Below are 57,671 nucleotides of genomic sequence, written 5' to 3' on the forward strand. Positions count from 1 at the left end.
CCGGCCGAGGCGGTCGCGACGAAGGTGTTGATCATGGCGAGGCCGGCCGAGCCATTGGCTTCCAGCGCCGAGCCGGCGTTGAAGCCGAACCAGCCCACCCACAGCAGGCCGGTGCCGACCATCGTGAGCGTCAGCGAGTGCGGCGCCATCAGTTCGTTCGGATAGCCGATGCGCTTGCCCAGGATGATGCAGGCCACCAGCGCCGAGACGCCGGCGTTGATGTGCACCACGGTGCCGCCCGCGAAATCCAGCGCGCCCATTTCGAAGAAGAGGCCGCCGGCCGCCCACACCATGTGCGCGACGGGGAAATAGACGATCGTGAGCCAGATCAGCGCGAAGACCATCACCGCCGAGAATTTGATGCGCTCGACGACCGAACCCAGCACCAGCGCCACGGTGATCGCGGCGAAGGTCATCTGGAAGCAGACGAACACATATTCGGGGATGACGACGCCATCGGTGAAGGTGGCGGCGGTGGAATCGGCGGTGATGCCGGCGAGGAACGCCTTGCCGAAGCTCGAGATGTATGGCTTCAGGCCATCGGACGCATCCGGGCCGAACGCCATCGTATAGCCGTAGATCACCCAGATCAGCATGGCGAAGGCGGCGGCGGCGCCGATCTGCGTCATCACCGACAGCATGTTCTTGGTGCGGACGAGGCCGCCGTAGAACAGGGCCAGGCCCGGCAGGATCATCGCCAGGACCAGCACGGTCGAGACCATCATCCAGGCGGTATCGCCCTTGTTCGGAACGGGCGCGGCCGCGGCGGCGGCAGCCGCCCAGGCCGGCGAGGCGACGAGGGCGGAGGCGCCGAACGCCCCGATCCCTGTCGCGATCTTGGTAGAAAGCTTCATGGTTCCCCCTTCGCTCAGAGAGCCGTTTCGTCGGTTTCGCCGGTGCGGATGCGGACCACCTGGCCCAGATCCACGACGAAGATCTTGCCGTCGCCGATCGCGCCGGTGTTCGCCGACTGCTGGATCGCCTCGACGACGCGCGGTGCGAGTTCGGCGGACGTCGCCACCTCCACCTTGATCTTCGGCACCATGTTCGTGCTGTATTCCGCACCGCGATAGATTTCGGTCTGCCCCTTCTGGCGGCCGAACCCCTTCACCTCGGTAACGGTCATGCCCTGAACCCCCAGAGCGGAGAGGGCTTCACGCACCTCGTCCAGCTTGAAGGGCTTGATGATGGCAATGACGAGTTTCATTTCGCCTCCCTGCTCTTATGCGCCCGATGTTGCATCGCAAAATGCGTGCCATTCGGATAAGTCGCTGGGAAGGATCAGGAATGTGATTCCGGAGGCGGAATCGTTTCGCTCAGTGATTAAGCAATGATGACGGATTGCCGCTTTTTTGGGCAGTGATAGCTGCACGGATCATGGGCAGTGCCGCCTGGGCGGCAACGCGGCCGGCCTCGATCAGTTCCTCGGCCGAGAGGAAGGCGCCGGTCGAGATATGGCCGATCGCGGGCGTGATCAGCGCGTCCGGCGGATTTAACCGCACCGTGAGCATTCCCTGCGCGCGCATCAGCATGAGGAAGCCGGCGCGCCCGGTCTTGAGCGCGTTGCGGGGCCGGCCATCGGGCATGGCGGCGGCGGCATGGCCGGCATAATCGGCGAACAGATCGACCGCCACGAGCGTCGCCGCCCCGCCGATCGCGCGCGCGGCGGCGACGGGCACGTTGGCGACCATGCCGCCGTCGATCAGCCAGCGCCCGTCCACCTTCACCGGCGTGAAGAGCGAGGGCACCGCGATCGAGGCGCGCACGGCGGGGATCAGCGGGCCATGGGTCAGCCGCACCTCTTCCCCGGTCATCAGATCGGCGGCGACCATCGCGGCGGGGATCGAGAGGTTCTCCAGCAGGGTCTCCGGCCCGATATGGTCGATCATCTCGCGCACCACCCGCCGCCCGCCGATCAGCCCATGGCGGTTGAGCGCGGGATCGAGGAAGCCGAGCACGGTGCGGCGGTTGGCGGTGCGGGCGATTTCCTCGAGATGATCGAGCCGTTCGGCGGCGAGGCAGGCGCCGACGATCGCGCCCATCGACGTACCGGCCACCGCGCCGATCGGGATATACGCGTCCTGAAGGGTGCGGATGACCCCGATATGCGCCCAGCCGAGCGCCGCGCCGCCGCCGAGGGCGAGGGTGATTGGGGTCATCGCGCCCGTTGCCCCGAAAAGGCGCCGTGCTCCGGCGCAGGCCGGAGCCCAGGGTTATTCGAGCGCAGCGCTTGGGGCTCTGGGCTCCGGCCTGCGCCGGAGCACCGGGTGTTTCGGGGCGGCGTCAGCACTTACGCCGCCGCCGTGCCACCCACCGTCAGGCCGTCGATCATCAGGGTCGGCTGGCCGACGCCCGCCGGCACCGATTGCCCGCCCTTGCCGCAGATGCCGACGCCCTCGTCGAGCGCAAGATCGTTGCCGATCGCGGTCACCTTGGTCAGCACGGTCGGGCCGTCACCGATCAGGGTGGCGCCCTTGATCGGGGCGCCGAGCTTGCCGTTCTCGATCCGGTACGCCTCGGTGCAGGAGAAGACGAACTTGCCGCTGGTGATGTCCACCTGGCCGCCGCCGAAGCTCTTGGCGTAGATGCCCTTCTTCACGCGACTAAGAATTTCGGCCGGATCGTCCTTGCCGCCATGCATGAAGGTGTTGGTCATGCGCGGCATGGGGGCGTGGGCGAAGCTCTCGCGGCGGCCGTTGCCGGTGGGGGCGACGCCCATCAGGCGCGCGTTGAGGCGATCCTGGATATAGCCCTTGAGGATGCCGTCCTCGATCAGCGTGGTGGACTGGGTCGGCGTGCCCTCGTCGTCGATCGTCAGCGATCCGCGCCGGTCGGCGATGGAGCCGTCGTCCACCACGGTCACGCCGGGCGCGGCAACCCGCTCGCCGATGCGGCCGGAGAAGGCCGAGGAGCCCTTGCGGTTGAAATCGCCCTCCAGCCCGTGGCCGACCGCCTCGTGCAGCAGCACGCCGGGCCAGCCGGGGCCGCAGACGACGGTGAATTCACCGGCGGGCGCGGCGACCGCCTCGAGGTTGACGAGACCCTGCGCCAGCGCCTCGTCGATCGCGCGATTCCACGTCGCGGGATCGAACAGGCGATCGTAGAGGTAGCGGCCGCCCAATCCGAAGAAACCGGTCTCGCGCCGCCCGTTCTGCTCGACGACGAGGCTGACGTTGAGGCGGACGAGCGGGCGCACGTCGAAGGCGGTGAAGCCGTCGGGCCGGACGATCTCGATCACGCTCCACGATCCGGACAGGCCGACGGTCGCCTGCACGACGCGGGGATCGCGCGCGCGGGCGGCGGCGTCGATCTCCTGGCAGAGCGCCACCTTGCGGGCGAAGGGGATGGCCGAGAGGGGATCGTCGCCGGTGTAGAGCGCGGCATTGGTGCGGCGCGGCGGCGGGGCCTTGGCGCCCTTCGCCGGATCGAGCAGGGTCATCGTCTCGGCGGCGCGGCGGATGGCCGCTTCGGAGAGTTCGTTGGCATGGGCGAAACCGGTCGTCTCGCCCGAAACGCCGCGCAGGCCGAAGCCCGCCTGCGTATTGAAATCGGCGGTTTTCAGCCGCCCGTCATCGAACCCGAAGCTCTCCGACGCCATATATTGGAGGTAGAGTTCCCCGTCGTCGCAGCCCTTCAGCGCATCGGCGGTGAGGCGCAGCGCGGCATCGGGATCGAGGCTGTCGCGGTAGAGGAAGCGGCGGGGATCGGTGAAGCTCATAAGGGAGATGTAGGGTGCGCGGCGGGCGGTGTCATCCCGCTATGCCCATCCTCTCAACATCCGTTCGTCCCGAGCGTAGTCGAGGGACGTGCGACTGGGCGCACCGTTTGAGGCACGTCCCTCGACTACGCTCGGGACGAACGGTGGTTTTAGTGGCCGCCGTCTGCCGGGCCGCCTTCCAGCACGAAGCGGCGGTCGCAATAGCCGCAGTCGACATAGCCCTTCTCGTCGATCTCGAGGAAGACGCGGGGGTGGCCTAGGGCGGCGCCGCCGGGAATGTCGCTGGCCCCGTCGCACGCGACGCGGGCCTTGGGGGTGCGGATCGTCTCGGGGGCGGTGCTGCTCATGGCGGCATCCGTTAGCAAGCCGGCATTTCGCGCGCAATCGCGTGCTTGCGTAGGCGTGACCGGGGCGCCTATGCGACGGCACCATGACACAGGCGGCCATTTCCATCCGATCGCTGTCCAAGACCTACGCCGGGGGCAAGCGCGCGCTCGACGATGTGAGCTTCGATGTGCCGCGTGGGCAGATCTTCGGGCTGCTCGGGCCGAACGGCGCGGGCAAGTCGACGCTCATCAACATCCTGGCGGGCATGGTCACCAAGACGGCGGGGTCGGTCGACATCTGGGGCTTCGACATCGATGCCGACCGGCGCAACGCCAAGGCGTCGATCGGGATCGTGCCGCAGGAAATCCTGTTCGACCCCTTCTTCACGCCGAAGGAGACGCTCGACATCTATTACGGCCTCTATGGCGTGCCCAAGGCGAAATGGCGGTCGATGGACCTGCTGCGCGCGGTGCATCTGGAGGACAAGGCCGACGCCTATAGCCGCACGCTTTCCGGCGGCATGAAGCGGCGGCTGATGGTGGCCAAGGCGATGGTCCATTCGCCCCCCGTGCTGGTGCTGGACGAGCCGACCGCCGGCGTGGACGTGCAATTGCGCCAGCAGCTGTGGGAATATGTCCGCGAACTGAACGACGCGGGCACGACGGTGGTGCTGACGACCCATTATCTGGAGGAAGCCGAGGAGCTGTGCGATCGCATCGCGATCATCAACCACGGCAAGCTCATCACCAACCAGCCGACCCGCAGCCTGATCGCGATGGCGCAGGAAAAGGCGGTGGAAGTGACCGTGGATCGCGATCTGGAGACGGCGCCCGACGCGCCCTGCTTCGAAAAGATCGAGCTGAAGGGGCCGCGCACCCTCGTCATCACTTACTCCAAGGACAAGGTGAACGCGGGCGAGGTGCTGGCGGCGTTGCAGGGCGCGGGGCTGGGGCTGGTGGACGTCTCGACCCGCGAGGCCGATCTGGAGGATGTGTTCCTGAACCTCACGCGGGGGCCGCTCGCGGGCTGATCCCGGCGGGCAGGAGAGACCAGAGCCGCCATGGCCGACCATCGCTACGACATCGTCATCATCGGATCGGGCGCGGCAGGGCTGACGGCGGCGCTCAACCTGGCCGATCGATTCCGCGTGGTGGTGCTGGCCAAGGGGGGGCTTTCCGAGGGATCGACCGCCTGGGCGCAGGGGGGGATCGCCGCCGTGCTGGAGCCGGGCGACACGTTCGACAGCCATATCGAGGATACGATCGTCGCCGGCGCGGGGCTGAACGACCGGCGCACGGTGGAATTCGTCGTCGAAAATGCCCCCAAGGCGATCGAGCGGCTGGCCGAGCTGGGCGTGCCCTTCAACCCCGGTGAGGATGCGGCCGAACGCTGGCACCTGACGCGCGAGGGCGGCCACAGCCATCGCCGCATCGTCCATGTCGACGACGCGACCGGCTGGGCGGTGCAGCAGGCGCTGGAGCGGGCGGCGGCCGCGCACCCCAACATCACCCTCGTCACCGATATGGCGGCGATCGATCTGGTCACCAGCCGGCATGGCGTGCGCTATTCGGGCGATGGCCATGTGTGGGGCGTCTATGCGCTGCACCGGCCGAGTGGGAAGGTCGCTTTGTTCACCGCGCGGGCGACGATCCTCGCGACAGGCGGCGCGGGCCGGGTCTATCAATTCTCGACCGCGCCGCGTGGGGCATCGGGCGACGGCATCGCGATGGCGTGGCGGGCGGGCTGCCGCATTTCCAACATGGAATTCAACCAGTTCCACCCGACCTGCCTCTACAATCTGGAGGTGAAGAACTTCCTGATCACCGAGGCGATGCGCGGCGAGGGCGGGCATCTGAAGCTGCCGACGAATGGCCACCGCTTCATGCCCGATTTCGACTCGCGCGCCGAACTGGCCCCGCGCGACATCGTGGCGCGGGCGATCGATCATGAGATCAAGCGGTTGGGCCTGGATTACGTCCATCTCGATATCAGCCACCAGCCGGCCGATTTCGTGATCCACCATTTCCCCACGATCCACGCCAAGCTGCTGACGCTCGGCATCGACATCACGAAGGAGCCGATCCCGGTGGTGCCGGCGATGCACTATACCTGCGGCGGGGTGATGATCGATCTGGACGGACGCACCGACCTGCCCGGCCTCTATGCGGCGGGCGAGGTGACGCAATCGGGCCTGCACGGCGCCAACCGCCTCGCCTCCAACTCGCTGCTCGAATGTTTCGTGTTCGGCGAGGCGGCGGCCAGGCATATCGCGGCGAATTGGGAGAGCCTGCCCGAGCCGCCCGCGATCCGCGAGTGGGACGAGAGCCGCGTCACCGATTCGGACGAGGATATCGTCGTCCAGCACAATTGGCGCGAGATCCGCCGTTTCATGTGGGATTATGTCGGCATCGTCCGCACCACCAAGCGGCTGGAGCGCGCGCTCCACCGGGTCGATCTGCTGCGGAAGGAAGTGGCGGATTATTACGGCAATTACCGCGTCACGAGCGATCTGATCGAGCTGCGGAACCTGATCGAGGTTGCCGGGCTGATCGTGAAATCGGCGCTGCACCGGCAGGAGAGCCGGGGGCTGCACTATACGCTCGATTTCCCCGAGACGCTGCCCGAGGCGGTGGACACGGTGCTGGTGCCTTAAGCGCCGCGAAGGGGCTTCAGGAAGGATTTGTTCACGCGGAGACGCGGAGAAGAAAGAGGAGCGCTTTCTCTTCTTCTCTCTCTCTGCGTCTCCGCGTCTCCGCGTGACTCAAAATTGCGCTGCGCGCGGCATATTCAATCCGCGAAGGTCAGTTTCACCCGCGTGTCGTTATCCAGCGTCTTGTTCGCCAGCGGCATCTCGTAGGCGCGGCGCTTGGGGGAGATGGCGAGCGGCAGGCGGCGCGGGCCGGACAGCGCGAACGCCTCGCCGATCGGGTGGCTGGCCGGGTGGAACATCTGAAATCGGCTGCTCGCGCAGCCGCCGGCCGCGTTGAACATCCCGCGCAGCAGGAAATTGATATCCACCACCGCCACGATCACGCGACATTCGAGGCGCAGGTCGCCCAGCCGGCGATCGGCCTCGGCGGTGCCCGGCGAGAGGATGTCGGCGCCGAGCCGTACCCCGCCGCTGCTGCCCACCAAGGTCCAGCGGCCGGCGGGGATGGCGGGCAGCTCGAAGCGATGATCGGCGTCGAGCGGGACGGGGATGGTGGCCCCGCGCGGCCCCATCAGGGTCAGGCGGAAGGTGGACATGTCCTTGGCGCCGATCGGGCGCAGCCGCCACAACAGCCGCGCTTGCGGGGCGAAGCCGGGGCGGTTCTCGGCGAAGGCGGCCTGCGCCGCGCGCAGCTTGCCGTCGGCGACGCGGAAGGGCTTGCCCGGCGCGGTGACGACGATGTCGTCGCTGCTGAAACCGGGATCGGACGCGGCGGCGGGCGGTGTGGCGGCGGCGAGGAGCAGCGGGAGCAGAGCGATCAGGGTCGATCTCCGATGGGTGTGGCGATCGCAATCATGCGCCGAAAAGCGGCGGGGATAAGGCGGGCGGAGACCGGACAGCAACGCATCGATGCGACCTTGCCCCCTGCCGTGCCGCCGCCCGATGCCTAGATTGTCGCCATGACCCAGAAACCTCTTCGCCAGCCGAGCCTGTTCATCCCCCATGGGGGCGGCCCCTGCTTCTTCATGCCCGATCCCGCCGGTCTGTGGCGGGGTCTCGAAACCTATCTCGCCGGCATCGCCGCCAGCCTGCCCGAGCGGCCGCGCGCGATCCTCGTCGTCACCGGCCATTGGGAGACGCGCGGCTTCGCCTTCACCGGGGCCGAGCGGCCGGCGCTGATCTACGATTATTACGGCTTCCCCCAGCACACCTATGAACTGCGCTACGACGCGCCGGGCGATCCGGCGCTGGCGGCGCGCGCGGCGGGGCTGCTCACGGCGGCCGGGCTGCCCGGCGCGGTCGATCCCGCGCATGGCTGGGATCATGGCGTGTTCGTGCCGATGAAGGTGGCCTTCCCCGATGCCGACATTCCCGTCGTCGCCATGTCGGTCGACAAGAGCCTCGATCCGGCGCTGCACATCGCCGCCGGCCGCGCGCTGGCGCCGCTGCGCGACGAGGGCGTGCTGATCGTGGGATCGGGCATGAGCTTCCACAATATGCGCGGCTATCGCGATCCGCGCTTCACCGAACCCTCGCGCGCCTTCGATGCCTGGCTGACGGCGGCGGCGGAGGCGGCGCCGGAGGAGCGCGCGGCGCTGTTCGCGGGCTGGGCCGATGCCCCCGCCGGGCGCCTGTCGCACCCGCGCGAGGAGCATCTGATCCCGCTGATGGTGGCGGCCGGCGCGTCCGATGCGCCGGGCCGTCACGATTATGGCGAGCTGCTGCTGGAAACGGCGGTGTCGGGCTATCGCTTCGCCTGAAGCGTATCCCGCACCCGCCACAGGATCGCCGCCCCCGCGCGTCCGGCGACGATCAGCGCGACCAGCGACGCCTCCGGCCCGAAGCCGCCGCCCGAGAGCAGATCGGACGCGCCGGGGGTGAGCGCCATCGTGCCGATCCCGCCGATCGGCTCCCCGCCCGAAACCGGCGCGCCGAAGATCCACCCTTGGGTGAAGTTCCACGCGGCATGGAAGCCGATCGCCGCCCACAGCCGCCCGGTCAGCGCATAGACCGCGCCGAGCAGCACCCCGGCCTCGACCGCGATGGCGAGGCCGGCGAACAGCGTCGCGTGCGGATTGCCGAGGTGGAGCGCGCCGAACAGCAAGGCCGACAGGCCGATCGCCCACCAGCCGCCGAACGCGCGCCACAGCAGCCGCAGCACCACCGCGCGCAGCAGGATTTCCTCCATGACGCCGGCGCGGACGGACACGTCGAACGCGGCGGGCGAGCCGGTCGGCGCGTGGAAGACGAGGCTGTACTGGCCGAGGGCGACGAGGATCGCGGCGGTGATCGAGAACAGCAGCAGCCCGCCGGTCAGCCCCGCCGCCAGCTCCAGCCCGCCGCCCGGCCGCCACGCCAGTTCGTCCACCGGCCGCCCCTCGCCGAAATGGACGAGCGCCCAATAGGCCAGCAGCGAGGCGGCGGCAACGAGCGCGGAGATGAGGATCCGCGCATTACCCTTGGGCACCAGCGGCTTGAGCAGGGTGGGCAGGGTGGCGGCGAGGATCACCGCGAAGAACAGCAGCAGCATCCAGGCAAGCGCGATCGCCCAATCGAACCGGCGCGGTTTGAGGACGCGGCTGTGGCCGAGCGTGGGTGGCCGCAGGACGAGCTTGAGCATTCGGATAGTCCCCCCAGAACGTCATCCCGGCCTCGTGCCGGGATCCACCGATCCACGAACGCTGCGGCGATGGCTAGCGTATCGATTGCGTCACGGTGGGCCCCGGAACAAGTCCGGGGTGACGAATATGGGATTTCGCGAAGGAGGCTCACCGCAAAGCGCCCGCTCGCGTCGGCCCGCCGGCCCTGCTACAGCGCGGCGGATGGCCGCCAACCACCTCTATCTCGTCGATGGCTCGGGCTATATCTTCCGCGCCTATCATCGCCTCCCCCCGCTCACCAATCGCCACGGCGTGCCGGCGGGCGCGGTCTATGGCTTCACCACGATGATGTGGAAGCTGGTCGACGAACTGCATCGCGCCGAGGGGCCAACGCATATGGCGGTGATCTTCGATGCCTCGTCGAAGACGTTCCGCAACGATATGTACGATCAGTATAAGGCGCACCGCCCGCCGCCGCCGGAGGATCTGGTCCCGCAATTCCCGCTGATCCGCGACGCGACGCGCGCTTTCTCGATCCCCTGCATCGAGGAGGTCGGGCTGGAGGCCGACGATATCATCGCCTGCTATGCCAAGGCGGCGCTGGCGGCGGGGTGGAAGGTCACGATCGTCTCGTCCGACAAGGATCTGATGCAGCTCATCGAACCGGGCCTCGACATGCTCGATACGATGAACAACCGCCGCCTCGGCCCCGAGCATGTGATCGAGAAGTTCGGCGTGCCACCCGAGCAATTGGGCGACGTGCTGGCGCTGATGGGCGACAGTGTCGACAACGTCCCCGGCGTGCCCGGCATCGGCCCCAAGACGGCGAGCGAGCTGGTCCGCACCTATGGCGATGTCGAGGCGGTGCTGGCGGCGGCCGAGCAGATCAAGAAGCCCAAGCTGCGCCAGTCGCTGATCGACCATGCCGACAATGCCCGCCTCAGCCGTGAGCTGGTGCGGCTGGTGTGCGACCGGCCCCTGCCCGAGCCGCTCGACGATCTGGCGCTGAAGGGCCTGCCGCCCGAGCCGCTGCGCGCCTTCCTGGAGGACATGGGCTTCCGCTCGCTGCTGGCGAAGCTGGGCGGGCCGCAGCCGGCCGCCGCGCCCGCCGCCAGCATCGACGAGGAGGTCGATCCGCCCTTCGTCCACAAGGATTACGAGACGGTGGTCGACGAGGCGGCGCTCGATCGCTGGATCGCGGCGGCCTATGCGGCCACGCAGATCGCGGTGGATACCGAGACCGACGGGATCGATTGCGTGCGGGCGAAGCTGGTCGGCATCAGCCTGGCGACCGCGCCGGGCAAGGCCTGCTACATCCCGCTCGGCCACGGGCTGGCGGGCGACGACCTGCTCGCCGAGCCGCCGACGCAGCTGCCCGCCGAGCTGGTGCTGGCGAAACTGAAGCCGCTGCTGGAGGATCCGTCGATCCTCAAGATCGGCCAGAATCTGAAATACGACCTCATCATGTTCCGCCGCCACGGCGTCGACGTGACGCCCTATGACGATACGATGCTGCTGTCCTACGATCTGGACGCGGGGCTTGGCGGGCATGGCATGGACGATCTGGCCAAGCGCCACCTCGATCATGCCTGCATCGAATTCAAGACGGTGTGCGGCACCGGCAAGACGCAGATCAGCTTCGACAAGGTCGCGCTGCCACAAGCCACCGAATATGCCGCCGAGGATGCCGACGTCACCTTGCGGTTGTGGCGCCGGCTGAAGCCGCGTCTGGCGCGCGAGAAGGCGACGCGGGTCTATGAGCTGGTCGATCGGCCGCTGGTGCCGGTGATCGCCGAGATGGAGCGCGCCGGCATCCTCGTCGATCGCGCCGAGCTGGCGCGGCTGTCGGCCGAATTCGGTGGCGAGATCCAGCGGCTCGAAGGCGTGATCCACGAGGCGGCGGGCGGCCCGTTCACGATCGGCAGCCCCAAGCAATTGGGCGAGGTGCTGTTCGAGCGGCTGGGCCTGAAGGGCGGGCGCAAGGGCAAGAGCGGCGTCTATTCGACCGACGTGAACGAGATGGAGCGGCTGGCGGGCGAGGGCGTGGCCGTCGCGCGGCTGGTGCTGGAATGGCGCCAGCTCTCCAAGCTGAAGGCGACCTATACCGACGCGCTTCAGGCGCAGATCAACCCGGAGACGGGCCGGGTGCACACCAGCTTCGGGCTGGCGACGGCGCAGACCGGGCGGCTTTCCTCGACCGACCCGAACCTCCAGAACATCCCGATCCGCACCGAGACCGGCCGCCGCATCCGTGATGCCTTCGTAGCCGCGCCCGGCAACGTGCTGCTCTCGGCCGATTATTCTCAGATCGAATTGCGGCTGGCGGCGCACATGGCGGACGTTCCCGCGCTCCAGCAGGCGTTCGCGCGCGGCGACGACATCCATAATCTGACCGCGCAGGAATTGTTCGGCGAGGTCAATCGCGACACGCGCGGGCGCGCCAAGACGATCAACTTCGCCATCCTCTACGGCATCTCCTCCTGGGGTCTGGCGGGGCGGCTGGGGGTCGATCGCGGCGAGGCGCAGGCGATGATCGACCGCTATTTCGAGCGGTTCCCCGGCATCAACCGCTATATCGCCGACACGCTCGCCGAGCTGCGCGAGCATGGCTATGTGACCACGCTGTTTGGCCGCAAGACGCATCTTCCCGGTATCAAGGCCAAGACGGTGGGTGAGCGGCAGGCGGCTGAGCGGCAGGCGATCAACGCGCCGATCCAGGGCACCAGCGCGGATATCATCAAGCGGGCGATGGTGCGGATGGGGCCGGCGCTGGCGGCGGCGGGCCTCGGCCATGTCCGCATGCTGCTTCAGGTGCATGACGAACTGGTGTTCGAGGCGCCCGAGGCCGATGCGCCCGCGGCCGCCGAGGTGATCCGCGAGACGATGGCGCGCGCCGCCGAGCCGGCGGTCACGCTCAGCGTGCCGCTGGGCGTCGAAGTCGGCATCGGCAAGAGCTGGGGCGCCGCGCATTGACCGTGGCCCCCGCCGAGCCGCTCAAGGGCCCGGGTGACATCGAGACGCTCGCGCAGGGCGGGCGGACGAATTTCTTCGGCTTCCTGCTGCGGCTGGCGGCGCGCCTTCCGTTCCTCTTCATCGCCGGGCGCTGGTATGGCGCGGAGGCGCTGGGGCGCTTCGCCTACGCCACGATCATTGTCGAGTTCGCGGCGCAGATCGCCACCGTCGGCCTGAAGCGCGGCCTCGCCCAGCAACTCTCCACCACCAGCCGGCCGCACCCCCATGTCGTGTGGGATGGTCTGCTGGTGGGTTTCCTCACCTCGATCCTCGTCGCCGGGTTGCTGATCGCGGTGCCGGAGTTGATGTTCCCCAATTCGATCATCAACGGTTACGATCGGCTGCTGCCGCTCACCATCTTCGGCTGGGTGGCGTCGGACATCGCGCTGGCGGCGCTGGCCTATCGTGGCGACATCGGCGCGATGGTGCGCGCGCGATCGCTGGTCGAGCCGTGGACGATCAGCATCGCCGCCTTCGTGCTGGCCTGGTATTCCACCCGCGACGGCCTGATTCTGGCTTATGTGCTGTCGACCATCGCGGCCTTCGTGGCGTCGCTGTGGCCGCTGTTCCGCTCCTACGGCTGGCCGCGCGGCTGGCGGCCGGCGCCGGTGCGCCTCTATCGCATCGCCACGCGCAACCTGCCGCTGGCGGGCGCCGACGCGATCGAATGGGGCTCGCGCCGGCTGGATATCGCCATGCTCGGCCTGTTCTTCTCCGCGCCGATCGTGGGCATCTATTATGTCGCGCAGCAGGTCGCGTCGCTGCCGCAGAAATTGAAGACCAGCTTCGATCCGATCCTGGGGCCGGTCATCACCCAGAATCTGGCCGCCGGGGACAAGACGGCGGTGGCGCGGCAGGTGCGGCAGGTGGGCTTCTGGATCATCGCCGCGCAGCTCGGCATCGCGCTGGCGCTGGCCATCCCCGGCAAGGCGGTGATGGGTCTCGTCGGGCCGGGCTTCGTCGGCGGCACCGGCGCGCTCGCGATCCTGCTCGCCGCCGAGGCGATCGCCGCGACCGCCGTGGTGAGCGAGGCGGCGCTGATCTATGTCGCGCCCAAGCGCAATCTGGCGATCTCGGTGGCGATGATCGCGCTTCAGGCGGGTCTGTCGGTGGTGCTGGTCGAGCTGGCGCGGCGCGCGCTGCCGGCGATCGAGCGCGCCGGCTGGGTCGGCGAGCGCATGGCCTTCCGCGACGATCCGGTGGCGGCAGCCGGCCCGGCGATCGCGCTGATGGCGGCGCTGGGGCTGGCATCGGTCGCCAAGGCGCTGCTGTTGAAGAAGTTGCTCGGCGGGCGGATTTCGGGCTGGCGCTGGTCCTTGGTATGGGCGGCGCTGGTGGCGTCGGCGGTCGGCTGGGCGGTGACCCGCCTGCCGCACAGCCTCGAATGGGTCGAGCTGGCGTTCGGCGTGCCGCTGATCCTCGGCGTCTATGGCGCGGTCGTCTGGTTCCGGGGCTTCACCACCGATGATCGCGCCCTCTTCCGCAGCAAGAGCGTGGCGGCGTAAGGTGGTGCGTGACGTATATGTTCCGTTCGCCCTGAGCGTCGTCGAAGGGCGTGCGGCCGGACGCAGCGCTTGGCGCACGTCCTTCGACGACGCTCAGGACGAACGGTCAGGGTCTAGGAAGTCATGATGGACCGCAGCGATATCCTCATCCTCGGTGGCGGGCTGGTCGGGCTGACGCTCGCCATCGCGCTCGACCGGCACGGCATCAGCACGATCGTGGTCGATCCGGCCGATCCGGCGACGGTGCTGGGCCAGGGCTTCGACGGGCGTGCCTCGGCGATTTCCAGCGCCTCCTACCGGATGTTCGAGGCGATCGGGGTGGCCGATCGACTGACTGGGCATGGCTGCCCGATCGGCGCGATCCGCGTGACCGACGGGCTCCAGCCCAAGGGCCTGATGTTCGAGCCCGACGCCGACGACGGAGCGCTGGGCATCATGTTCGAGAATCGCCGCCTGCGCACGGTGCTGCACGAATTGAGCGCCGAGGCGCCCAATATCACCATCCGCCGCACCACCGCGAAGCATGTGGTGCGCGACGAGGCCGGGGTCCGCGTCACGCTCGCCGATGGCGGCGAGGTCGGCGCGGCGCTGCTGGTGGGGGCCGAAGGGCGCCGCTCGCCGACGCGCGACGCGGCCGGCATCCGCACGGCGGCGTGGAAATACGACCATGTCGCGATCATCACCTCGCTCGGCCACGAGAAACCGCACGGCGGGATCGCGCACGAAATCTTCTACCCCGCAGGCCCCTTCGCGATCCTGCCGCTGATCGACGATGCCGAGGGGCATCGCTCGGCGCTGGTGTGGACGGTGAAGGCCGCCGACGCGCCCGCCATCCTCGGCCTGCCCGATCGCGCCTTTCTGGCCGAGGCGGAGGCGCGGATGGGCGGGCTGCTGGGGGCCTTGCGGATGGCCTCGGGCCGGTCGAGCTATCCGCTCGGTTTTCACCATGCCGCGCGGATCACCGATCGACGGCTGGCGCTGGTGGGGGACGCGGCGCACGGCATCCATCCGATCGCGGGGCAGGGCCTCAACCTCGGCCTGCGCGATGCCGCCGCGCTCACCGAAGTGCTGGCCGATGGCGCGCGGCTGGGGCTCGACCTCGGCGACGCGCAGTTGCTGGCGCGCTACGATCGCTGGCGCGCGGTGGACAGCTTCCTGGTCGCGGCGGTGACGGACAGTCTGACGCATCTGTTCGGGATGCCGGGGCGCTTGCCGGCGGCGGTGCGGCGCTTCGGGCTGGGCGTGGTGCGCCGCGCGCCGCCGTTGAAGGCGGCGTTCATGGCCGAGGCGCGGGGCGAGAGCGGGGCGATGCCCAGGCTGCTGCGGGGTGAATTGGTTTAACCACCCCCATCGTTCGTCCCGAGCGAAGTCGAGGGACGTGCCCCGAGCGATGCGTCCGGTCGCCCGTACCTCGACTACGCTCGGCACGAACGGGACCGGGTGTTACGGCCCCTGACGGCGCTATTGCAGCGTCGGGTCTTCCGCGTCGGGCGCCATGAAGCTCAGCAATTGCAGCAGCAGGTCGGCGCGGGCCGGCAGGCCCTCGGCTTCCAGCAGCGCCTGCTTGGCGGCGATGTCGAACGGGGCGACCTGGGCGATGCCGTTGACGAGGCCCTCGTCGTCGAGCCGCGCCACCTGATCCCAGTCGATCTCGTAGCCACGCGCGGCGGCCATGCGGCGGGCGTCGCGCTCGATCGCGGCGCGGATCACGGCGGCGAGCGGATCGGGCTCGTCTCCATCCTCCTCGAAGCCATCGGTGGAGGCCTCGATCTGGAGGAAGGCGGTCGGGCGATCGAGCAATTGCACCAGCCGGAAGCGGCTGACCCCCTCCAGCACCAGATTGTAGCGGCCGTCTTCCAGCGCCTGCACGTCGATGATCTTGCCGATGCAGCCGATATCGTAGAGCCGATCGGGGTCGGCGGGGTCGCGTGGCTGGATCATGCCGATGCGCCGCTCGCGCACCAGCGAATCCTCGACCATGGCGCGATAGCGCGGCTCGAAGATGTGGAGCGGCAGATAGGCGCGCGGCAGCAGCAGCGCGCCGCCGAGCGGGAACAGCGAGAGCCGGCGGATATCGGCCATCAGCCGAACAGGATCGCCGACAGGCGGCGGCGGGTGCCGGCGACCCACGGATCCTCCAGCCCGATCGCCTCGAACAGCTTCAGAAGACGCTGGCGCGCGGCGCCCTCGTTCCACGCCCGGTCGCGCTGAATGCTGGCGAGCAGCACGTCGGCCGCCGCGTCGCGATCGCCGGCGGCGACATAGCCGCCCGCCAGTTCGTAGGCCGCCTCATGATCGTCGGGGTCGGCCGCGACCTTCGCGGCCAGCGGGGCGAGATCGTCGACCGGCGCCGCCTCGGCGGCGATGGCGACGGCGGCGCGCGCCTGGGCGATGGCCGCATCCTTGGCGGCCTCGGGCGGCAGCGAATCCAGCAGCGCGGCGGCTTCCTCGGTCGCGCCCAGCATCACCAGCGCGCGCGCCTGCCCGGCGGCGACATGCAGGTCGTCCGGCGCCATCTCGGCGATCTGGGTGAAGATGGAGAGCGCGCGCTCGGCATCGCCCGAGGCCAGCACCTCCTCGCCCATGGCGATCAGCGGGGCGATCTCCTGCTCCTGCCGGGTGGCGTCGCTCTCGATCGGCAGCTGCTTCAGCAGCTGGTCGAGTGTCTGGCTCAGCTGGCGCTCGGTGCGGGCCGACGTCAGGTCCGCGACGAGCTGGCCCTGAAACACGGCATAGACGGTGGGGATCGATTGCACGCGGAATTGCGCGGCGATCATCTTGTTCGCCTCGACGTCCACCTTGACCAGCTTCACGCCCTTCGAAGCATAATCGGCGGCGACCTTTTCGAGCACGGGGCCGAGCTGCTTGCAGGGGCCGCACCATTCCGCCCAGAAATCGAGGATGACGAGGCTCGTCATCGACGGCTCCATCACGTCGCGGCGGAATGCCTCGATCGCCTCGCGCTCGGCCGCACTCATTCCCAGCGTCGCCACGTCATTCTCCCTCATTGCGGTCGTTGCGCATATGGCCCTGCCCCTCGGATCGCCAAGTCAAAATCGGGGCTTGCGGAGCAGGAAACGCCCCGCTAATAGCGCCGCTCCCAAGCGGAGGGCAGGGCCTTTCGCTTCATGGCGCCAGAGCGGGCGTAGCTCAGGGGTAGAGCACAACCTTGCCAAGGTTGGGGTCGAGGGTTCGAATCCCTTCGCCCGCTCCAGTCGGCCGGACGGCCGGTGCAGACTATCGGACATCCTTGGAAAATCCGCAGCCGATGTCGTGCGTGCCCCGCATGTGGGCATTGACATTGGCGCACGGGCGTGAAGCCATACTTTGGCGTCGGCGGATGTGGCCCATGGCTCTGCCGCCACGCCTGGCGCGGAATCCGCTCGATCAGTCAGATCGATTTTCCTGACGACTCGGCGGACAAATCGGCGATTTGTCGCCTATCCCTTTGTTTTTACGACTCTTTAGAGGGCTTGGTGGTCCGATGCCATGTTGCGCCGCAACATGGCCCGTTAAAATCCTGTTGACCGCGACTCGAAAAGGGAGTCTGCATCGAATGTGTGGCAAAAGAGCCGAAATTTCGTCTCGATTGCTGCATTGCCACCAGAATGGATGTAAACGTCCGCCACGGTGACAGGGCATAAGCGCTTAGGGGGACAGGCGTTGAGGAACGACTCCCGGAATCTGCTCGCGAAGCTGGACCGGAGCGACTTTCAGTACCGGAGCTTCTGGGACGAGCGGCAGGCGCGTGACGAGGGCCATTATGGTTGGCCCTTGCTCGATATCGTCTATCAGGCCGCCGTCGGAGAACGCCGGGCTCAGGCTGCCGCGCAGGAAGCGGCGGCCCGGCAGGCGGCTGCGGCCGCTGCTGCCGCCGCCGCGCGTCCACCGATCGCGCCCTTCGCCTCGGCCCACGGCTACGCCTCGCCGCCCGCCCATCCGCATGCCGCGTCCCCCGCGCCTGTCGAGGCGCAGGGCGATGCCGGCCTGTTCGGCCGCTATGCCCCGCCCCGCCCGGTTCCGCCGATGACGCCGCCCCCGGCGCCCGCGCCGGCCCCCGCGGCATCCCCCGCCGCGACGCAGGATCTGTCGTCGCTGCTCCAGAGCTATTCGGGCAAGCGCTGAAATGCCGCTTCTGATCCTTCATTCTCCCAAGGGCGGCGTCGGCACGACGACGCTGGCGGCCAATCTCGCGGCGTGGATCGCGCGGAGCGGCCGGCAGGTGCTCGCGGTGGATTTCTCGCCGTTCGACAATCTCGCGCTGCATCTGCGCCGCGAGGCGCCGACCGCGCCGCCGGCCGAGCATCGCGCCTGGTCCGGTGAAGAGGGTGTCGACGCGCCCGCCGCGCCGCGCCGCGCCGAAGTGGCGCTCGCCCAGCGTGCCGAGGGCTATGGCACCGAACAGCTCATCCAGGAGATCGAGCGCGCGCTGGCGGGCGATCCCGCCAAGCAGCCGCTGGTTATCGCGGACATTCCTTCGGGCGATCAGGCGGTGGTCGATCGCCTCGCCGGGCGCGCCTTCATCCATCTGTGCGTGCTGGCGGCGGACGCCGGTTCGGCCGCGCTGCTGCCGATGCTGATGAACGAGCCGCCGGTCTCGGCGACCGCGCCGCGCCTGCATTATGTGCTCAACCGGATGGACGACCGCCGCGCCGTCGCCGCCCAGTTCGAGCGGCTGCTGCGCTCGGCGGCGGGCGACGATCTGGTCGCGGTGATCCGCGCCGACGAGGCGGTCAACGAGGCGCTCGCCGCGCTGACGCCGGTGTTCGATTACGCCCCGGCCTCGGTCGCGGCGGCGGATATCGCGGCGCTGGCCGATCGGGTCGCCGCCTCGCTCGAGACGCGCGAACCCGCCCCGGCGCCCGCCCCGCAACAACCGCAGGAAGTGACGGCCTGAGATGACCGGAGCAGCCGTCAACGGGAAGATGCAGCGCGGACTCTATCTGCTGGCGGTGATCGTCGTCGGCCTGATCGTGGCCGGCGCGGCCGTGTTCGTGGTGGCGGTGCCGCTCGACCTGTGGGAGCAATGGGCCTTCGGTCTGGTGGTGATCCTGGCCTCGCTGGTCGTGGGGCGGTGGAAATCGCGCCAGGCGACGGTGATGATCTTCGCCCTCTCCTTCCTGGCCTCGACGCGCTATCTCTACTGGCGCACGACGCAGACGCTGGAATTCGACAGCCTGTTCGGCATGCTGCTCGGCATCGGGCTCTATCTCGCCGAATTCTACGCCTACGTCATCCTGCTGCTGGGCTTCCTCCAGACCGGCTGGCCGCTCAAGCGCACCGTGGTGGAGCTGGAGGGCGCGGACGAGGATCTGCCGATCGTCGACGTGTTCATCCCGACCTACAACGAGAGCCTCGCGATCGTGCGCGAGACGGTGTTCGCGGCGATGGCGATGGATTATCCGGCCGATCGCTTCGCGGTCTATATCCTCGATGACGGGCGGCGTGAGGAATTCCGCGATTTCGCTACCGCCGTCGGCTGCGGCTATATCACCCGTGACAACAACCTGCACGCCAAGGCCGGCAACCTCAACGAGGCGATGAAGAAGACGAGCGGCGAACTGCTCTGCATCTTCGACGCGGACCATATCCCGACGCGCGCCTTCCTCCAGCTCACCGTCGGCTGGTTCCAGCGCGACAACAAACTGGGCCTGCTCCAGACGCCGCACCATTTCTACTCGCCCGAGCCCGCCCAGCGGAATCTGGTGATGGTCGAGGATCTGCCGAGCGAGGGCGACCTGTTCTACGGATCGGTCCAGTCGGGCAACGACCTGTGGAACGCGACCTTCTTCTGCGGATCGTGCGCCATCCTGAAGCGTGACGCGCTGATGGAAGTGGGCGGCTTCGCGGGCGAGACCGTGACCGAGGACGCGCACACCGCGCTCAAGATCCAGCGCAAGGGCTGGTCGTCGGGCTATATCAACGTCCGCCTCGCCGCCGGCCTCGCCACCGAACGGCTGGCGCTGCACATCGGCCAGCGCGCGCGCTGGGCGCGCGGCATGACGCAGATCCTGCGGATCGACAATCCGATGCTGGGGCGCGGCCTGCATTTCGGCCAGCGGCTTTGCTACCTCAACGCGATGCTGCACTTCCAGTATCCGCTGCCGCGCATCGTGTTCCTCACGTCGCCGCTCTGCTACCTGCTGTTCGGCTACAACGTGATCCACGCGCCCGCGTCGCTGATCTTCGCCTACGCCGTGCCGCACCTCATCAATTCGTCGCGCGCCTCGACCCGCGTGCAGGCCGGCGAACGCCGCCTGTTCTGGTCGGAAATCTACGAGACGATCCTCTGCTTCCATCTGGTCAAGCCCACGGTGCTGACCCTGTTCAACCCGCGCAAGGGCAAGTTCAACGTGACGGACAAGGGCGGCCTGCTCGACAAGGGCTATTTCGACTTCACCAGCGTGAAGCCGCACGTTTTCACCGCCTGCCTGCTCGCGCTCGGCCTGTTCATCGGCGTGGTGAAGCTGCTGATGCCGGCTACCTACGGCAACCAGTTCGGCACGCTCCTGCTCAACACCGCCTGGACCCTGTTCAGCCTGATGATCCTGACGGCCGCGATCGCGGTGGCGCGGGAATCGCGGCAGGTACGCCAGTCGGTGCGGATCGATACCGTACTGCCGGTGACGGTCTATTTCGCCGACGGCCATGTCGTCGACGCGCACACCACCAACGCCTCGCTCGGCGGCCTCGCGATCGATTTCGATCCGGGCATCCCGCTCGAGGGGCGCGAGATCACCGATGTGGTGATGGAGACGACGACCGGCCGCGCTGCCCTACCCGTGGAGATGATCGCAATGCAGGCCCACAGCGCGCGGGTGAGCTTCAACGATCTCAATCCCGCGCAGGCGCGCGCGCTCAACAATGTCGTGATGGGCCGCGCGGATGCGTGGCAGCCCGACAGGGACGAGGTCGTCAATCGCCCGCGCGGCGGCCTGACGCCGGCGCTGGACGTGTTCCGCGCCGCCGGCTCGGCCATCTTCCAGTCGCGCGGCCCGCGCCGCCGCCGGATGCGCCTGCGCGACAGCGTCGCCGCGCTGCTGATGCTGTTCATGGGGCTGGCGGCGCTGCTGCCGACCGACGCGGCGCGGGCGCAAAGCTCGTCGCAGAACCTCCAGGGCGCCGCCCCCGGCGCGGGCGAAGGCGCGCGCGGTGTCACGACCGATTACAGCAAGGTCGCCGTCGGCATGACGCGCGACATCCGCGCCTCGTTCAAGGATTTCGGCATCGAGGGCCCGGTGCGCCTCGCCACGGTGCGCGGCGAAGTCGGCATCCCCTTCGGCATGCGCCGCGACGAGGTCGCGGTGAAGGCGCAGCTGACGATCAATTTCGCTTACTCGCCGGTGCTGATCGAACAGCTCAGCCGCATGGTGATCCTCATCAATGGCGAGGTCGTCCAGTCGATCCCGCTGCTGCACGCCACCGCCAACAATCTGACGGTGACGATGCCGGTCGATCCGGCGCTGATCGTGCCGGGTGACAATCGCCTCAACCTGCGCTTCCTGGCCCATTACAAGTGGGATTGCGAAGACCCGCTGCACAGCTCGCTGTGGGCCAATGTATCGAACACGCGCTCCTTCCTGGACGTGACGATGCAGCGCCTGCCGACAAGGCCGGACCTCGGCCAGCTGCCGCTGCCCTTCTTCGATCGCCTGTCGGCCGCGCGCCTCGTCCTGCCGTTCGTGTTCGCCGGCAACCCGGACGAGGGCACGCTGGAGGCCGCCGGCTCGGTCGCCTCCTATTTCGGCATGCTCGCCAGCTATCGCGGCGCGACCTTCACCCCGGTCATCGGCGAAATCCCGATGGGCAATGCGGTGGTGTTCATGGCGCCGGGGCAGCAGCTGCCGGGCATGCCGCCGATCCGCGCTTCGGGCTCGGGCCTCGCGTTGATCCCCAACCCGCGCGATCCGCTGTCGATGCTGCTGGTCGTGATCGGCAACAATGCCGCGCAGCTGAAGGCCGCCGCCGCCGCGCTGTCGGTCGGCTCGAAGGCCTTCGGCGGGCAGGCCGTTTCGGTCTCCAACACGCAAATTCCGACGCGCGAAGCCTATGACGCGCCCCGCTGGCTTAACACAAAACGCGTGGTTCGCCTCGGCGAGTTCACCGATCCGCAAGTGTTGCAGGGTTCTGGCCTGCCGCCGGGCGCGCTCTCCTCCACCTTCCGCGTCGCCCCCGACCTGTTCTTCTGGCCGCGCGGTGGCGCCAAGCTGACGACGCGCTACCGCTATCCGACGGCGGCGTGGCTCGATCGCGGCATCTCGCGGCTCGATCTGTCGCTCAACGGCCAATATCTCCAGACCTTCCCGCTGGAGGGGACGACCTGGGTCGATCGCATGACGGGCAAGACCGAGCAGGTCTCGTCGCGCCTGTCCGAACGCTCGGCCGAACTGCCGACCTACGCCTTGTTTGGCCAGAACCGGCTGACCTTCTTCTACGATCTCCAGCTGGCCGACAAACGGCAGTGCCAGGGCACGATCCCGACCGACGTGCGCGTCTCGGTCGACCCGGACAGCACGATCGACGCGACGGGTGCCTGGCATTATGCCCGCCTGCCCAACCTCGCTTACTTCGCCAGCGCCGGCTTCCCCTTCACTCGGAAGGCCGATCTGACCGATACGGTGGTCGTCCTTTCGCCGCAGGCGGGCCTGCCGGGGATCGAGGCCTATCTGGCGCTGATGGGCCGCTTCGGCGATTCCACCGGCGCGCCGGTCACGGGGGTCAGCGTCGTCCGCGCGGCCGACGAGGAGCGGCTGCGCGACAAGGATATCCTGCTGATCGGCACGGTCGGCGATATCGCCACCGCGCCGCTGTTCGAGAAGAGCCAGCTGATGGTGCAGGAGGGGAACATCCGCGTCCGCTCCGCCTCGATGATCGACCGGCTGTTCGGCTTCCTGTCCTCGACCCCGCATGACGAGGTGCAGACGGTCAACCAGTTCCTCGTCACCGGCCAGTCGGTGACGGGCTATGTCAGCTTCCGCTCGCCTTTCACCAGCAGCCGCACCGTGGTGGCGGTGGTGGGCCAGACGGCGGCCGATCTGCCGCCGCTGGTCTATTCGCTGAAAGACCCCAAGGTTAACGCGCAGGTGCAGGGCGACTTCTCGGTCCGCTCGCCGGACGGCATGACCAGCTTCAACGTGACGCCGGGTTACTGGGTCGGCAATCTGCCCGTGCTGGTCCAGACTGGATTCTGGTTCAGCCGCCATCCGTTCCTGCTGGGCGTGCTGGCGGTCATCATCGCGCTGCTGATCTCGGTGCCGGTCTACTTCTACCTGAAGTCGGTCGAGCGGAAGCGCCTGTCGCGGAACGAGGAGGGTTGATGGCACCGCGCGTCCTGACCCTCCGTTCCGCTCTGTTCCTGTCGACGGCCGCCCTTGTTGGCGGCGTCGGTGCGAATCCGGGCCTCGCGCAGCGCGCCGGCGCCGCTTCCGAAGCGGCGGCGGCCGATGCCGCGGCGGCCAGTTCGGCGGCGCGCGCCTCGGCGGTGGCTGCCAAGGGCGGGGCCGCCGGCACCGCCGCGCTGCTGAAGCAGGCGCAATATTGGAAGGGCAAGAACCGGCCCGATCTGGCGATCGCGGCGCTGCGCCGCGCGCTGGCGGTCGATCCGAACAACGCGCAGGCCAAGGCGCTGCTCGTCGAATATTCCAAGCCGCCCGCGCTGCCATCCAATTCGGGGGTGCAGATCAGCGAGGGGCCGAAGACCAGCGGCAACGCCAGCACTCGCCTCGGCGATCGCGCCGCCGCGCAGGTGGCCGGCACGCCGCAGATCGGCGACGACAGCACGCCGGTGCCCGCCGATGTCGCCGGCGGCCGCCGCGCCTCGCCCGCCACGACGGGCGGCAACACCGGTCCGCGCACCGTCCGCCCCACGCCGCCCAAGCCTTATGTCCGCAGCGCGGCCGATCAGGCGGGCGAATATCGCATCGCCGGCTTCAAGGCGATCGAGGAGGGCAAGCTGGCCTATGCCGAGGATCGCTTCCGCGCCGCGCTGAAGATCAACGGCAATGATTATGACGCGCTGGGCGGCATGGGCATCGTCCGGCTGCGCGGCGGTCGCTTCGACGAAGCGCGCCAATTGCTCGATCGCGCCAGCAAGGGGCCGGGCGGGTCGAAGTGGAACGCCGCGCGCCAGTCGGCAGTGTTCTACGGCCAGCTCCGCGTCGCCCAGGCGGCCAGCGCGGGCAACCGTCTCGCGCAGGCCGAGGCGGCGACCAAGGCGCTCAACCCCAGCGACGCGCGGCAGGACGCGCTCGCCCGCTCGCTGCTCGGCGACATCTATGCCCGCCAGGGTCGCTATGCCGAGGCGATGCAGATGTATGCCTCCATCCCCAACGGGGGTGGGGCCGCCGGTCGCCAGTCGGTGATGGACATCCAGACCCGCCAGACGCGCCTCGCGGCGATGCAGGCGGCCTCGCGCGGCGATTATGCGGGCGCCGAGCGGATCTTCCAGCAGGCGATGGTGGCGGGCTCGACCGATCCGTGGCTGCGCTACGAATATGCCCGGCTGCTCGTCGCGCAGAATCGGGTGCAGCAGGCGGACGGGGTGATCGGCCCGCTGACGCAGTCGAACCAGTCCGAGGCGCTCTACGCCGCCGCGCTCTATTCGTCGCAGGTCAACCGCCCGCAGGCGGCGGAGCAATTGATGAGCCGCGTGCCGGCCGCCAGCCGCACGCCGCAGATGAACGCCTTCGTGCTGGAACAGCGCGCCAATTCGGCCGTCGCGCAGGCCAAGGCGCTCGCCGCCGCCGGCCGCACGCCCGAGGCTCTGGGCCTGCTCCGCCAGCTCGCCTCGCAGCCGCTGTCGATCGCGGGCGCGGGCGCGGTGTGCGATGCGCTCTACACGCTGGGTGATACGCGCACCGCCGTCGCGCTGGCGCAGTCCGCCGCCGCGCAGCCGGTGATCCCGGAACCCGACAGCTATCAGGGCATCGTCGTCACGCTCGCCAAGGCGGGGCTGGATCAGGTGGCGGTGCCGCTCGTCTCGCGCATCTCGGCGCAATCGGGGCAGAATCCGTACAACAGCCGCTCGATGGCGCGCCTCAACGCGCTGCTCGCCGCCAGCCAGGCCGATCGGATGCGCTTGCAGGGCCAGTACGCCCCCGCGTTCGAGCTGCTCCAGAACGCCTATCAGACCTCGCCGGGCGACGTGGACATCCTGGCCGCGCTGGCGCGTCTGTATCAGGCGGGCCGCCTCTATCCGCAGGCGGAGACGGTCTATGGCCTCGTCCGCCAGCAGCGGCCGAACGACGTGGGCAACCTCATCGGCTTTACCGACGCGGCGCTGGGCGCGGGCCATATCGAGGCGGCGCGCGAAAGCGCCGATCTCGCGCTGCGCCTCGCCCCCGGCGAGCCCGACATCTTCCTGCTGATGGCGCGGATCGAAACGGCGCGCGGCAAGCAGAACAATGCGCTGCGCTGGTTGCAGCAGGCACGCGACATCAAGGGCCGCCAGACGATGGTCTATGGCGCGCAACTCTCGCCGACCAACCCGTTCGTCGGCGCGCCGATGCAGAGCGCGCCGCAGCCGATCAATCCCTTCGCGCTGACCCCGCGCGCGGCCACGCCCGGCCTGCCCGGCGGCTATGCGCCGGGAGGTTATCAACAGCCGCGTTCACCTTTTTCCTTCGCCCCGATTCACACACCCGCGCCCCTGAATTACGGTGCGGCAACGCAAGTGCTGGAAGGCTAAGACATGCCCGTCGACTATCAGCCGCCGATGGACGTCCAGACCGCACCGCCGGGCTATTACCAGCCCGCGCCGGCGCTGCCCTACGCGGGCAACGCCGATGCCCAGCGCTATATGGCGGATCAGGGCGCTCAGGCCGGCGCCGGCTATGGCATGGTGCCGCCGGTCACGCCGCAGCCGATCAGCCAGGCCACCTATCAGGATAGCGGCAGCAACCCCTTCGCGGCGGCCCAGCCCGCCGTGGCGCAGGGCCTGCCGGGGGCGACCTACCAGCCCGCGCAATATGCGCCGCAGCAGAGCTACCAGCCGGCCTACCAGCCCGCGCAATATGCGCCGCAGCAGAGCTACCAGCCGGCCTACCAGCCCGCGCCGGTCTACCAGCAGGCGCCCCAGTATCAGCCGCAATATCAGGCGCCCGTCTATCAGCAGGCCCCGGCCTATCAGCCGGCGCCTAGCTACGCGCAGCCGCAGCAGCAGGCCTACCCCACCTATCGCGCGCCCAGCGAGCCGGCGCTGACCTACCCGACCGAGGCGTACAGCCGCCAGGGCTTCGGCACGCAGACCTATGGCAATGCCGATTATGCGATCGCGCCGAGCCAGGGCTATGCCGCCGCGCCACGCCCGACCTATCAGCCGGCGCCGGTCTATTCGCTGCCCGCCTACACGCAGAGCTATGCCGCGCCGAGCTATGCGGTGCCGGTCTACAGCCAGCCCGCGCCCCAGCCGGTGTATAGCGCCCCCGCTCGCACCGTGGCGAAGGCCGCGCCGCGCCGGACGTGGAAGAAGACCGCCAAGGTCGCCAAGGCCAAGCCGCGCACCAATTGGGCGGCGCGCACCCAGCAGCCGGTGACGCAGACCTACACGGCGACCGCGCCGGTCCAGCAATATGTGCAGCAGCCTTATGCCGCGCCGGCGCAGGCCTATCAGCCGGTCAGCCCGCAGCTGAACTACGGCACGCCGAACTACGCCCCCGCGCCGACCTACGCGCCGGCCCCCAGCTACGCGCCGAGCGCGCCGCTCTCCTACGCCGAGCCGACCGTCGGCTATGGCGGCGATCCCGAAATGGACCGCATCAACGCCGAGATCGCCTCGCTCTCGGTGGATAACGGGCCGCGCGTCGAAGGCGGCATGGGCGTGCGCTACCGCGATGGCGACGTCGGTCTCGGCCGGCTGACCGAAGCCTCGGGCCGCATCGCCGCCTCCACCGGCCTCGGGCCGGGCCGGGTCGAGCTGAGCGCCTCGCCGGTCTATGTCGATGCCGGTCGCCCGACGGGCACGGCGCTCGCCCGCTTCGGCACCAACCCGCTGCCCGCCGCCGAAGCGGTGGCCGGCAATTTCACGCCGGTCTACCCGGGCGCGCCGAGCCAGCACGACAGCGGCGTGGCCGTGCGCCTCGCCTATGACACCGGCAGCCTCCAGCTCGATGGCGGCACCACCCCAATCGGCTTCGGCAAGACCGAGATCCAGGGCGGCGCCCGCTTCGCCCCGCGCCTCGGCCGCGACATGACCGCGCGCATCTTCGCCGAGCGCCGCCCCGTCACCGACAGCGTCACCTCCTATGCCGGTTCGGTCGATCCGGCGACGGGCGCGCGTTGGGGCGAGGTGATGAAGAACGGTGGCGGCGTCGGCATCTCCTACGACAAGGGTGCCGGCGGCGGCTTCTATGCCGATGTGAACTATTACTATTATGATGGTCGAAACGTTCGGGAAAATTACTCGGTCGAGGGCAATGTCGGCGGTTACCTGACCGCGTGGCGCCGCGACACGACGAGCATCACGATCGGTGCGAACGTCAATTACCAGACCTATGATAACAATCAGAACTTCTTCTCCTACGGCCATGGCGGCTACTTCAGCCCGCAGCAGTATCTCGCGGTGTCCTTCCCGCTGCGCTACCGCACGATCTCCGGGCCGCTCAGCCTCGACGCGACCCTGACGCCGGGCTTCCAGACCTATCGCCAGGATGGCGAGAACGTCTTCCCGACGTCCGATCCGCTCCAGGCGCAGCTGCTGCGCTTCCGCCAGGGCAACAATGCGGTGCTGGCGCGCTACGACGGGACGAGCAAGAGCGGCTTCGGCGTCGCCTTCCAGGGCGTGGGCTGGTATCGCGTCTCGCCGCAGACGGCGGTGGGCGGCGAACTGCGGCTCAACACCTTCGGCGGCTATAACGAGGCGCAGGCCATGCTCCGGCTCCGCCAGTCGCTGGGAGCGACGCGATGATCTTCGCCTCGCGGGACGACAAGCCGACCAAGAAGAGCGAGGGCGCACCCGAGCCGGAACTGCCGCCCGACGTGGCGCCGCACACCGAACTCGGCGCCCCGCCGCTGACGACCGCCATCCCCGAGCCGCATGTCGAGGCGATGACGCCCGAACTGCCGCCGGCCTCGTCCTACGCGCCGCTCGATCCGCCGCCGGCCGAGCCGCCCGCGATGGCGCTGCACGAACATGCCGCGACCCTGCCGCCGCCCAACGCGCCCTTCGCGGTGACGACGGCGCTGGTGGTGGCGCTGCTCGACGAACTGGCCGAGGTCGCCGCCGGATCGCAGGGGCGCAATTTCCTCACCGCGCTGGGCCGCCGCATCGCGCTGCGCCACCCGCTCGCCATGCCGACCAACCTCGTCGAGATGGAAGCGCAGTTGAACGGCGTGTGGCACCTGCTGGGCTGGGGCAAGACCCGGCTGCTGGCGGGGCAGGGCGGCATCCGCATCGTCCACCACGATTGGCCGGCGGCGCTCGCGGGCGACGACACCAGCCACTGGCCGGATGCCTTCCCGATCCTGCTGTCGGGTGCCTATCACGCCTGGTTCCAGGCGCTCGGCGCGCCCGACGATCTCGTCACCGAGGTGACGGCGCTGAACCGCATGGCCATCGAACTGCACCACGGCCCGCGCGAGCATTGATCCCGGCGTGCCGTCGCGGCACGATGGCGGGATGATTTCGACCGATAATATCCTCCCCGATACGGGGAGGTGGCAGCCCGCAGGGCTGACGGAGGGGGCTGACCCCATAGCGCGGCGCTTGTGGCGAGCCCCCTCCACCACCGGCTCTGCCGGCGGTCCAGTTTCGGGTCGATCATGCCCCCGGCATGATCTTGAACTGCCGGGGGCAATCCAACCCGAAACTCCCCGTGCCGGGGAGGAATTTGATGCCTGATCGCCCTTCGATCGGCATCATCCTCCACGATTTCTCTCTCGGCGGGACGGAGCGGATCGCGACGCGGCTCGCGCAGCGCTGGGCCGATCTGGGGTGCCGGGTGGTGATCTTCTGTGGCTCGCGATCGGGCGGCATGTCCTCGCTGCTGCACGAGGGGGTCGAGGTGGTCGAGGCGCGGCCGGCGATCCGCCGGGCGAAACGATCGCGCGTGGCGCTGGCGCGGGCGGCGGCGCGCTATTTCGGGCGCTATCCGGTCGATATCTGCTTCGTGCCGGGCAATTTCCACTGGCCGGTAGTCGGCCCGGTGGCCCGGCTGCGCGGACGGCGGCGGCCGAAGGTGGTGGTGCAGGTCAGCGCCGCGCTGCGCAAGCCGCAACGCAACAAGATCAAGCAGATCGCCTTCGATCTTCGCATGCGATGGTTGCTGCGCGGTGCCGATGCGATCGTCACGTTGGCGGTGGTGGCCGAGCGCCAAGCGGGCAAGCTGCTCCGCCGCTCGCTGATCCGCACCATCTCGCTCCCCGCGATCGACGATGACGCCCCCGGCCCGCTGCCGGTGCCCGATGGTCCGCCGATCATCCTCGGCGTCGGCCGGCTCGTGCCCGAAAAGGGTTTCGCCACGCTGATCGCCGCCTTCGCCCGCACCGCCGATCCGGCCGCGCGTCTGGTGATCGTCGGCGCCGGGCCGGACGAGGATCGACTGCGCGGGATCGCCGAGGCCGAGGGGGTGGCCGATCGGGTCGAACTGCCCGGCTTCGCCGCCGATCCCCGGCCGTGGTTCGATCGGGCGCGGCTGTTCGTCCTGTCGTCGCACTACGAGGGCTATGCCGCCGTGCTGGTCGAGGCGCTGGCGGCGGGGCGGATGGTGGTGGCGACCGATTGCACGCCCGCCGCCGCCGAACTGGTCGATGACCCGGCGGTGGGCCAGGTCGTGCCGATCGACGATCCCCAGGCGATGGCGCACGCGATCGACGCTCTGCTCGCCACGCCGCCGACCGATCCGGCGACCTTGGCGGCCAAGGTCGAGCGGTTCCGCATGGGGCCGGTGGCCGAGGCGTATCTCGGGCTGTTCGCGGGGCTGCGCGGGCGGCGCTGATGCGGATCGCCTATGTCATCAATTCGGTCGAGGGCGGGGGCGCGGCGCTGCCCGTGCCCTCGCTCACGCGCGTGCTGCGCGATGCAGGGGCGGAGGTGGTGGTTCTGGCGCTCACGCGCCGCGATGGCCGCGCGCTGCCGGCGATGGACGCGAGCGGGCTGGAGGTGCGGGTGCGGCCCGGTGGCGAGCGCGACCATCGCGCGGCGCTCCGCTGGCTCGACGCGCAGGTCCGCGAATGGCGGCCGACGCATATCTGGACCTCGCTGACCCGCGCGACCCTGCTGGGGCAAATCGTCGGCCTCAGGCGGCGCATCCCCGTCGTGAGCTGGCAACACGCCGCCTTCCTCAAGCCCGCCAACCTCTTCCTGCTGCGGCGGATGCAGCGCCTGTCGCGGCTGTGGATCGGCGATTCGGAGGCGATCACCCGGCTGACGGCGGAGCGGCTGCGCGTGCCGCCCGATCGGCTGATGCAATGGTCGATCTTCCGCGCCGACCCGGATGCGCCTCAAGCGGCGGCGTGGCGGGCGGGCGAGCCGGTGCGGATCGGCTCGCTCGGCCGGCTGCATCCGGTGAAGGGCTATGGCTGGCTCGCAGAGGCGCTGGCCCGCCTATCAGGCACGACGCCCTATCGGGCGATCATCGGGGGGGACGGCGCGGAGCGCGAGGCGCTGGCGGCGACGGGGCGGCTGGATCTGGCGGGCTATGTCACCGATCCCCCCGCCTTCCTCGCCGGGCTGCACCTCTACGTCCAGCCGTCGCGCTCGGAGGGGTTCTGCGTGGGCGCGCACGAGGCGATGGCGGCGGGGCTGCCGGTGATCGGATCGGCCACCGGCGAGATGCGCCATTCGATCGTGCCGGGCGAAACGGGCTGGCTGGTGCCGCCGGGCGATGTCGGCGCGCTGGCCGAGGCTCTGGCGGCGGCTCTGGCGGATCCGGTGCGGTTGCGGGCCATGGGCCAGGCGGCGCGGGCGCGGGTGCTGGCGCGCTATGGCCCGGCGGAGTTCGAGGCGGCCGGGCTGGCGATCGTCACGCGATTGCGGGAGATGCTCTAGAAACTTGCGCTCGCGCCCAGCCGCATGTTGCGCGGCCGCTGCGGCGTATATTGGTCGCGCGCCGCCACGCCGAACGGGTTGCCGATCGCGAAGCGGTTCGAGCGTTCGTTGAGCAGGTTGCTCAGTTCGGCGAAGAAGCCGATTCCGCCGGCCGTGTAGCGCGCCGCCACCCGCGTTTCGAGATAATCGCCCTGCGGGATCGCCAGCACCGTCCCCAGCCCCAGCGACGAATGGCCGACATAGCGCCCGCCGGCATCGAGGCTGAGCGTGCGGCCCTTCGCATAGTCATGCTTCCACCCGCCCGACAGCGTGACGGTGACGCGCGGCGTATCGGACAGCGACTGGTTGGTCGCGGCGACGAATTCGGGCTCCGGCCGGGTCAGCTTGCTGCGGGTGAGGACGAGCCCGGCATTGGCGTTCCAGCCGCCGCGCCCCAGCCAATTGCCGAGCAATTCCAGCGTCGCCAGCCGCCCGTTGCCGAGATTGCCGGTGTAGGGAAAGCCGAAGCGATCGACCAGATCGGCCTGGATATCCAGCCAGCGCGCATAGGAAATGCCAGCCGAGCCCGACAGGCCATATTGGCCGCCACGCGCCAGCCGTACCCCCGCCTCGCCGACATGGATCGAATCCGATCGGTAGTTGGCGACCCGGCCGACGCCGCGCGCCACCGCCAGCCCGGCGGTGCGGAAGCCCTGGCTGTAGCGCGCATAGCCGCTGATGCGCGGGCTGAGCTGGATCGCGGCACCCAGGCTGGGGTCGGCGCGCTTGCTGGTCTGGCCCCGGATGATCGCGCTGGTGACGCGCGTATCGGGCTCGCCATCCATCCGCGCCGTCGTATAGCGTAGCCCGCCGGTGACGCTGAGCGGCCCGAATAGCGGCACCGTCGCCTCGCCGAACAGGGCGCGCTCGCGCGTGCGGTTGGTGACGCCGACGATGTCGCGCGGGGTGGCGAGGAAGCCGATGCGGCGTGCCTTCGCCGTCGTGTCGCGCACCCGCGAGGCGCCGATCACCCAGCTCAGCCCGCCCGCGCTGGTGCGCGACAGCCGCGCCTCTTGGCTGGTCATGCGGATGCGGCCATCCTCGTCATAGGCGACGGGCGCCGTCGATGTCGCGCGGGTCGCCTCGTAGCGCTGATTGGTATCGTGCCACACCCGGCCCATCGACACGACCAGATTGAGCCCGCCCGACCAGCGCTTGGCCAGCGTGCCGCGCGCCAGGACGTAATCGTCCTCGAACGGCTGGGCGATCGCCGATCGGCGGGTGAGGCCCGTGAGGCCGAGCTGGCCATATTGCAGATCGGGCGCGGTGATCGTCTGGCCGATGACGCCGATATCGAGCCGCCAGCCATCCAGCGGCTCGATCCTGAGCGCGGCGCGGCCGCCGGTGGTGCGCGTCTTGTTGACGTTGCGCTCGCGCTGGCCCACGTCGTCGATATAGCCGCCCTCGATCTGGCGGTAGCCGAGCAGGCGGATGGCGGTGGACGGGCCGAAGGAGAGGTTGCCGACGCCGGCGACCTCCTTGCCGAGCGCGCCGCCTTGCGTGGCGGTCACCCCGCCCTCGATCATGCCCGAGGCCTCGCCCAGCACCGGCTGGCGCGGCATCAGCCGGATCACCCCGCCGAGCGAGCCCGCGCCGTAAAGCGTGCCCTGCGGCCCCTCGAGAATCTCGGCGCGGCGCATGTCGAGCAGGGCGAGGTTGGGATCGGGGCCGTTATAGCCCATTCGCACCTCGGCGAAATAGGTGCTGGCGGTCGACTGGGTGGGGCCGGTGAAGCTCGAATCGGCGATGCCGCGAATGAAGAGCTTGTTGCGGCCCGATCCCAGCTCGGTCTGTTGCAGGATCGGGCTCTGGCGGACGAGCCACGAGGTGGCATCCGCCCCGAACGGCGCCGAGGCATCGCTGCCGTCGAGATCGACCACCACCGCGCTGCCGGCGAGCTGCGACAGCGCCATCTCGCGCTTGCCGGCGGTGACGACGATTTCGGAGGAGGGCGCGGGCGAAGCCCGGGGCGCGGCGCGGGCGACGACGGCAGGCTGCGGGCGGGGCTTCGCGCGCTCCAGCCGCCATGCCCCCGGCCCCACCGCGACCGCCGCGAGGCCACTGCCCGCCAGCAACCGATCGAGCGCGCGGGCGACGGGCATTCGCCCTTTCAGCGCGCGCACCGCCGTGCCCGGCACCACCAGATCGACCCCGCCGATATCGATATTGGCCTGCCGCGCCAGCCGTTGCAGCGCCACCTCGAGTCGTCCGCCCGGCACGTCGAAAGCCGATACGCCCTGCGCCGCGACCGGCTGGCCGGCGGCGAGGACGATCAGGGACGCAACAATGCGGAGATCAGCTCTGCGGTACACCCGCGCTACGTGGCGCAATCGTCCAGCCGCGTCCACTGCGTGTCGCACGCGCGCCCGCCAGCGCCGTCAGCGTGGCGACCACCTCGTCGTCGGGGCGATCGGTGCGCAGCGATCCGGTGAAGGCGGTATCGGCCAGCTTCGGCGCGACGGCGAGGTCGATGCCGGCGGTGCGGCGCAGATCCTCGGCCACGCGGCGCAGCGGCACGGCATGGAATTCCAGGCGATTGTCCCGCCAGCCGCCGATGCCCTCGGCATCGATCTTGTCGAGCATGATGCTGTCGTCGTCGTCGCGCATCGACAGGGTCGCGCCGCGCTTCAGCAGCACCGCCTCATGATCGGGCTGGAACATCACCGCGCCTTCGGCGACGGCCACGTCGAGCGCCGGGCCGGCACGGCGGACGTTGAACACGGTGCCGATGTCGCGCAGCCGCACCCCGCCAGAGACCACCTCGAACGGATGCTCGGCGTCATGATGCACGTCGAACACCGCCTCGCCCGATTCGAGCGTCGCGATGCGCGGATCGGCATGATCCAGCACCACGCGGGTGGCGCCGTTCAGCATCACCTTCGTGCCGTCGGCCAGGGTCACGGTGCGCTGCACGCCGGGCGCCGTCTCGACGACATAGGGCCGCGCGGTCTGCGCGGTGGGCAGCACGGCCATGCCGATCGCGGCGGCGGCCGCCATGCCGGTGGCCCAGCCCGACATCTTCCACGCCTTGCCGCGCCACACCGGTCTCACCACCGGCGGGGCCACGGGCAGCTCGATCATCGGCGAGGCGAGCGCCTCCTCCTCGATCGTCAGGCGGTCATAGGCGTCGGCGTGCGCCGGATCGGCCTCGAGCCACAGCGCGAACGAACGCCAGACATCGGCCCCGCCATCCGCGAGACGCAGATGCCAGTCCACCGCCTGTTCCATCGCCAAAGTGCCGGTCGAGTCCACGTTTCTATTCCCCTGTCACCTTTCAGACGTCACGCCCGCGCCGCATCCACACCTTCCCCGTCACGAATTATGTGAATCGCCCGATAGGCCCGCTGCAAATGCTTCTCGACCGGGCTCACGCTGATCTCCAGATCGGCGGCGATCCCTTTGCGCGAGGCCCCCTCGAAGCGATAGGCGCGGAAGATCGCCGATGTCCGCTCGGGCAGCGCGGCGATGGCGCGCTCCATCTCGGCCAGCCGCTCGCGCGAGATCAATGTATCCTCGGCGGTGGCATATTCGGCATGGCTGGGCTGCACCTCGCTCCAGCCCTGTTCGCGCTGGATGCGGCGCGCGGTCGAGCGGCGATGATCGAGCGCGAGGTTGCTGGCCATGCGGAACAGATAGGCGGCCGGATCGGCCAGCGGCCCGGTGGCGGTCGCCTCCAGCTTGAGCCACAATTCCTGCAACAGATCCTGCGCCAGATCGGGATCGCCCAGACGCGACGAGAGCAGCCGGAGCAGCATGGGCCGCTCCGCCAGAAACACCGCCTTGAGCCCGCCCGCACTCATTGCCGGAATCCCGAAACGCGACTGGACCGGGCGAACATCGCCGCCAGCAGCAGCGCCGACACTGCCCCCTGCAATGCCGCATGCCACCCGGCCCCGGTCGAGGGCAGCCACCATAGCAAAGGCGGCAGGGCTGGATAGAGGGCGATATTGACCACCAGCGCCACGACGACCGACTTTTCGGCCAGACCCATGGCGGTGAGCGCCGAGGCGATCGGCGTGGTCGCCAGATTGGCCGCGCGGCCCGCCGCCACCAGCACCAGCAGCAGCCCGCCGCCGGCGAAGCTCGGCCCGCCGATCAGCATCAGCAGGTGCCCGCCCGCCGCCGCCAGCACGAGCAGGATCACCGATCCCGCCAGCGCCATCAGCCCGGCGCCGCGCCAGACGGTGAGGCGCAGCCGCGCCATCTCGCCGCGCGCCGCCAGCTCGGCCAGCACCGCATAGCTCGCCTGCCCCAGCAGCACCGCCGGCTGCTGCAACACCGCCGAGGCGCGCTGGGCGAGCGCGAACAGCCCCGCCGCCGCCGGCCCCAGCACCCAGCCGATCGTCACCGGCGTCAGGTTCGGCGCCAGTTCGCGCAGGGTGATGTCGAAATTGGTGAGCAGGATGAAGCGGCCGAAGCCCTGGTTGCCGGCCCCCACCCCGCGCCAGCGGCCGCGCGGCGTGGCGTTGTCGGTCAACCGCCCCCAGCTCCGCCACGCCAGCGCCCACATCGCCAGCCCCTCGGCCACCGCCGAGACCAGCCAGGCCGCGAGGAAGCCGATCAGGCCCGCGCCCGTCCCCCAGGCGATCAACGCGCCCACCAGCCGGACGAGCGGCTGGACGGTCTGGTGCACGCCGATCAGGTCGAAGCGCTTGTCGAGCTGGAGCAGCCCCTGCGGCGTCGCCCGCACCGTGCCGATCACCGCCAGGCTGTAGACCATCGCCGCCGTCACCGTCTGCGGCGACCAGCCGAGGCGCGGCCCGACCAGCGGGGCGAGCGCCGCCGCCACGACCAGCGCCGCCACGCCGCAGCCGATTTCGATCAGCGCCATGTGGCGGATGATCGCCGCCAGCCCCTCGCGGTCGCCCGCCTCCAGCGCCAGCGCGCCATAGCGCACCACGCCGTGGAAGCCCGAGAAGGCGACGACGCTGCCGATCAGGATCGCATAAGCGTTGACCAGCACCAGCACGCCATAATCGTTCACCCCCAGGGTGCGGCTGGCCAGCACGAGGTAGACGAGGCTCACCACCCCCGCCGCCGCCTTGCCGCCGAGCAGGTGGGCGAGATTGCCCATGATCCGCTTCAGCGCGCCCGGCGGGCTCGCGGGCGGAGGGGCAAGTGCTTCATCGGGCGCGGAAACCGGGCTCATCCCCGCCTGATAGGACCGGGTGCGGCGAAGGTCGAATCCACGGGGTCACGAATTTTATGCAAGTTTTGCGGTGAAACGGGTGTGGGTTTTCCGGGGGGGTGCCGTCCTGTCGATATGCGGGCAGGCTTCTTCTTCAATCACGACCAGGTTCACCAGGTGGCGCATGCGCTGCCGATCGCGATCGCGCTCCACAAGAGCGTGCCCGCCGCCGAGGTCGTCGTCGCCACCACCAATGCGCGGTTGACCGCCGAGGTGAAGCGGATCCTCAGCGTCGCGGGCGTGCGCCTGCCGATCGTCGAGCTGGGCCTCACCCGGCGCGCGACCCGCTTCCTGGCGGGCGCGCTGGAGCGGGTGCTGCCGGCAACCAAGCTGTGTATCTACGGCGACAATCTCGATTTCTTCCGCAGCCTCGACGCGCTGGTCGTCGCCGAGAAGACCTCGCTGATCCTGAAGAGCCGCTACGGCCTCGATCATCTCAAGATCATCCACACCCGCCATGGCGCGGGCGACCGGGCGATCGGCTTCGACAAGGCAAGCGCCGGCTTCGATCATGTCTTCTGCTCCGGCCCGAAGATCCGCGAGCGGCTGATCCGTGAGGCGGGTGTCGCCGCGGAGAAGATCAGCACGGTCGGCTATCCCAAGTTCGATCTGCTGCCGAGCGTGCCGGCGCGCCTGCCCTTCCAGGCGAACGGCAAGCCGACGGTCGTCTACAATCCGCACCCGAGCCCGCACCTGTCGTCCTGGTATCGCCACGGGCAGGCGGTGCTGGAGCATTTCCTCAACGACGATCGCTACAATCTGATCTTCGCGCCGCACGTCATGCTGTTCCACCGCAGCTTCGTGCTGACGATCGACAAATTCCGCATCGATCGCCCCGGCCAGATCGCCGACGTCGTGCGCAACGCGCCCAACATCCACGTCGATCTCGGCAGCGCCGCCTCGACCGACATGAGCTATACCAGCGCCGCCGACATCTATCTCGGCGACGTCTCCAGCCAGATTTACGAATTCCTCCACCGCCCGCGCCCGTGCCTGTTCCTCAACAGCCATGGCGTGGCGCATCGCGGTGACGCCAATTACCTGCACTGGCAGGCGGGCGAAGTGATCGGCGGGCCGGACAATCTGGGCGAGGCGCTCGACCGTGCCGTCGCGACCCACGATCGCTATCGGCCGGCGCAGCGCAGCCTGTTCGAGCGCAGCTTCGACCTGACGGCCGAACGCTCGGCCGATCGCGCCGCGCGCGTGCTGGCCAATTTGCTCGCGCCGACCGCCCCCACCGCGATCGACCGCCGCCGCCCCGACCGCCGCGTCGCCGCCGCCTGATAAAATCCGTGCTCCTGCGCAGGCAGGAGCCTAGGGTTACGGAGGGCATCGCTCGCCACGCTGGGCTCCTGCCTTTCGCAGGAGCACGGCAGCGGTACGGTACGACGGAGCTGGGCATGGGCCTGCGTAAGGATATCTGGCGCCCCGCGATCGTCGCGGCGCCGCTCGCCGAGATCGTCGCGCGCGGATCGATCGAGGGGCTGCCGCTCCACTGGCTGCCGCCGATGGGCAGCTTCCGGTTTCTGGCCGACCCCTTCGGCCTGTGGCGCGACGGCCGGCTGCATGTGTTCGTCGAGACCTATGATTATCGCGTGCGGGTCGGCTCGATCGAACTGCTGATCTACGACAGGGATTTCCGCCTGCTCGAACGCGGCCCCGTGCTGGTCGAGCCATGGCACCTCTCTTACCCGACGATCTGGGAGGCCGAGGGGGAAACGTGGATGCTGCCCGAGGCGCATCGCTCGAACGCCCTCACCCTCTACCGCGCCCGCGCCTTTCCGTGGGAGTGGGAGCCGGTGACGCGCATCGCGCTCGATCATGTGCCGGTGGACGCGACGCCCCTGTGGCACGACAGCCGCTGGTGGCTGTTCTACACCTCCGCCAGCCGCGAGGCGGACAAGATGACCGCGCTCCACATCGCCTGGGCCGATCGCCTGACCGGCCCGTGGACGCCGCACCCGATGAACCCCGTCCACCGCTCGATCGCCTCGGCCCGCCCCGGCGGCACCGCGCAGGTGATCGGCGGGCGGGTGATGCTGCCGGTACAGGATTGCACCGACACCTATGGCGGCGCGATGCGCGCGCTCTGGTTCGACCGGCTCGACCCGGAAGGCGTGGTCGTCACCCCCGGCCCCCGCATCGTGGCGCCGGCGGATGCCGCCCCCTTCATCGAGGGCCTCCACACGTTGGCGGCCGCCGGCCCGGTGACCCTGGTGGACATGAAGCGCACCGAATTGTCAGCCCACGGCCTAGCGATCGAGGCCCGTCGTGAGCTGGGCAAGCTGGTGAGGACGTTGCGGCGCTAGGCGCCCCAACCTCGCCGAACGCTATCGCGCGATCTCGGCTCCGGCCAGCACCGCCAGGGTCATCAGATCGGATGCGGTGGAGGACATGGAGGCGATCTGGACGGGCTTGTCCATGCCCACCAGAATCGGGCCGATCACCGTGTCGCCGCTCAGCTCGCGCATCAGCTTGGCGGAGATGTTGGCCGATTGCAGGCCGGGCATCACGAGGATGTTTGCCGGGCCGGACAGGCGGCTGAACGGATAGGATTTCATCACCGAGGGGTTGAGCGCCACGTCGGGCGCCATCTCGCCCTCATATTCGAAATTCGGCTGACGCTGATCGAGGATGGCGATCGCCTCGCGGATGCTCTCCAGATTCTTGCCGACCGGATTGCCGAAGGTGGAATAGGACAGGAAGGCGACACGCGGCTCGTGGCCGAGGCGACGGGCGAGCTGCGCCGCGCTCTCGGCGATGCCGGCCAGGTCGGGTCCGGTCGGCCGCTCGTTGACCATCGTGTCCGCCATGAACACGGTGTGATTCTTGCCGACGATGATGTGGATGCCGCACGGGCGACGGCCCTTCATCGGATCGATCACGCGCAGCACCTGCCGCAGCGAGCGGGCGTAGGTGCGGGTGACGCCGGTGATCATCGCGTCCGCCTCGCCGAGCGCCACGAGCAGGGCACCGAAGACGTTGCGATCCTGATTGACCATCGCCTCCACCTCACGGCGGAGGTAGCCGCGCCGCTGGAGCCTTTCGTAGAGATAGTCGACCATGCGCGGCACCAGCGGCGAGACGCGGCTGTTGTGCAGCTCGAAGCTCTCGGGATCGTCGATGCCGAGCGCGCGCAGGCGATCGGGCACGTCGTCGCGGCCGACCAGCACCGGCGTGCCGTAGCCGCCGTCGCGGAACTGGATCGCGGCGCGCAGCACCACTTCCTCCTCGGCTTCGGCGAACACCACGCGCTTGGGGTTGGCGCGCGCGGTCTCGTCGGCGAGGCTGAGGACCGAGGTGGTCGGGTTGAGGCGGCCGCGCAGCGTGTGGCGATAGGCCGCCATGTCGAGGATCGGCTTGCGCGCGACGCCCGTATCCATCGCCGCCTGCGCCACGGCGGCGGGCACGATCTCCATCAGGCGCGGATCGAACGGCGCGGGGATGATATAATCCGGGCCGAAGCTGGGCGCCTGCCCGCCATAAGCGGCGGCAACCTCCTCGGGCACGTTCTGCCGGGCCAGCGCCGCCAGCGCCTGCGCGGCGGCGACCTTCATCTCCTCGTTGATGGTCGTGGCGTGCACGTCGAGCGCGCCCCGGAAGATGAAGGGGAAGCCGAGGACGTTGTTGACCTGATTGGGATAATCCGACCGGCCGGTGGCGATGATCGCGTCGGGCGCGGCGGCCAGCGCGTCGTCGGGCGTGATCTCGGGATCGGGATTGGCCATGGCGAAGATGATCGGCTTGGCCGCCATCGTCTTGACCATCTCGCCGGTCAGCGCGCCGGCGACCGAGAGGCCGAGGAACACGTCGGCCCCCTCGATGGCCTCGGCCAGGGTGCGCTTGTCGGTCTCGACCGCATGGGCCGATTTCCACTGGTTCATGCCCTCGGTGCGGCCCTGGTAGATGACACCCTTGGAATCGCACATGATGACATTGTCGGGCTTCACGCCCAGCGCCTTGGCCAGTTCGGTGCAGGAGATGGAGGCGGCGCCCGCGCCGTTGACGACCACCTTCATGTCCTCCAGCCGGCGGCCGGTGAGGTGGGCGGCGTTGATGAGGCCGGCGGCCGAGATGATCGCGGTGCCGTGCTGGTCGTCATGAAAGACCGGGATGTTCATCCGCTCGCGCAGCGTCTGCTCGATGATGAAGCATTCCGGGGCCTTGATGTCCTCCAGATTGATGCCGCCGAAGCTCGGCTCCATCAGCTCGACGGCGGCGATGAACTTGTCGACATCCTCGGTGGCCAGCTCGATATCGATCGAATCGACGTCGGCGAAGCGCTTGAACAGCACCGCCTTGCCCTCCATCACCGGCTTCGACGCGAGCGCGCCGAGATTGCCGAGGCCGAGGATGGCGGTGCCGTTGGAGATCACCGCGACCAGATTGCCCTTGGCGGTATAGTCATAAGCGGTCGCCGGATCGGCGGCGATAGCGCGCACCGGCACGGCGACGCCGGGCGAATAGGCCAGCGAAAGGTCGCGCTGGGTCGCCATCGGCTTGGAGGCGATGATCTCGATCTTGCCGGGCCGCCCCTGCGAATGGAACAGCAGCGCCTCGCGCTCCGAAAACTGGACCTTGGAGCCTGCGCTCATCGGGGCATCCCTCACTCTGCTGTCGGCCCTGCGGCCTTATCCACCGTCGCGGTTCCCATGGGGCATGGCTAGGCCCGGAACAAGCCGCTACAGCGCCCGGATGGCGGGAAGTGGGGCAGGATCGGCGGATCAGGCGGCGGGTACGACGCCGATGTTCGCGCAATATCATGCGCTGAAAGCGGCCTCACCCGACTGCCTGTTGTTCTACCGGATGGGCGACTTCTTCGAATTGTTCTTCGACGATGCGAAGGCGGCATCGGCGACCCTCGACATCGCATTGACCAGCCGGGGCGACGGCATCCCCATGTGCGGCGTGCCGGCGCACGCCGCCGAAGCCTATCTGGCGCGGCTCATCAAGGGCGGCCACCGGGTCGCCATCGCCGACCAGACCGAGACGCCGGCCGAGGCCAAGAAACGTGGCGGATCGAAGGCATTGGTCGCCCGCGCGATCGTCCGGATCGTGACGGCGGGGACGCTGACGGAAGAGACATTGCTCGACGCGCGCGCCGCCAACTGGCTGGTGGCGGTGGCCGAGGCGGGCGGCGCGATCGGGCTGGCGGCGGCGGATATCTCCACCGGCCGGTTCGAGATGGCGGTGGCCAGTCCCGCCACCTTGTCGGCCGAACTCGCCCGGCTGGGCGCGGCCGAGACGATCGTGGCCGAGGGGGCCGATCACGGGCTGGAGGGCGCGATCGTCAGCCTGTCGGGCGGGTTCGACAGCGCGAGCGGCGAGAAGAGGCTGAAGGCGCTGTTCGGCGTGGCGACATTGGACGGCTGGGGCCAGTTCAGCCGCGCCGAGCTGGCCGCCACCGGGGGGCTGCTCGCCTATCTCGATCGCGCCGGGCAGGGGAGCCTGCCGTTCCTCCAGCCGCCGCTGCGCCGCGAGACCGCCGATCATATGATGATCGACGCGGCGACCCGCGAAAGCCTGGAGATCGTCTGCGCGCAGAATGGCGCGCGCGCGGGCAGCCTGCTCGACGCGACCGACCGCACGGTGACGGGCGCCGGCGCGCGGATGCTGGCGGCCGATCTCGGCGCGCCGCTGACCGACCGGGCGGCGATCGGCGCCCGGCTCGATCTGGTGAGCCTGTTCCATGACGAAAGTGGCCTGCGCGAGGGGCTGCGCACCCGGCTGCGCGCCCAGCCCGATATCGCCCGCGCGCTGGGGCGGATCGTGGCGGGGCGCGGCTCCCCGCGCGATCTGGGGCAGCTGCGTGATGGCCTCGACCAATGCTATCCGATCCACGCCAGCCTCGATAAACTTGCCGATCGCGCCGCGCTGCTCGGGGGTCTGTCGCCGCGCCTGCTGGGGCATGGCGAGCTGGTCGATCGCCTGTCGCGCGCGCTGGTGCCGGTGCCGCCGGTCGATGCCGCACAGGGCGGCTATATCGCCGAGGGCTATGACGCTGCACTCGATGCGTTGCGCGATGCCGGCGGGCAGGGGCGCAAGGCCATCGCCGCGCTGGAGGCGAGCTATCGCGAGCAGACCGGGATCGCCACGCTCAAGATCCGCCACAATGGCGTGCTGGGCTATCATGTCGAGGTGGCCGCCAACCGCGCCGATGCGCTGATGCGACCGGATTCGGGCTTTACCCACCGCCAGACCCTGGCCGGCGTGGTCCGCTTCAACGCGCCCGAGCTGCACGAGGTGGCGATCCGCGTGGGGCAGGCCGGTGCCCACGCGCTCGCGGCCGAGGCGGCGCATCTGGAGGCGCTGACCGAGGAGGTGCTCGCCGCCAAGGCCGCGATCGCCGCCACCGCCGACGCGCTCGCCCGGCTGGACGTGGCCGCCGCGCTCGCCGAACGCGCGGCGGAGGCGGGCTGGTGCCGGCCCAATTTGGTCGAACATAGCTGCCTCGAGATCGAGGGCGGGCGGCATCCCGTGGTCGAGCAGGCGGTGGCACGCACCGGCGGGCGCTTCGTGGCGAACGATTGCAACCTGTCGGATGGCGACCGGCTGTGGCTGGTCACTGGCCCCAACATGGGCGGCAAATCGACCTTCCTGCGCCAGAATGCCGCCATCGCCATCCTGGCCCAAGCGGGCAGCTTCGTGCCGGCGTCCCGCGCCACGCTCGGCATCGTCGATCGGCTGTTCAGCCGGGTCGGCGCGTCGGACAATCTGGCGCGCGGGCGATCGACCTTCATGGTCGAGATGGTCGAGACCGCCGCGATTCTGGCGCAGGCGACGACACGCAGCTTAGTCATCCTCGACGAGGTCGGGCGCGGCACCTCCACCTATGACGGGCTGGCCATCGCCTGGGCGGTGGTGGAGGCAGTCCACGATCGCAACCGCTGTCGCTGCCTGTTCGCGACCCATTATCATGAGCTGACCCGGCTGGCCGGGCGCCTCGACGCGCTGTCGCTCCACCATGTCCGCGCGCGCGAGTGGAAGGGCGATCTGGTGCTGCTGCACGAGGTGGCACCGGGTGCCGCCGATCGCAGCTACGGCCTCGCCGTGGCGCGGCTGGCGGGCCTGCCGCCGCTGGTGCTGGCGCGGGCGAAGGATGTGCTGAAGCGGCTCGAGGCTGGGCGGCAGGCCACCGGCGGCATCGCGGCGGGGCTGGACGACCTCCCCCTGTTCGCGGCGGCGATCGCGGCGGAACCGGCACCCGATCCGCTCAGGACGGCGCTGGATTCGATCGACGCCGACGCGCTGAGCCCGCGCGAGGCGCTGGAGGCGCTGTATCGGCTGAAGGGTATCGCGGGAGAGTAAATCCAGTTCCTCCCCGAGCTTGCTCGGGGAGGGGGACCGTCGCGAAGCGATGGGGAGGGGTAATCCTCGCCCTTGGCCATCCGACATACCCCTCCACCACCGGCTGCGCCGGCGGTCCCCCTCCCCATCTTCGATGGAGAGGAACAGGCGTCACTTCCGCCCGAACAGCTTCTCGATATCGCCATGGCCCAGCTTCACCCAGGTCGGGCGGCCGTGGTTGCATTGGCCGGAATGGGGGGTGACCTCCATTTCGCGGAGCAGGGCGTTCATTTCCGCGACCGAGAGGATGCGGCCGGCGCGGACCGAGCCGTGGCAGGCCATGGTCGCGGCGACATGGTCGAGCCGTTCCTTGAGCGACAGCGCCTGATCGAAGGCGGCGAGTTCGTCGGCGAGATCGGTGACGAGGCCCTTGGGGTCGCCCTGGCCGAGCAGGGCGGGGGTGGCGCGGACGAGCATCGCCTGTGGGCCGAAGCGTTCGAGTTCGAGGCCCATCTCGGCCAGTTCGGGGATGCGCGCCTCCAGCCGGTCGCAGGCGGGTTCGTCCAGCTCGACCACTTCGGGCAGCAACAGCGCCTGCCGCGCGACCGCCCCGCCATCGAGCGCGCGGCGCATCCGTTCGAGGACGAGCCGCTCGTGCGCGGCGTGCTGGTCGACCAGGACGAGGCCGTCGGCGGCCTCGGCGACGATATAGGTGGCGGCGACCTGCCCGCGCGCGACGCCGAGGGGGTGCTGGGCTGCGGGGATGGGCGCGGTTGCGGGTTCGGCGCGGCCCTGCGGGGGGGCGTAGGCGAGGGGGGAGTCGAAGACTGAGTGCTGGAGCCCGCTAAGCCCCTCCCCTTCAGGGGAGGGGTAGGGGGTGGGGGATGTCCAGCTGGCACCACGATAGTTGGATTGCGGGGATGGCCCCAACCCCTCCCCTGAAGGGGAGTGGCTTTCCTGTCGCCATGCTCCCAACGATCCGGCGGCCACGGGCTGGGCCGAGCGGTGGCCCGCTTGGTCCAGCGCGTGGCGCAATCCCCCGACGATCAGTCCCCGCACCAGACCCGGATCGCGGAATCGCACCTCCGTCTTGGCGGGGTGGACGTTCACGTCCACCTCCGATCCCGGTAGGGTCACGAACAGCGCCACCACCGGATGGCGGTCGCGCGCCAGCATGTCCTGATAGGCGCCGCGCACCGCGCCCACCAGCAGGCGGTCCTTCACCGGGCGGCCGTTGACGAAGAGATATTGGTGGTCGGCGACGCCGCGGTTGAAGGTGGGCAGCCCCGCCACCCCCTCCAGCACCACGCCCTCGCGCTCGTGGCTGATCGCGATCGAATTATCGACCAAGGCACGGTCGGTCAGCGCCGCCACCCGCGCCGGGCCGGTCTCGCCGGGCTGGACCGACAGGGCGCGCCGCCCGTCATGCTCCACCGTGAAGCCGATGTCGGGCCGGGCCATGGCGAGGCGGCGGACGACATCGAGGCAGGCGGCATATTCGGCACGGGGACTGCGCAGGAACTTCGCGCGGGCGGGGACGCGGGCGAACAGCCCCTCCACCTTCACCCGCGTGCCCGGCGGCAGCGCGGCGGGGCCTTCGCTGGCCAACCGGCCATTGTCGGTCACCCGGCTCCAGCCATCCGCCCCGCGCACCCGGCTTTCCAGCGTGAGGGTCGCCACGCTGGCGATCGAGGGCAAAGCCTCGCCGCGAAAGCCCAGCGTGGACACCGCCTCGATCGCGTCGTCGGGCAGTTTCGACGTGGCGTGGCGTTCCAGCGCCAGCGCCATGTCGGCCGGGCTCATGCCACAGCCGTCGTCGATCACCTCGATCCCGCCGATTCCGCCGGCGGTCAGCCGAATCGCGATCCGCCCGGCGCCCGCGTCGAGCGCGTTCTCGACGATTTCCTTCAACGCGCTGGCGGGCCTTTCGACCACTTCGCCTGCGGCGATGCGATTGACCAGATGCTCGGGCAGGCGCCTTATTGACATGGGGGTTTGCCTAGACCAAGCCGGCCGCTTCCGCGACCCGGCAATCACATATCCCTTCGGCGCGACGTAGCAGCCGGGCGCGCCGCATATGGAGGGGTTATGAGAAGGCGATTCGGTTTGGCGCGTTGGCTTAAATTCATGTCGCACGACATGGCGATCGATCTCGGGACGGCGAACACGCTGGTCTATGTCCGGGGCCGCGGCATCGTGCTCAACGAACCATCGGTGGTGGCGATCGAGACGATCGCGGGCGTCCGCAAGGTGCGCGCCGTGGGCGACGACGCGAAGCTGATGATGGGCAAGACCCCCGATTCGATCGAGGCGATCCGCCCGATGCGCGACGGCGTGATCGCCGACATCGATGTCGCCGAACAGATGATCAAGCATTTCATCCAGAAGGTGCATGGCGGCAAGCGCCGCGCGTGGCGCTTCCCGGAAATCGTGATCTGCGTGCCCTCGGGCTCCACCAAGGTGGAGCGCCGCGCCATCCGCGACGCCGCGTCCAACGCCGGCGCCAGCCAGGTGTGGCTGATCGAGGAGCCGATGGCCGCCGCGATCGGCGCCGAAATGCCGGTGACCGAGCCGATCGGCTCGATGGTGGTCGATATCGGCGGCGGCACGACCGAGGTGGCGGTGCTGTCGCTGCGCGGGCTGGCCTACACCACCTCCGTCCGCGTCGGCGGCGACAAGATGGACGAGGCGATCGCCTCCTACGTCCGCCGCAACCACAATCTGCTGATCGGCGAATCCACCGCCGAGCGGATCAAGAAGGAAGTCGGCATCGCCAAGATGCCGGCCGACGGCAAGGGCGAGACGATCCACATCAAGGGCCGCGATCTCGTCAACGGCGTGCCCAAGGAAATCGCGATCACCCAGTCGCAGATCGCCGAGGCCCTGTCCGAACCGGTCGCCGCGATCGTCGAGGGCGTGCGAATCGCGCTGGAGAACACCGCGCCGGAACTGGCCGCCGACATCGTCGACCAGGGCATCGTCCTGACGGGCGGCGGCGCGCTGCTGAAGGGCATCGACGAGGTGCTGCGCGATGCGACCGGCCTGCCCGTGTCGGTCGCGGACGATCCTTTGTCGTGCGTGGCGCTGGGCACCGGCCGCGCGCTGGAGGATCCGATGTTCCGCGGCGTGCTGCAGACCGCTTGAGCGATCCCCATCGGCCCTGACCGGAGCTGAGGCGCGATGGCGCGCGAACCCCGGCGGCGCAGTTTCTCGCGCCGCACCCAATATACTTTGTTCGCCGGCTATGTGATCGCCGCCGTGGGCGTCGTCGTGGGTCTGGCGCTGGTGGTGATCCAGCGGGTCGCGCCCAGCGCCTTTTCGGCGATCGAGGGCGTGGTGCTGGACGCGACCGCGCCGGTGGGGCTGGCCGGGCGCAGTGTGGCGCGCGGCTTCGACGGGGTCGTCACCGACGTATCGGGCTATGTGTTCGCCGGCAGCCAGAATGCCACGCTCAAGGCCGAGCTTGCCGTCGCCCGCCAGAAACTGATCCGCGCCCGCGCGCTGGAGCATGAGAATCGCCGGCTGAAGGCGCTCGCCCGGTTGGCCACCACCGAGCCGCTGCCGATCGCCACCGCGCGCATCATCGGATCGAGCGGCACCGGCCAGCGCCGTTACGCCACGCTCGCCGCCGGATCGCGCGACGGGGTGCGGCCGGGGATGCCGGTGCGGTCGAGCGACGGGTTGGTCGGGCTCGTCAGCCTCAGTGGCCGCTTCGCCGCGCGGGTGCTGCTGCTCACCGACGCCGCCTCCAGCGTGCCGGTGCTGGTGGCGCGCACCGGGCTGCCGGCGCTGGCGGTCGGGCGCGGCGACGGCACGCTCGATGCGCGCGCGATCGTCGGCGGGGGCACGCCGTTCCGCAAGGGCGATCTGCTCGTCACTTCGGGCACGGGCGGCATCTATCCGCCCAACATCCCGGTCGCCCTGGTCACCACGGTCGATCGCGACGTGGCGGTGGCCCGGCCGCTGGCCGATCCCGCCGCGCTGGATTTCGCGGTGGTGACCCGGCCGTTCGGCCCGATCATGATCCTGCCCCCCACCATCCCCCAGGTCGAGGACGGGCGATGAGGCTGCTGCCGGCGCATGTCGATCTGGTTCCGCCGCGCCGCTGGACGATCGGCGTGCCGATCGCCTCCACCCTCGCCGGATCGGCGGTGGCGGCGCTGCCCTTCGTGCTGTCGGCGCCGCTGTTGCCGTCCTTCGGGCTGCTCATGCTGCTGTCTTGGCGGCTGCTGCGGCCGGAAATGTGGGCGGCGTGGATCGCGCTGCCGCTGGGGCTGGCCGACGATCTGCTGACCGGCAATGCGCTGGGCAGCGCGGCGGCCCTGTGGACCGCGACCCTGCTGGTGCTGGACCGGCTGGACGGCGTGATGGTGTGGCGCGACCATTGGGCGGACTGGGCGATCGCCGCCATCGCCATCCAATGCTGCGCGATCGGCGAATGGCTGCTGTCGGGCTTCGTTGGCGGGCAGGGCAGCTTCGCCGCGCTCGCGCCGCAGGTGATCGCGGCGCTGCTGTGCTATCCTGCCGCCGTGCGCATCACCGCCTCCCTCGATCGCTGGCGCCTGCGCCGGTGAGGATGCCGAAACGGCTCGTCACCGAGCAGAGCCAGTTGCAGAGCTTCAGCCGCCGCGCGCTCATCCTCGGCGGGGCGCAGGCGGGTGTCGCGGCGATCCTGGCCGGCCGCATGGCGTGGCTGTCGATCGCCGAGAACGACCGCTATTCGGCGCTGGCCGAAAGCAACCGGGTGCAGCAGACTTTGATCCCGCCGCGCCGGGGCTGGATCGTCGATCGCCATGGGCGCCCGATCGCGATCAACCGCACCGATTTCCGGGTCGATCTGATCCCCGATCGGCTGGTCGATCCCGATCATGTCATCGCCGAGCTGCGCCTGATCCTCGGCCTCACCGACGACGATGTCGCCCGCGTGCAGGAGGGGCTGAAGCGCGCCGCCGGGTTCCGCCCGGTGCCGGTGGCGGAAAATCTCACCTACGAGAAGTTCGCCGCGCTCAGCGTGCGGCAGGGCGACCTGCCCGGCGTGGTCCCGGCGAGCGGCAACGCGCGCTTCTATCCGGCGGGCGCGGCGGTGGCGCATCTGACCGGCTATGTCGGCCAGGCATCGGCGGCGGATTATGAAAAGACCCGCGATCCCCTGCTCATCACCCCCGGCTTCAAGGTCGGCAAGGAAGGGCTGGAGCGCGCGCTGGAGCCGTGGTTGCGCGGCCACCCCGGCGCCAAGCGCAGCGAGGTCACCGCGCGCGGCCGGGTGGTCGCCGAACTGACGACCCGGCCGGAGGAGGTCGGCAACACGCTCCAGCTCACCATCGATGCCGGCCTCCAGCATTATGCCGCCCGGCGGCTGGGCACCAATTCGGGCTCGGCGGTGGTGATCGATGTCGAGACCGGGGGCATCCTCTCGATGGTGTCGATGCCGGCCTACAACCCCAACAGCTTCTCCGACGGCATCAGCCATATGGAGTGGGACATGCTGTCGGCCGACGATCACATCCCGCTGATGAACAAGGTGCTTCAGGGCCTGTATCCGCCGGGATCGACGGTGAAGCCGATGAACGCGCTGGCGCTGCTGGAGGCGGGCGTGGACCCCAACGAGCGAGTCGTCTGCACCGGCGGCTACCGGCTCGGCAACAATGTGTTCCACTGCCATTCGCGGCGCGGCCACGGCGCGGTCGACATGAAGAATGCCGTTATGCAGAGCTGCGACATCTATTTCTACGCGATGATCCGCCGGCTGGGGATCGATCCGCTGGCGCAGATGATGCGCCGCCTCGGCCTCGGCGCAACCTATGATCTGCCCTATAAATCGCAGCGCTTCGGCACGGTGCCCGACAGCCAGTGGAAGCTGAAGAAATACAAGTCCGAGTGGAAGGTCGCGGACACGATCAACGCCTCGATCGGCCAGGGCTATACGCTGGTGAACCCGCTCCAGCTGGCGGTGATGGCGGCGCGCATCGCGAGCGGCAAGTCGCTCGATCCGCGCCTGATCGTCAACCGCCGGTACGAGCCGCAGGGCGGTGACCTGGGTGTCGATCCCGATCATCTGCGGATCATCCGAGAGGCGATGTGGGGCGTGGTCAACGGCGGCGGCACCGGTGGCGCGGCGCGCATGTACGTGCCGGGGGTGCAGCTGGCCGGCAAGACGGGCACGGCGCAGGTGCGGCGCATCACCATGGCCGAACGGCGCGGCGGCGTGCTGAAGAATGGCGCTTTGCCCTTCAAGCTGCGCGACCATGCGCTGTTCGTATGTTTCGCGCCGGCCGACAAGCCGCGCTATGCCGCCGCGATCGTGCTGGAGCATAATGGCCACACCGTCCGCAACCTCGATACGCCGCTCGTCGGGCGCGATATCATGACCTATCTGTTCGATCCGGAGCGGGCGATGAAGTCGCTCGCCGATGTCGAGCCCAGCTGGGGCGGCGATATCGAGCAGCGCATGGCCCGCCAGCACGAACAATGGCGGCTGGACCATGGCGGCGCCCCGCCGCCCGACGCGCCGCCCCCGCCCGAGGATCTGCCCGAGCCGACCGAACAGCCCGAAGGCAGCTTGGCCGAGGCCACCCCCGCCAGCAACCCGCCCCCGCCCGAGGATGCCGGCGACGCCGCGCCCGAAGCACCGGTGGTGCCGGCCCCGGCGGCCCCGTCTCCGCCCCCTGCGGGGCCCACGCCATGAACGGCGGCTATTCGATCGTCCCGCCGCAGCTGGCGCAGATCCCGTGGCGGCTGATCCTGCTGATCGTCGCGATCGGCGGCTTCGGGCTGGTGGTGCTCTATTCGGCGGCGGGCGGCAGCGTGCGGCCGTGGGCGCTCAACCAGGGCGTTCGCTTTGTCGGCTTCATCGCCATCGCCATCATGATCTCGCGCGTGGGCGAGATGCGGCTGAAACAGGCGGCGCTGCCGATCTATGGGGTGCTGGTCGGGCTGCTGCTGATGGTCGAGCTGTTCGGCTTCGTCGGCGGGGGCAGCCGGCGCTGGCTCGATCTCGGCTTCATCCGCCTCCAGCCCTCCGAATTGATGAAGCCCGCGATCGTGCTGGTGCTGGCGCGCTTCTACGATCTGCTGCCGGCGGGCGAGAGCCGCGGCTGGAACGCCATCTGGCCGGCCGCCGCGCTGATCGGCGTGCCCTTCGTGCTGGTGATGACGCAGCCCGATCTCGGCACCGGGCTGATGATCGTGTTCGGCGGGCTGACGGTCACCTTCCTCGCGGGGCTGCCTCTGCGCCTCTACGTCGGCGGTGCGCTGGCGGTGGCGGCGGTGCTGCCCGTCGCGTGGCTGGGGATGCACGAATATCAGCGCCAGCGGGTCGAAATCTTCCTCAGCCCCGAAAGCGATCCGCTGGGCGCGGGCTATCACATCATCCAGTCGAAGATCGCGATCGGATCGGGCGGGATCACCGGCAAGGGCTTCCTGAAAGGCACGCAGAGCCACCTCGATTACCTCCCCGAAGGCCACACCGATTTCGTCTTCGCCACCATGGCGGAGGAATGGGGGCTGCTGGGCGGCTGCACCATCATCCTGCTCTACTTCATGGTGATCCGCTGGGGGATGCAGGTGGCGGCGCGCGCCCACACCCGCTTCTCCCGGCTGGCGGCGGCGGGGCTGGCGACGACGATCTTCTTCTATTTCGCGATCAACCTGTCGATGGTGATGGGCCTTGCCCCCGTCGTCGGCATCCCCCTGCCGCTGGTCTCCAACGGCGGATCGGCGATGATGACGGTGATGCTGTGCCTGGGCATGCTGATGGCGATCGACCGCTCGGCCCGCGCGGCGCGCTGACTTTTGATCCGCCTCACGGCGGAGGCGGCACCGGCCCGCTCCCCCACCCGGCCACCCATATCATGCTGTCGCTGGGCGGCCGGGTGGGGGAGCGGGCCGGTGCCGCCCCTGATCCAGCAAAGCTGGATCAGGTCATGAATCGCACGATTTTCTTGGGGCGGGGGCTTTACAAGCCACCCCACCCCATGTACCCGGCCGCCTCCCGCGACGAGGGCTCGCCTCTCGGACTGCCGGTATGGACGCATAGCTCAGTTGGTAGAGCAGCTGACTCTTAATCAGCGGGTCCTTGGTTCGAGCCCAAGTGCGTCCACCATATCCTTCATCACGATGAAATCCGGCGCGGTCGCCGCCCTGTCGATCGGGCTTGGGTCCGGCGGCGGGGGTCGCTAGGGATCGGGCATGGGAATGATGCTGGCGATTGCGATGATGGCGGCGGCGCCTGGGCCTGCGGCGGATTATGCCGCGCTCGTGGCGCGGATGGCGGCGGGGGATACGCGGATCGATTATGCGCGCTTCCGTGCGCTGGCGCCGATGCAGCCGGGGTTCGATCCCGATTTCGATCCGATCGCCATCGCTGAGGCGCGCAAGGCCGGCAATGTCGCCGAGGCGCGGCGGCTGTCGGAAGCGCGGCTTCAGGCGGATTATTCCGACATGGCGGCGCATTACTGGCTGTCCGAGGCGTGCGCGAGCCTGAAGGACAGGGCCTGCGCCGATCGGCATGGCGCGATCTTCAACGGGATGCTGGCGGCGATCGAGGCGAGCGGTGACGGGCGTGGCGCCGAGACCGCCTACATCGTCACCCGCGTCCCCGAGGAATATATCTGGCTCGGCGTCCACCGCCTGACCTCCTCGACCCAGCAATTGGTGACGAAGGGCGGGCGCAGCTACGATGTGCTGCACGTCGCCGATGCGAAGGGTGGAGAGCGCGACGTGTGGTTCGATGTCAGCGGCTTCATCGGCAAGGGACTGGCATGGCCGAAGTGATCGATCTCGCGGGCAAGCTGATCGCCTGCCCCAGCGTCACCCCCGCCGATGCCGGGGCGATGGGCGTGCTGGCGGATGCGTTGTCCGACGCGGGCTTCGCGGTCACCCGCCTGACCAATGGCGAGGCGCCCGACGGGCCGATCGAGAATCTCTTCGCCACGCGCGGGAGTGGCGGGCGGCACCTCGCCTTCGCCGGCCATACCGATGTCGTGCCGCCGGGCGCGGGGTGGACGAGCGATCCGTTCGCGCCCGAGATACGCGGCGATCTGCTCTACGGGCGCGGCGCGGTCGATATGAAGGGCGCGATCGCGGCCTTCGTCGCGGCGGCGGCCGAGACGGTGGACGAGGCGGGGCAACTGAGCCTCGTCATTACCGGCGACGAGGAGGGGCCGGCCACGTTCGGCACGGTCGCGCTGATGGCGTGGATGGCCGCGAATGGCATCCGACCCGACCTGATCCTCGTCGGCGAACCCACCAGCAGCCAGCGGTTCGGCGATACGGTGAAGATCGGGCGGCGCGGTTCGGTCAACATGGTGATCGAAGTGGCGGGCACTCAGGGCCATGTCGCCTATCCGCATCTGGCCGACAATCCGGTGCCGCGTCTGGTGAAGGCGCTGGCGGCGCTCGACGCCTGGACGATCGATGGCGGCGATGACTGGTTCCAGCCCTCCAATCTGGAGATCACCAGCGTGGACGTCGGCAATCCGGCGACCAACGTGATCCCGGCGACGGCGACCGCGCGGATCAACATCCGCTTCAACGCGCAGCAGACGGGGCAGGGGTTGATCGATCGGGTGCAGGCGATCGTCGGCGAGGGCGTGAGCGTGACCGGCAGAATCTCGGGCGAGGCCTTCCTGACCCAGCCGGGCGAACTTTCCACCCTGGTCGCCGAGGCCATCGCCGCCGAGACCGGGCTGACCCCGGAATTCTCGACCACCGGCGGCACGTCCGACGCGCGCTTCCTCAGCCGCATCGCGCCGACGGTGGAATTCGGCCTGATCAACGCGACGATGCACAAGCTGGACGAGGCGGTCGCGGTGGCGGATCTTCACGCCCTGCAGCGCATCTACGCCCGGATCATTCGCGCCGCCGCCGCAGGATGAGGTAGAGCGCGCCCGATCCGCCATGGCGCGGATGGGCGGTGCGGACGGCGGCTATGCGGCCGGCGTGGCCCGAATGGGCGAGCCAGTCGTGGATCGAGGCGCGGATCAGGCCGCGCCGGGAATCGCCGCCGCGCGGGGGCTTGCCCGTCACCACCAGCAGGGTGCGGACGTCGTCGGCCAAGGCGCGCGCCAGAGCATGATCGAGCGCGGCCTGCGCGGTCGAGAGCGTGTGGCCGTGCAGGTCGATCGTGCGGTCGGGCACCACGACGCCGCGCCGGATGCGCCGATCCCACCCGCCGTCGAGCGTCTCGCCGACCGGCTCGGGCCGGTTCGGGCGGACGGGGGCGGGGATGGGGGCGCCGGCGCGGCGGAGGGGCGCACGCGGCGCGGGGCCCAGCGCATCGGCGAAATCGGATCGGGCGGTCGATGGGCCTTGGCGGCGCAACGGCCGCACGGTCGCGGTCACTCGCGCCCACAGCGTCTCGCCGTCAGGGCCTTTGGGCACCGTCCGTCCCATGCGGCAGCGCCTTCAGCCGGGCGACCGTGCCACGCGGCAGCAGCAGGGTGGCGCGGCCCTTGGCGGACATGCCGCCGGCGATGCGCCGCGCCTCGTCGCCCGCGCCCCAGAAGGTGTCGAAGCGATTGGCGCCCTTGATCGCGCCGCCGGTATCCTGCGCCACCCACAGGCCGCTCGCCTCGGGCCGGTCCATTTCGAGCAAAACGGGCGCGCCCAAGGGCACGAAAGCCGGGTCGGTAGCCACCGAGGTCTGGCCGGTCACCGCGACACCCATCGCGCCGAGCGGGCCGGCGCCCGTCAGTTCGCGGAAGAAGACGAAGCTCCTGTTCTCGCGCATGATCGCGCGGCCCTCTTCGGGATGTGCGCGGAGGTACGCCATGATGCCCTGCATCGAGGCCTGGCCGGGGCCGAGCAGCCCGCGATCGCGCATCAATTTGCCGATGCCGGTATAGTCGCGCCCGTTCTGGCTGTCGTAGCCGATCCGCATGACGCCGCCGTCGGGCAGACGCAGGCGGCCCGAGCCCTGCACCTCGAGGAAGAACATCTCCACCGGATCGGCCGCCCAGGCGATCTCCAGCCCCTGCCCCGCCAGCGCGCCATCCTCGATCGCGGCGCGATCGGCATAAGGCACGAACGCCTTGCCCTCGATCCGTCCGCGCACCTTCCTGCCCTTCAGGCTGTCGGTGAACAGGCCGAGATCGGCCTCGATCAGATCGGGCGGGCGGCGGTAGACCGGCACCTGATAGCCGGCGGCACGGCTGCGCGATCCGGCGATCTCGGGCTCGTAATAGCCGGTTGCAAAGGCTTGCCCCGGCCCGACGATCACGGGTTCGAGATTGGCGGCGAAGAAGCCCGCCGCGTCGCCGGTCCACGCCTTGGCGGCGTCGCAAGGCGCGCGCCAGTCCTCGCCGCGCGTCAGGCCCGAGCGATCGGTGCGGCGGATTAGGCCGGGGCAGCTGAGCTTGAAGGCGGTAAGCGCGGCGTCGGCGCGGGGCAGGCGGCCGAGCGCGGGGCCGGCGGCGACGCCCAGTTCGGCGGCGGTGGCCGGGGGCTTGGGCGCGTCCGGCATCACGGGGGCCGGTGTCGGCGGCGGCGCGATCGTCGCGGCGGGCGGTCCACCCTGCGGCGCCACGCACGCCGAGAGCAGCAGCGCGAGCGCCGCCGCCCCGATCCCCCCGAACCGGATCACGCCGCTTCGTCGGTTTCGATCAATACCCAATTGGGATCAGCGGTGCGGACGTGGCGGCTGAACGTCCACACATCGTGGGTCTGCACCGCGTCGGTCATCGAACCGGCGACGACCTCGCCTTCGGCGTCGCGGGTGATGGCGGCGATGTCGGCATCGAAGCGCACGGTGACGCGGGCCATCTGGCCGTCCATCCGCGCTTCCTCGATCACGGCGCGCTCGACGACGATCAGGCGATTGTCGAGCACATGGCCGGCCTCGCGGCGCTCGGCGATGGCGGCGCGGAAATCGGCGAGGACGGTATCGTCGACGAGCGGCGCCAGCGCCTCCTCGTCCCCGCGCCAATAGGCTTCCAGGATCATGCGATAGGCGCCCTGCGCGCCCTCGACGAAGCGGGCCGGATCGAAGCCGTTGTCGGCCTGCGCGACCTGGCGGACGCCGGTCAGCGCGCCCGGATCGACGACGGTATCGGTGAAGATGCCCGAGGAGCCGACCGGCTCGGCCGGCGTGCGCAGGGTGGGCGGGGCGACGACCTGCCCCTCGACCGGCTTGGCCACCGGCTGCTGCTCATGCCCCGTGCGGCGGCCGAGTACGCTCCACAGCCGGAAGGCCACGAAGAGAAACACGAGCGCGAAGATGACGATCTTTTCCACCGGGCCTCTCGGATTACCTAGCACCCCACATAGGCGCACAGCGATGAAACTACAATCGAGCGGTCGGTTCCGCCGGCGATACCGATTCAGCGCCGTCATCGGCCGGCCATTGCCGCCCCGGCGGGGCCTGTGCTAGCGCCCGCGGCTTCCCGAACATGGCTTGAGGACGAGAGATTTCATGGCCGAAGACGCAGGCACCATCACCACCTCGATCTCCAACGGTCAGGACGATGGACCCCAGCTCGCCATCCTCGCGCAATATGTGAAGGATCTGTCGTTCGAAAATCCGAACGCCCCGGCGAGCTATCAATGGGCCGACGCGCCGCAGATCGACGTGCAGTTCAACCTGGGCTCCACCCAGGTCGGCGAGGACGTCTATGAGGTGGTGCTGAAGATCAACGTCAACGCGGCGGTGAACGGCCAGACGGCGTTCGCGGTCGAATTGCTCTACGCTGGCCTGTTCGGCCTGCGCGGCTTCCCGACCGAGCATCTCGAGCCGTTCCTCTACGCCGAGGCGCCCCGCCTGCTCTTCCCCTTCGCCCGCCGCGTGGTGGCCGAGGCGGTGCGCGACGGCAATTATCCGCCGCTGCTGCTCGATCCGATCGACTTCAGCCAGATCTACCTGCAACAGGCCGCGCAGAATCTGGCGGGTGCCGAGCCGGCGGGCGAGGCGTAAGCAAGACGATCTCCGTTCGTGTCGAGCGAAGTCGAGACACGCTGACGCAGCGTCTGGGGCACGTCCCTCGACTTCGCTCGGGACGAACGGAGCAATGGATATGAGCGGACGGGCACGAACATGAGTCTGGTCCGCAACAGCGCCACGATCGGCGGCCTCACCCTCGTCAGCCGCGTGCTGGGTTTCGTGCGCGACATGCTGATGGCGAGCTTCGTCGGCGCGGGCTTCGCGTCGGATGCGTTCCTCATCGCGTGGCGGCTGCCCAATCTGTTCCGCGCGCTCTTCGCCGAGGGGGCCTTCTCCGCCGCCTTCGTGCCGATGTTCAACCGGGTCGCCGGGGCCGAGGGCGAGAAGAGCGCGCTGCGCTTCGCCGACGACGTGCTGTCGGTGCTGTTCCCCTTCCTCTTACTGTTCACCGCCGCGATGATGGTGGCGGCCGGGCCGATCGTCTGGGCGATGACCGGCGGCTTCCCCGATGGCGGGCCGGAAAAGTTCTCGCTGGCGACCGATTATACCCGGATCACCTTTCCCTATCTGCTGCTGATCTCGCTGGTGTCGCTGCTGGGTGGCATCCTCAATTCGGTCGGGCGCTTCTGGGTCAATGCGGCGGCGCCGGTGCTGCTCAACATCTGCATGATCGTGGCGCTGCTGTTCTTCCGGGGCACCACCGATGTGGAGACCGCGCGGACGCAGGCGATCGCGGTGACGGTGTCAGGCGTGATGCAGCTTCTCTGGCTCATCTGGGCCTGCCACCGCGCCAGGGTGTCGCTGCGCCTCAAGCTGCCGCGCCTGACCCCGCAGGTGCGCCAGCTGCTGCGCATCATCGGCCCGGTCGTGCTGGGCGCCGGCGCGGTGCAGTTCAACCTGCTGATCTCCACTACCTTGGCGGCGCGGTTCCTCGATCAGGGATCGGTCTCCTACCTCTATTACGCCGATCGGCTGAACCAATTGCCCCTCGCGCTGATCGGCATCGGCGTCGGCACGGCGATGCTGCCCACCCTCTCGCGACAGGTCGGCGCGGGCGATCAGGCGGGCGCCCATGCCACGCAGAATCGCGCGCTGGAACTGGCGCTGATCCTCACCTTGCCCGCCGCCGCCGCGCTGGTCGTGTCGGCCTTTCCGATCATCCGCGCGCTGCTGGAGCATGGCGCCTTCGCGGCGGAGGATGCCCGCGCCACCGCGCAGGCGCTCGCCGCCTTCGCCACCGGCCTGCCCGCCTATATCCTCATCAAGCTGCTCACCCCCGGCTTCCATGCGCGGGCGGACACCAAGACGCCGGTGCGGATCGCGCTGGTGGCGATGCTGGTCAATCTCGCGCTCAACCTCACGCTCGTCTGGCCGCTCGGCCATATCGGGCTGGCGCTCTCCACCTCGGCCTCGGCCTGGGTGAACGCCATCCTGCTGTTCATCACCCTGCGCCGCCGCTTCGGCTTCGGGCTGGATCGGCATCTGAC

The 57,671-nt window shown here is 69.5% G+C and carries 44 protein-coding genes and 2 tRNA genes (2 of these 46 cut by a window edge); 28 read left to right on the forward strand and 18 right to left on the reverse strand.

Translation table 11 applies throughout. The features are described from left to right. The 5 genes from PQ455_RS17020 to PQ455_RS17040 form a co-directional block, all read right to left on the reverse strand. On the reverse strand, positions 1 to 854 hold the 5' portion of the coding sequence (locus PQ455_RS17020; RefSeq protein ID WP_273687417.1) for an ammonium transporter. It extends 493 nt beyond the left edge of the window; 854 of the gene's 1,347 nt are visible here — the first part of the coding sequence; the start codon lies at positions 852 to 854; its stop codon lies off the left edge, out of view. Between the two features lie 14 nt (positions 855 to 868). Next, positions 869 to 1,207, reverse strand: a complete 339-nt coding sequence (locus tag PQ455_RS17025; RefSeq protein ID WP_273687418.1) for a P-II family nitrogen regulator — start codon at positions 1,205 to 1,207, stop codon at positions 869 to 871. A 109-nt stretch (positions 1,208 to 1,316) separates the two neighbouring features. Beyond that, entirely contained in the window at positions 1,317 to 2,159 is an 843-nt protein-coding gene (locus tag PQ455_RS17030) for a patatin-like phospholipase family protein (protein WP_273687419.1), read from the reverse strand. Between the two features lie 131 nt (positions 2,160 to 2,290). Then, on the reverse strand, positions 2,291 to 3,718 hold the full coding sequence (gene tldD, locus PQ455_RS17035; RefSeq protein ID WP_273687420.1) for a metalloprotease TldD: 1,428 nt from the start codon (positions 3,716 to 3,718) through the stop codon (positions 2,291 to 2,293). 149 nt (positions 3,719 to 3,867) lie between these two features. Further along, positions 3,868 to 4,065 (reverse strand): zinc-finger domain-containing protein, encoded by a 198-nt coding sequence (locus PQ455_RS17040; protein ID WP_273687421.1) that lies wholly within the window; start codon positions 4,063 to 4,065, stop codon positions 3,868 to 3,870. A gap of 83 nt (positions 4,066 to 4,148) precedes the next feature. On the opposite strand from PQ455_RS17040, the gene PQ455_RS17045 reads away from it, so the two are divergent. Both PQ455_RS17045 and nadB read left to right on the forward strand, forming a co-directional pair. Continuing rightward, positions 4,149 to 5,075: an ABC transporter ATP-binding protein gene (locus PQ455_RS17045; protein ID WP_273687422.1), complete on the forward strand. Its 927-nt coding sequence runs from the start codon at positions 4,149 to 4,151 to the stop codon at positions 5,073 to 5,075. Between the two features lie 30 nt (positions 5,076 to 5,105). After that, positions 5,106 to 6,698 (forward strand): L-aspartate oxidase, encoded by a 1,593-nt coding sequence (gene nadB, locus PQ455_RS17050; RefSeq protein ID WP_273687423.1) that lies wholly within the window; start codon positions 5,106 to 5,108, stop codon positions 6,696 to 6,698. A gap of 134 nt (positions 6,699 to 6,832) precedes the next feature. Here the strand turns inward: nadB and PQ455_RS17055 are convergent, their stop codons facing one another. Beyond that, on the reverse strand, positions 6,833 to 7,597 hold the full coding sequence (locus PQ455_RS17055; protein ID WP_273687424.1) for a hypothetical protein: 765 nt from the start codon (positions 7,595 to 7,597) through the stop codon (positions 6,833 to 6,835). A 57-nt stretch (positions 7,598 to 7,654) separates the two neighbouring features. Between PQ455_RS17055 and PQ455_RS17060 the strand changes: the two genes are divergently transcribed. Further along, on the forward strand, positions 7,655 to 8,455 hold the full coding sequence (locus PQ455_RS17060) for a DODA-type extradiol aromatic ring-opening family dioxygenase (protein WP_273687426.1): 801 nt from the start codon (positions 7,655 to 7,657) through the stop codon (positions 8,453 to 8,455). Here PQ455_RS17060 and PQ455_RS17065 read toward each other — a convergent pair. Next, positions 8,440 to 9,315: a CPBP family intramembrane glutamic endopeptidase gene (locus tag PQ455_RS17065; RefSeq protein WP_273687428.1), complete on the reverse strand. Its 876-nt coding sequence runs from the start codon at positions 9,313 to 9,315 to the stop codon at positions 8,440 to 8,442. The genes PQ455_RS17060 and PQ455_RS17065 overlap by 16 nt on opposite strands. 202 nt (positions 9,316 to 9,517) lie before the next feature. On the opposite strand from PQ455_RS17065, the gene polA reads away from it, so the two are divergent. The 3 genes from polA (at position 9,518) to PQ455_RS17080 (ending at position 15,153) form a co-directional block, all read left to right on the forward strand. Further along, a complete protein-coding gene (polA, locus tag PQ455_RS17070) occupies positions 9,518 to 12,268 on the forward strand; it encodes a DNA polymerase I (protein WP_273687430.1) in 2,751 nt (916 codons plus the stop codon). Then, positions 12,265 to 13,812 (forward strand): lipopolysaccharide biosynthesis protein, encoded by a 1,548-nt coding sequence (locus PQ455_RS17075; RefSeq protein ID WP_420542798.1) that lies wholly within the window; start codon positions 12,265 to 12,267, stop codon positions 13,810 to 13,812. The genes polA and PQ455_RS17075 overlap by 4 nt, the downstream gene beginning before the upstream one ends. A gap of 126 nt (positions 13,813 to 13,938) precedes the next feature. Next, a complete protein-coding gene (locus tag PQ455_RS17080) occupies positions 13,939 to 15,153 on the forward strand; it encodes an FAD-dependent monooxygenase (RefSeq protein WP_273687432.1) in 1,215 nt (404 codons plus the stop codon). A 120-nt stretch (positions 15,154 to 15,273) separates the two neighbouring features. Here the strand turns inward: PQ455_RS17080 and PQ455_RS17085 are convergent, their stop codons facing one another. Both PQ455_RS17085 and PQ455_RS17090 read right to left on the reverse strand, forming a co-directional pair. Further along, positions 15,274 to 15,894 (reverse strand): LON peptidase substrate-binding domain-containing protein, encoded by a 621-nt coding sequence (locus PQ455_RS17085; protein ID WP_273687434.1) that lies wholly within the window; start codon positions 15,892 to 15,894, stop codon positions 15,274 to 15,276. Then, positions 15,894 to 16,805 carry a tetratricopeptide repeat protein gene (locus PQ455_RS17090; RefSeq protein WP_273687435.1) on the reverse strand — a complete coding sequence of 304 codons (912 nt, stop codon included), beginning with the start codon at positions 16,803 to 16,805 and terminating at the stop codon, positions 15,894 to 15,896. The genes PQ455_RS17085 and PQ455_RS17090 overlap by 1 nt, the downstream gene beginning before the upstream one ends. A 146-nt stretch (positions 16,806 to 16,951) precedes the next feature. On the opposite strand from PQ455_RS17090, the gene PQ455_RS17095 reads away from it, so the two are divergent. The 9 genes from PQ455_RS17095 to PQ455_RS17135 all read left to right on the forward strand — a co-directional run bounded on the left by PQ455_RS17095 (position 16,952) and on the right by PQ455_RS17135 (position 30,796). After that, positions 16,952 to 17,026, forward strand: a tRNA-Gly gene (locus tag PQ455_RS17095). A gap of 449 nt (positions 17,027 to 17,475) precedes the next feature. Beyond that, entirely contained in the window at positions 17,476 to 17,937 is a 462-nt protein-coding gene (locus PQ455_RS17100) for a hypothetical protein (protein ID WP_273687436.1), read from the forward strand. 1 nt (position 17,938) lies between these two features. Then, positions 17,939 to 18,709, forward strand: coding sequence for a cellulose synthase operon protein YhjQ/BcsQ (locus PQ455_RS17105; protein WP_273687438.1), 771 nt, complete (start codon positions 17,939 to 17,941; stop codon positions 18,707 to 18,709). Between the two features lies 1 nt (position 18,710). Beyond that, positions 18,711 to 23,129: a UDP-forming cellulose synthase catalytic subunit gene (gene bcsA, locus PQ455_RS17110; RefSeq protein WP_273687440.1), complete on the forward strand. Its 4,419-nt coding sequence runs from the start codon at positions 18,711 to 18,713 to the stop codon at positions 23,127 to 23,129. Beyond that, positions 23,129 to 25,498 (forward strand): tetratricopeptide repeat protein, encoded by a 2,370-nt coding sequence (locus tag PQ455_RS17115; protein ID WP_273687441.1) that lies wholly within the window; start codon positions 23,129 to 23,131, stop codon positions 25,496 to 25,498. Before bcsA ends, PQ455_RS17115 begins: the two co-directional genes overlap by 1 nt. 3 nt (positions 25,499 to 25,501) lie before the next feature. After that, the gene (locus PQ455_RS17120; RefSeq protein ID WP_273687443.1) at positions 25,502 to 27,715 is read left to right on the forward strand and encodes a cellulose synthase subunit BcsC-related outer membrane protein; all 2,214 of its coding nucleotides are present in this window, start codon (positions 25,502 to 25,504) and stop codon (positions 27,713 to 27,715) included. Further along, complete coding sequence (bcsD, locus tag PQ455_RS17125; protein WP_273687445.1) at positions 27,712 to 28,395, forward strand: cellulose biosynthesis protein BcsD; 684 nt, start codon at positions 27,712 to 27,714, stop codon at positions 28,393 to 28,395. Before PQ455_RS17120 ends, bcsD begins: the two co-directional genes overlap by 4 nt. A gap of 245 nt (positions 28,396 to 28,640) precedes the next feature. Beyond that, the gene (locus PQ455_RS17130; RefSeq protein WP_273687447.1) at positions 28,641 to 29,744 is read left to right on the forward strand and encodes a glycosyltransferase; all 1,104 of its coding nucleotides are present in this window, start codon (positions 28,641 to 28,643) and stop codon (positions 29,742 to 29,744) included. Next, a complete protein-coding gene (locus tag PQ455_RS17135; RefSeq protein ID WP_273687448.1) occupies positions 29,744 to 30,796 on the forward strand; it encodes a glycosyltransferase family 4 protein in 1,053 nt (350 codons plus the stop codon). The genes PQ455_RS17130 and PQ455_RS17135 overlap by 1 nt, the downstream gene beginning before the upstream one ends. Here PQ455_RS17135 and PQ455_RS17140 read toward each other — a convergent pair. Genes PQ455_RS17140 through PQ455_RS17155 form a run of 4 tightly spaced genes read right to left on the reverse strand, consistent with a single transcriptional unit; the run spans position 30,793 to position 35,984 of the window. Next, a complete protein-coding gene (locus PQ455_RS17140; protein WP_273687450.1) occupies positions 30,793 to 33,147 on the reverse strand; it encodes a TonB-dependent receptor in 2,355 nt (784 codons plus the stop codon). The genes PQ455_RS17135 and PQ455_RS17140 overlap by 4 nt on opposite strands. Then, positions 33,131 to 34,087 carry a FecR family protein gene (locus PQ455_RS17145; RefSeq protein WP_273687452.1) on the reverse strand — a complete coding sequence of 319 codons (957 nt, stop codon included), beginning with the start codon at positions 34,085 to 34,087 and terminating at the stop codon, positions 33,131 to 33,133. The genes PQ455_RS17140 and PQ455_RS17145 overlap by 17 nt, the downstream gene beginning before the upstream one ends. A gap of 29 nt (positions 34,088 to 34,116) precedes the next feature. Then, complete coding sequence (locus PQ455_RS17150) at positions 34,117 to 34,635, reverse strand: sigma-70 family RNA polymerase sigma factor (protein ID WP_273687455.1); 519 nt, start codon at positions 34,633 to 34,635, stop codon at positions 34,117 to 34,119. Next, complete coding sequence (locus tag PQ455_RS17155) at positions 34,632 to 35,984, reverse strand: lipopolysaccharide biosynthesis protein (protein WP_273687457.1); 1,353 nt, start codon at positions 35,982 to 35,984, stop codon at positions 34,632 to 34,634. The genes PQ455_RS17150 and PQ455_RS17155 overlap by 4 nt, the downstream gene beginning before the upstream one ends. Positions 35,985 to 36,098: 114 nt before the next feature. On the opposite strand from PQ455_RS17155, the gene PQ455_RS17160 reads away from it, so the two are divergent. Next, positions 36,099 to 37,307, forward strand: a complete 1,209-nt coding sequence (locus PQ455_RS17160) for a hypothetical protein (RefSeq protein WP_273687459.1) — start codon at positions 36,099 to 36,101, stop codon at positions 37,305 to 37,307. Positions 37,308 to 37,423: 116 nt separating this feature from the next. Beyond that, positions 37,424 to 38,332, forward strand: a complete 909-nt coding sequence (locus PQ455_RS17165; protein WP_273687460.1) for a glucosamine inositolphosphorylceramide transferase family protein — start codon at positions 37,424 to 37,426, stop codon at positions 38,330 to 38,332. A gap of 21 nt (positions 38,333 to 38,353) precedes the next feature. Here the strand turns inward: PQ455_RS17165 and PQ455_RS17170 are convergent, their stop codons facing one another. Further along, positions 38,354 to 40,618, reverse strand: a complete 2,265-nt coding sequence (locus PQ455_RS17170) for an NADP-dependent malic enzyme (protein WP_273687461.1) — start codon at positions 40,616 to 40,618, stop codon at positions 38,354 to 38,356. A gap of 151 nt (positions 40,619 to 40,769) precedes the next feature. Between PQ455_RS17170 and mutS the strand changes: the two genes are divergently transcribed. Beyond that, positions 40,770 to 43,331 carry a DNA mismatch repair protein MutS gene (mutS, locus tag PQ455_RS17175; RefSeq protein WP_273691422.1) on the forward strand — a complete coding sequence of 854 codons (2,562 nt, stop codon included), beginning with the start codon at positions 40,770 to 40,772 and terminating at the stop codon, positions 43,329 to 43,331. A gap of 150 nt (positions 43,332 to 43,481) precedes the next feature. Here the strand turns inward: mutS and mutL are convergent, their stop codons facing one another. Further along, positions 43,482 to 45,299, reverse strand: coding sequence for a DNA mismatch repair endonuclease MutL (gene mutL / locus PQ455_RS17180; protein WP_273687463.1), 1,818 nt, complete (start codon positions 45,297 to 45,299; stop codon positions 43,482 to 43,484). Positions 45,300 to 45,398: 99 nt separating this feature from the next. Between mutL and PQ455_RS17185 the strand changes: the two genes are divergently transcribed. The 8 genes from PQ455_RS17185 (at position 45,399) to dapE (ending at position 53,185) form a co-directional block, all read left to right on the forward strand. Beyond that, positions 45,399 to 46,454, forward strand: coding sequence for a rod shape-determining protein (locus PQ455_RS17185; protein ID WP_420542799.1), 1,056 nt, complete (start codon positions 45,399 to 45,401; stop codon positions 46,452 to 46,454). A 36-nt stretch (positions 46,455 to 46,490) separates the two neighbouring features. Continuing rightward, the gene (gene mreC / locus PQ455_RS17190; RefSeq protein ID WP_273687464.1) at positions 46,491 to 47,375 is read left to right on the forward strand and encodes a rod shape-determining protein MreC; all 885 of its coding nucleotides are present in this window, start codon (positions 46,491 to 46,493) and stop codon (positions 47,373 to 47,375) included. Then, complete coding sequence (gene mreD, locus PQ455_RS17195; RefSeq protein WP_273687466.1) at positions 47,372 to 47,884, forward strand: rod shape-determining protein MreD; 513 nt, start codon at positions 47,372 to 47,374, stop codon at positions 47,882 to 47,884. The genes mreC and mreD overlap by 4 nt, the downstream gene beginning before the upstream one ends. Positions 47,885 to 47,886: 2 nt before the next feature. Next, positions 47,887 to 49,995, forward strand: a complete 2,109-nt coding sequence (mrdA, locus tag PQ455_RS17200) for a penicillin-binding protein 2 (RefSeq protein WP_273687468.1) — start codon at positions 47,887 to 47,889, stop codon at positions 49,993 to 49,995. Next, positions 49,992 to 51,098, forward strand: coding sequence for a rod shape-determining protein RodA (gene rodA / locus PQ455_RS17205; RefSeq protein WP_273687470.1), 1,107 nt, complete (start codon positions 49,992 to 49,994; stop codon positions 51,096 to 51,098). Before mrdA ends, rodA begins: the two co-directional genes overlap by 4 nt. A gap of 237 nt (positions 51,099 to 51,335) precedes the next feature. After that, positions 51,336 to 51,411 (forward strand) — tRNA-Lys (locus PQ455_RS17210). An 86-nt stretch (positions 51,412 to 51,497) separates the two neighbouring features. After that, complete coding sequence (locus PQ455_RS17215; RefSeq protein WP_273687472.1) at positions 51,498 to 52,082, forward strand: DUF4919 domain-containing protein; 585 nt, start codon at positions 51,498 to 51,500, stop codon at positions 52,080 to 52,082. After that, positions 52,070 to 53,185, forward strand: coding sequence for a succinyl-diaminopimelate desuccinylase (gene dapE, locus PQ455_RS17220; protein ID WP_273687474.1), 1,116 nt, complete (start codon positions 52,070 to 52,072; stop codon positions 53,183 to 53,185). Before PQ455_RS17215 ends, dapE begins: the two co-directional genes overlap by 13 nt. On the opposite strand, the gene PQ455_RS17225 is transcribed toward dapE, so the two are convergent. The 3 genes from PQ455_RS17225 to PQ455_RS17235 are packed head-to-tail and all read right to left on the reverse strand — an operon-like array spanning position 53,160 to position 55,541. Next, the gene (locus PQ455_RS17225; protein ID WP_273687476.1) at positions 53,160 to 53,690 is read right to left on the reverse strand and encodes a Smr/MutS family protein; all 531 of its coding nucleotides are present in this window, start codon (positions 53,688 to 53,690) and stop codon (positions 53,160 to 53,162) included. The genes dapE and PQ455_RS17225 overlap by 26 nt on opposite strands. Further along, positions 53,674 to 54,891: a murein transglycosylase A gene (mltA, locus tag PQ455_RS17230; protein ID WP_420542801.1), complete on the reverse strand. Its 1,218-nt coding sequence runs from the start codon at positions 54,889 to 54,891 to the stop codon at positions 53,674 to 53,676. Before mltA ends, PQ455_RS17225 begins: the two co-directional genes overlap by 17 nt. Continuing rightward, positions 54,888 to 55,541, reverse strand: coding sequence for a Tim44/TimA family putative adaptor protein (locus PQ455_RS17235; RefSeq protein WP_273687478.1), 654 nt, complete (start codon positions 55,539 to 55,541; stop codon positions 54,888 to 54,890). The genes mltA and PQ455_RS17235 overlap by 4 nt, the downstream gene beginning before the upstream one ends. Positions 55,542 to 55,719: 178 nt before the next feature. Between PQ455_RS17235 and secB the strand changes: the two genes are divergently transcribed. Both secB and murJ read left to right on the forward strand, forming a co-directional pair. Beyond that, positions 55,720 to 56,217: a protein-export chaperone SecB gene (gene secB, locus PQ455_RS17240; protein WP_273687479.1), complete on the forward strand. Its 498-nt coding sequence runs from the start codon at positions 55,720 to 55,722 to the stop codon at positions 56,215 to 56,217. A gap of 120 nt (positions 56,218 to 56,337) precedes the next feature. After that, a protein-coding gene (murJ, locus tag PQ455_RS17245; RefSeq protein ID WP_273687480.1) for a murein biosynthesis integral membrane protein MurJ crosses the window boundary here: on the forward strand, positions 56,338 to 57,671 show its 5' portion. Its footprint extends 274 nt past the window's final position; the window shows 1,334 of its 1,608 coding nt (coding positions 1-1,334); the start codon lies at positions 56,338 to 56,340; its stop codon lies beyond the right edge, outside the window.

Source organism: Sphingomonas naphthae, assembly GCF_028607085.1.
Lineage (GTDB): Bacteria > Pseudomonadota > Alphaproteobacteria > Sphingomonadales > Sphingomonadaceae > Sphingomonas_Q > Sphingomonas_Q naphthae.

Bases quoted from the DNA above. Each gene is read 5' to 3' on its own strand.
- PQ455_RS17030 (WP_273687419.1), bottom strand. From the start codon at position 2,159: ATGACCCCAATCACCCTCGCCCTCGGCGGCGGCGCGGCGCTCGGCTGG.
- PQ455_RS17185 (WP_420542799.1), top strand. From the start codon at position 45,399: ATGAGAAGGCGATTCGGTTTGGCGCGTTGGCTTAAATTCATGTCGCAC.
- PQ455_RS17215 (WP_273687472.1), top strand. From the start codon at position 51,498: ATGGGAATGATGCTGGCGATTGCGATGATGGCGGCGGCGCCTGGGCCT.
- PQ455_RS17080 (WP_273687432.1), top strand. From the start codon at position 13,939: ATGGACCGCAGCGATATCCTCATCCTCGGTGGCGGGCTGGTCGGGCTG.
- mutS (WP_273691422.1), top strand. From the start codon at position 40,770: ATGTTCGCGCAATATCATGCGCTGAAAGCGGCCTCACCCGACTGCCTG.
- PQ455_RS17120 (WP_273687443.1), top strand. From the start codon at position 25,502: ATGCCCGTCGACTATCAGCCGCCGATGGACGTCCAGACCGCACCGCCG.
- mrdA (WP_273687468.1), top strand. From the start codon at position 47,887: ATGCCGAAACGGCTCGTCACCGAGCAGAGCCAGTTGCAGAGCTTCAGC.
- rodA (WP_273687470.1), top strand. From the start codon at position 49,992: ATGAACGGCGGCTATTCGATCGTCCCGCCGCAGCTGGCGCAGATCCCG.
- PQ455_RS17060 (WP_273687426.1), top strand. From the start codon at position 7,655: ATGACCCAGAAACCTCTTCGCCAGCCGAGCCTGTTCATCCCCCATGGG.
- PQ455_RS17040 (WP_273687421.1), bottom strand. From the start codon at position 4,065: ATGAGCAGCACCGCCCCCGAGACGATCCGCACCCCCAAGGCCCGCGTC.
- PQ455_RS17065 (WP_273687428.1), bottom strand. From the start codon at position 9,315: ATGCTCAAGCTCGTCCTGCGGCCACCCACGCTCGGCCACAGCCGCGTC.
- tldD (WP_273687420.1), bottom strand. From the start codon at position 3,718: ATGAGCTTCACCGATCCCCGCCGCTTCCTCTACCGCGACAGCCTCGAT.
- nadB (WP_273687423.1), top strand. From the start codon at position 5,106: ATGGCCGACCATCGCTACGACATCGTCATCATCGGATCGGGCGCGGCA.
- PQ455_RS17045 (WP_273687422.1), top strand. From the start codon at position 4,149: ATGACACAGGCGGCCATTTCCATCCGATCGCTGTCCAAGACCTACGCC.
- mreC (WP_273687464.1), top strand. From the start codon at position 46,491: ATGGCGCGCGAACCCCGGCGGCGCAGTTTCTCGCGCCGCACCCAATAT.
- mutL (WP_273687463.1), bottom strand. From the start codon at position 45,299: ATGTCAATAAGGCGCCTGCCCGAGCATCTGGTCAATCGCATCGCCGCA.
- dapE (WP_273687474.1), top strand. From the start codon at position 52,070: ATGGCCGAAGTGATCGATCTCGCGGGCAAGCTGATCGCCTGCCCCAGC.
- mreD (WP_273687466.1), top strand. From the start codon at position 47,372: ATGAGGCTGCTGCCGGCGCATGTCGATCTGGTTCCGCCGCGCCGCTGG.
- PQ455_RS17150 (WP_273687455.1), bottom strand. From the start codon at position 34,635: ATGAGTGCGGGCGGGCTCAAGGCGGTGTTTCTGGCGGAGCGGCCCATG.
- secB (WP_273687479.1), top strand. From the start codon at position 55,720: ATGGCCGAAGACGCAGGCACCATCACCACCTCGATCTCCAACGGTCAG.
- PQ455_RS17135 (WP_273687448.1), top strand. From the start codon at position 29,744: ATGCGGATCGCCTATGTCATCAATTCGGTCGAGGGCGGGGGCGCGGCG.
- PQ455_RS17115 (WP_273687441.1), top strand. From the start codon at position 23,129: ATGGCACCGCGCGTCCTGACCCTCCGTTCCGCTCTGTTCCTGTCGACG.
- PQ455_RS17130 (WP_273687447.1), top strand. From the start codon at position 28,641: ATGCCTGATCGCCCTTCGATCGGCATCATCCTCCACGATTTCTCTCTC.
- PQ455_RS17085 (WP_273687434.1), bottom strand. From the start codon at position 15,894: ATGGCCGATATCCGCCGGCTCTCGCTGTTCCCGCTCGGCGGCGCGCTG.
- PQ455_RS17025 (WP_273687418.1), bottom strand. From the start codon at position 1,207: ATGAAACTCGTCATTGCCATCATCAAGCCCTTCAAGCTGGACGAGGTG.
- polA (WP_273687430.1), top strand. From the start codon at position 9,518: ATGGCCGCCAACCACCTCTATCTCGTCGATGGCTCGGGCTATATCTTC.
- PQ455_RS17155 (WP_273687457.1), bottom strand. From the start codon at position 35,984: ATGAGCCCGGTTTCCGCGCCCGATGAAGCACTTGCCCCTCCGCCCGCG.
- bcsA (WP_273687440.1), top strand. From the start codon at position 18,711: ATGACCGGAGCAGCCGTCAACGGGAAGATGCAGCGCGGACTCTATCTG.
- PQ455_RS17105 (WP_273687438.1), top strand. From the start codon at position 17,939: ATGCCGCTTCTGATCCTTCATTCTCCCAAGGGCGGCGTCGGCACGACG.
- PQ455_RS17165 (WP_273687460.1), top strand. From the start codon at position 37,424: ATGGGCCTGCGTAAGGATATCTGGCGCCCCGCGATCGTCGCGGCGCCG.
- PQ455_RS17170 (WP_273687461.1), bottom strand. From the start codon at position 40,618: ATGAGCGCAGGCTCCAAGGTCCAGTTTTCGGAGCGCGAGGCGCTGCTG.
- bcsD (WP_273687445.1), top strand. From the start codon at position 27,712: ATGATCTTCGCCTCGCGGGACGACAAGCCGACCAAGAAGAGCGAGGGC.
- PQ455_RS17160 (WP_273687459.1), top strand. From the start codon at position 36,099: ATGCGGGCAGGCTTCTTCTTCAATCACGACCAGGTTCACCAGGTGGCG.